The following is a 56810-nucleotide window of genomic DNA, read 5'->3' on the forward strand; positions in this document are numbered from 1 at the left end:
GGCGGAGGCGGGGTGAGTGCCGGCGGAGCGGGGGCAGGCTGGGGGGGCGGTGTCGCGGCGGGTGGCGTCACCAGCGTCGAGCGCAGATACCAGTTGTCGATGGTGCCCGCCGAGACGCCGCCCTTGAACAGATAATATTCAAAGGCACCGACGGCGACGCGGTGGTTGAGCGAGAAGGCGCCGCTGGCGGTCGTGGCGCCATTGACCGCCTCGATGATCAGGATGCCGTTCTGCGTCGTCGCGGCGCCGGCACCGCCCGCGTTCACGATCGTGACGCTGGTCGTGCCCGTCGCCGATCCGCCGTCGATCACCAGCCTGTCCGAAGCCGAGCTGTCATTGCCCAATACGGTATTCAGCATCAGCAACCCACCATTGCCGACATAGTCGCCGCGCACGGTGAAGCTGTCTCCCGGCGCTCCGCTGCCGTTAGTGAGGTCGATGCGGCCGGCGTTGATCAAGGTCGCGCGCTGGCCGGCGGCGAAGGCGGCGATGCCGCCGTTCGCGCCGCCACCGAAGATCGTGCTCGATGCGTCGAGCGCGAAGACGCCGGTGCCGGTGCCGGCGTCGCCGAGCGTCAGGAAGCCGTTGAAGGTCAGTTCGGTATCGTTGGTCGCGTCGATGCGCTCCCAGCCGTCGAACCGTGCGACGTTGCCGGTCGTGACGTTGGAAAAGGCCAGCGCGTCGGTGCCCTCACCGCCGGTGATCCGCGGGCTGCGGCCGAGATTGGCGTCGGTCAGGCTGGTGAGTTGGGCGCTGTCATTGTCGCCGCCCAGATCGATGGTGCCGTGCACCACGCCGCCGCCGTTCCACACGAACCGGTCGGTGCCGACGCTGAGCAGCATGTCGCCGCCGACCGATCCGCCGGTGATGGTGACGCTGTCGGTGCCGCCCGACACGCTGATGTTGCCGCCGATCGTGCCGGCCGACAGGATGATCGTGTCGTTGCCGAAGCCGGTGACGAGGTTGCGGTCGATCGTGCCGCCGGACATGTCGAACAGATTGTCCGCGAGCTTCATGTTGACGCGGCCGATGCGGCCGCCGGTCATCACCGCATGATCGCCATCGTCAAAGGCATCGACGATGCGTCCGCCGGACATCACGAAGGTGTCGAGCGCGCCGCCCTGGTTGAGCGTGTTGATCTCGCCCCCGGTCATCGCGAAATGATCGACGCCCTCGCCCTGCTGCACCTGGCCGGTGACGATTCCCCCGCTGATCTCGAACCGGTCGTCGCCATTGCCCTGGTCGACCGATCCGTTGACCCGGCCCGAGGCCATGATCACGGTATCGGCGCCGCCGCCGAAGGTCACGTTGCCGTCGATCGTCCCGCTTCCGCCCGTGGGCAAAGTGAGGCGGTTGTTCCCGCCGGGATCGTTGAGCCCGCCCGGATCGGTGCCGCTATCGCAGACATAGACGTCGTCGCCGGCAGTCGGCGTGAGGACGCAGTCGGCGCGGGCGGGCGATGCCGCGCAGAGCGCGATGCCCGCAACCGTGGACGACAGGATGAGCTTCCGGTGTGTGCCGATGCCGGCCGAAAGGCTCTGCGATACGCGCGATGCCATGGGCATTCTCCCCTTTTGGGTCGGATGCCCCCCCCTTTTCTCACCCTTAGATACGGGTGCGTTACCAAATTGCGAACTTTCCCGGCGAGGAAGGCGCTGGCCTTTCCCGTTCCTCTCCAGACACGTTGGCGCGACTCCTTCCGATCCGCGCCGACGATCCTCAGAACGCCATGTGATTCGTCCCGCGCACCAGCACCGCGCCAAGCCACCCCTGGACGAACAGCGTGAAGGTGACGAGCGACAAGACCAGCAGCATCGTGCGGCTGGCAACCGCTTCGCGCCACAGCCACGCCCACACCGTAACCGCGATACCGGCGAACGCCAACATGGTGCCGAGCGCACGATGCCAGCGGTGTATCTGGTCGGGATCGTCGAGCGTGAAGCCTGCGGTCAGCCAGCCGAGCAGGCCGGCAACCAGGCTTGCCGCACCCGCAGCGATGATCAGCGCGCGAATGCACTCGACCGTCCCGTCGCGCCGCCGAAGGAGCACGCGCGCGGCCAGCGCCGCCGGGAAGAGCGCGACTGGGAAATGCACCGCAAACGGATGGATTCGCCCGAGCCAGCGCATCAGGCGCTCGCCGAATGACCGGCGAGGTTGCGGTTTCGCCGCCGCAGCATGCGCATTCATCCGCTCCCCCGCCGCATCGGCCAGGGCGCCAACCATCTGTCCGTCATGACTCGGGGCAGCCTGTGCGTCACTATGGTTCTCGTGTGCCGGCGCTGCGGCCGGCATGGCGAAGAGCAGCGCCAACAGCAGCAAGATGGGGCGAAACAGGTTCAGAACCATGTCCGCACGCCCAGGACCAGGCTCCACCCGCCGCGGTCCTCGCCGGCGCGGCGCCGGAAATCTGCCGTGTCGCCGAAGGCACGCTCATACTGGACGCCGACATAGGGCGCGAACTCGGGCACGAACTCGTAGCGCAGCCTGAGGCCCGCTTCCGCGGTCGAAAGCCCCGAGCCGGCGCCGAGCTCGGGCACGTCCTGGAGCGAGACCTCGAATCCGCCGCGCGGCTGGAGGATCAGCCGCTGGGTGATGCGCTGGTCGTACTCGGCCTCGAAGCGGGCGCTGACATCGCCCTCTTCGGACACGAAGGCGGCGGCGTCGATCTCGAACCAGTAAGGCGCAAGGCCTTGGACGCCAAGCACGAGATAGCCGCGGCCGGGCTGTGGGCGAATGTCGTAGCGCACGCCCGCCTGCAAGTCGAGGAACGGGCCGATCGCCCGGCTCCACAGGGCCTGCACCTCGGCGCCTTCCACGCCTTCGCCGAACCTGCCCTCGCCCTGACTCTTGACCCAGAGCTTGTCGCGGTCCCCGCCATACCAGAACTGGACGTCCTCCCAGGCATAGCCGACATGGCCATCGCGCAGATCGAGCTCGAGCTGGTCGATCATGAACTTGGCGGTGCGAAGGCCGCCATGACTGGTATGCAGCTCCGCCCGCGCCCGCGCCATCGTGCCGGGATCGTACACGCTGTCGGCGGCATGCGGCGGGCCACTGGTGGCGGCCGCAGGTGGCGGCGCGATCGGCGGGGCCGCCTCACCCACGCCACCCATCCGGTGCCCGGCATGAGGGCCCGCCTGCGGTTCGCCGGGCTGATGGCCGTGATGGCCCGCATGCGAATCCTGCTGCGCGGGCATTGCCGGTTTCGGCGCCGGCATGTCGTGGCCGGCATGAGGATCGGCGGGCTCACCCGGCGCAGGTTGACCGGCCTGCATCCTGTGGCCCGCATGCGGGTCGGTCGCCTGGTCCCGCGCGGGCGGCGGCGCGTCGTGGCCGCTGTGCTGGGCAAGGGCAGGCGCCGCGGCCGACGCGGCGAGGATCGCGGACAGAAGGCGCTTCATGACGCGGCTCCTTCGAGCGGGCGCACGGTGACGATGCGCATCATCCCGGCGTGCATGTGGAAGAGAAGGTGGCAGTGGAACGCCCAGTCGCCGGGGGCGTGGGTGGTCAGGTCGAGATCGAGTAGGGCACCGGGAAGCACGTCGACCGTGTGCTTGAGCGGGTGATGGCCGGAATGGCCGTTCACCAGCTCGAAGAAATGGCCGTGGATGTGGATCGGATGCGCCATCATCGTGTCGTTGACCAGCCGCACGCGCACCCGCTCGTTGAGTGCGAAGCGCAGCGGCTCGGGATTCTCGCTCAGGCGCTGCCCGTCGAACGACCACATGAACCGCTCCATGTTGCCGGTGAGGTGGACCTCGATCGTCCGCGTCGGCGCGCGCCGATCGGGATTCAGCGCCAGCGAGATCAGGTCGCGATAGGTGAGCACCCGGTGCGGCACGTCCTCGAGCCCGGTGCCGCGATCGCCGGTGCGGTCGACCGGCATCGGCGCGATCATGTCGACCCCCGCCCCGACCGGGAAGGCGACGCGCGACTTGTCGCGCATGCTCATGTCGCCATGATCCATCCCGGCATGGCCCGCCGCGCCGTGATCCATGCTGCCCATGCCCATGTCGCGCATGGTCAGGACCGGCCGGGCGCGCAGCGGCGGGACCTCGGCCGCCATGCCCGGACGCGGCGCGAGCGTCGCGCGGCCCATGCCCGAGCGGTCGATCGCCTCGGCGACGAAGGTATAGGCGCGGTCCTCGTGCGGCTGGACGATCACGTCATAGGTCTCGGCGGCGGCGATGCGGAACTCGTCGACCTCGACCGGCCGCACATTCTGCCCGTCGGTGCCGACGACGGTCATCGGCAGGCCGGGAATGCGGATGTTGAAGATCGACATCGCGCCGGCGTTGATGATCCGGAGGCGCACCCGCTCGTGCGGCCGGAACAGGCCGGTCCAGTTCTCCTGCGGCCCGTGGCCGTTGATCAGATAGGTATAGGTCGAGCCGTTGACGTCGAGGATGTCGGTCGGGTCCATCCGCATCCGTGCCCACATCCGCCGCTCCGCGGCGCTCATCCGGTGCGCGGGATCGCCGCCGAGGCGCCCGGCCAGCGTGATGCGGTTGCGGTTGAAATAGCCGCCTTCCTGCTTGAGCTTGCGGAACAGCTTATGGCTGTGGACGAAGCTCCAGTCGCTGAGCACGATGACATGCTCGCGGTCATAGGCGACCGGATCGGGATCGGCGGGATCGAGGATCAGCGGCCCGTAATGCCCCTCCTGCTCCTGCAGGCCCGAATGGCTGTGATACCAGTAGGTGCCCGACTGGCGGATCGGGAAAGCGTAGGTGAAGGTCTCGCCCGGGCGGATGCCGGGGAAGCTGATCCCCGGCACGCCGTCCATCTGGAAGGGCAGCAGCAGCCCGTGCCAGTGGATCGAGCTATCCTCGTCCAGCGTGTTGGTCACATGGATGCGGACGTCCTGCCCTTCGCGCAGCCGGATCAGCGGCGCGGGAAGCGTTCCGTTGACGGTGATCGCATGGCCGGTCTCACCGCCGGCCGAGAAGGTCGAATGGCCGATGCTGAGGCGGATGTCCGCGCCCGACAGCGTCGGCATGTCGGGCCGGATGCCGGACGAGCCGGACTGCGCCCAGGCGGGAAGGAAGTGCGGGAGGGCGAGGCCCGCGCCGCCCAGCGCCGCGCCGCGAAGCAGCGCGCGCCGATCGAGGGTGGAATCGGTTTGCATGATCATTTCCCTGGCCGCCCCGGAGGCGGCGGATGCCCGGCAGGCCGGAAGGGCCGCGGCCCGCGCCGCAGCCCTTCCGGTCAAGGCCGGTCAGTGGTTGTGGTGCGGCTGCGGCTTCGCGTCCGGCCGGCGGGGCTGCTCGCGCCGGGCGTTCTGCGCGCCCTCGCAACAGTCCATGCGGCCGTCGGCATTGCGGTCGGCGCAGCAATCCTTCTTGCCGGCCTGGCCTTCGCCCTTCTGGTGCCCGGCATGCGCCGAATGGTCCATTCCGGCATGCCCCTGATGCTGGGCGGGCGCGGGCTGGCTCTGCGCCGTCCGGGCGGCAGCGGGGAAGGCGACGGCAAGCACCGTCGCGGCAACGAGACTCTTCATGTCAACATACTCCTGAGCGTTCAGACGAACGAAATCCGGTTCGTGAGCGTCAGGAGCGGCGTGGAGGGGGTGGATCGGCCTGAAGATCGACGCCGTGGATGCCGGCGACGCGCGGCGCGCGCTGCGCCGACGAGGGGGACGGGCGTTCGAAGACATAGCAGCCGCCAAGTGCGGGCAGCGCCGCGCAGGCGATCATGCAGTCGATATCGGCACCGGGCAGGCGGTCCCCGGAGCGCTTCTGCGCATCGTCGCAATGCCCCGCCATGGCGGCAGTGCCGTCCGCCGCCATCGCGCCGTGGCCCGTCGCACCGTGGCCGGCCGCGATCGATGCGCCCGGCGCCGCCATCGCCGCATGGCCGCCGAGCATCGAGAAGGATGCGAAGAGCATCGCCGCGATGGTCAGGACTCGGAGCAGGCGGGACCGCATGTCCCCAGCAATAGGCCCGCGGGGCCGCGCTGACAACCGCACCGGCCATGCGCGACCGGCTCAGGCATGCCGCTGGGCGGCAACGCCGATCCGCGCCGGGGCAGATCGACATTCAATCCTCCCCCGCCAGGGGGAGGTGTCGGCCGCAGGCTGACGGAGGGGACGGATAGCGGAACATCAGCGGTTCGCTTCCTCCCCCTCCGTCACGCTTCGCATGCCACCTCCCCTGGTGGGGGAGGATTGATATCCAAATGTCGATCCGCGCTAGGGTTGCAGCCCCTCGCCGCGGCGGAAGAGCGGGGGATCGCCGCCTCCGTCATGCTTGCGGACAGCCTCCATGCTGCGTGGCAGGTCGAACGGCAGCTTGCCGCGCGGCCTGGCCGCGCCGCGCACCACGTCGAGCAAGGCGGCATCGCTCGCGCCGAAGGTGGCGAGGATCGCCCGGCTGTGCGGCAAGAGCGCAGTCAGGATCGCGGGCCGGTCCATCTCGACCGCGACGATCACCGGAACGTGGCGCGCGGCGGCGGCGATCGCCTTCGCATCCGCGTCGCCGGGGCGGAAATCGAGCCGGCCCTCATGCTGGCGCGATCCGAAGAAATGATGCGGGTGCAGCGTCTCGAAGGGCGTCGCGGTGCGCACCAGCGCGGCGTCGGCCGCTTCGGGCGTGTCCGCGACCTCGAACCCGGCGACGCGCGCGGCGCCGGCGTCCACGCCGTGGAGCCACAGCCGGGCGCCGCGGCGAAGCGGCAGCAGCGCATCCCGGTTGCGCAGCAGCACCTGCCCCGCACGCTGGGCCGCCTCCGCCTGCGCGCGCACGGCGGGATCGCCGAGCACGGCCTCAGCCCGCGCCGGATCGACGAACGGATCCTCGAACAGGCCGAGCGCGAATTTGAGCCGCAGGATGCGGCGCACCGAGGCATCGATCCGCGCCGTGCCGATCTTCCCGGCGCGCAGCGCGGCGAGGATCGGCGCCGGATCGTCGACGCCGCCGAACTGATCGAGACCGGCCGCGAGCCCCTTGGCGAAGCGCGCCGGCACGCTCAGCCGCTCGACGCCCCAGGGCATCGCGATCGAGCGCGGAAGCTGCGGATTTTCGGCGCTGGGCGAGGTGCAGGCCGCATCGCAATCGCGCGTGATCGCCCAGTCGGAGACGATCAGGCCGCCATATCCCTTCTCCCGCCGTAGCAGACCGGTCAGCAGTTGCTTGCTGAACCCGGCGCCGACCGGCTCGAGCGCAGCCCCGTTCAGCCGCGGCCCGCCGACGATGACATAGGTCGGCATCACGCCTGCGGCGCGGGCGGCGAAGGCGCCGTCGAACGCCGCGACATGCTTCGCGAATTCGGCATCGGACAGGCTGACGGCGCGGCCGTAGAAATTGTGGCCGTCATGGCCTTCGGGCGCCGCACCATAGCCGACCCAGTGCTTGACCACCGCCGCGACGCCATCGCGCGTCACGCCCGCCGATCCGCCCTGGAACCCCTCGACATAGGCGCCGGCGAGCCGCGAGACCGTCGCCGGATCCGATCCGAAGGTTGCGGTGATGCGCGGCCAGCGCGGCTCCGATCCGACATCGGCCTGGGGCGACAGCGCCATGTGAATGCCGACCGCGCGGTATTCGCGCCGCGCCGCATCGCCGAAGCGGCGGACGAGCGCGGCATCGCCGACCGCGGCGAACGCCAGCGTCTCGGGCCATTGCGAGAAGCCGCCGCCATTGGTGCTGGCGCCTGCCGTCGCATGAAAGTGATGCCGCGGATCGGTGCTGATCGTCGCCGGGATGCCCAGCCGCGTCGCCTCCGCAAGCTTCTGGATCGCGTTGTTCTGCGCGGCGAATTCCCGCGGCGGCATGACCAGCCGCGTGATGAAGCTCGAGACATGATGCCCGGCGATCAGCACGCGCGCCTTGTCGAGATCATAGCCGTCCGCCGACGCGCCGATCGCCGAGCCCCGTGCCGGCAAGGTGCCGTGCAGCAGCTGGCCCACCTTCTCCTCGATCGTCATGCGGGCGAGCAGATCGCCCACCCGCGCATCGACCGGAAGCGCCGGGTTCTCGTACGGGTCCATCTGCCCGTTGCGGTTGAGATCGCGATAGGCCGCCGGCTCGGGGAGCGCCGCGCCCGGCAGCGCCAGCATCAGGCCCGCCATGGCGCACCGGATCAGCGTGGGAATCGGCTTGGGCATCCGCTTCGTCTTCCTTCTCGCCGGACGCGCGGCGGCATGCCGCACCCGAAAAGGGGCGGCGCTCCGTTGCGGGAGCGCCGTCAGGAGAGAGCAGTCAAGGCTTGGAGGATGGTTGACTGCGGTGGAAAGCTCAGAACTTCACGCCGAAGGTCGCGCCGAAATAGCGGCTCGAATCCTTGTTGTAGGTTCCGACCAGGTCATAGGGGTTGGCGGTGGTCGCCAGCAGCGAGTTGTGCCCGATGCTCGTCAGGTAATTCTCGTCGAACAGGTTCTTGACGAACAGGGTCAGGCTGTAGCGGTCGTCGATCGTCTTGAGGCCGATGCTGGCATCGACCAGCGTATAGGCCGGCTGCCACAGCAGCGGATCCTGCTCGACCGCGAACTGCTGCTCGCTGGTGAAGTTGATCGAGAACTGGCCGAACGCCGCCAGGCTCGAGCTGATCTCCGCCTCGTAGCGCGGCGACACGCTGACGCGCCATTCAGGGCTCGCCGCCAGCGGCTTGCCGCGCAGATTCTGCTGCGGGGTCGCGCCGGCCGCGGTGCGGTAGCAGATGTTGATCGGCGTGCCGGTCATCACCGGCGCGGCCGCCTGAAGCTGCAGCGGGCAGTTGAGGCCGTCGATGTCGATCGTCGACTTGGCATAGGTCACCGCGGCGTTCACCGTGAAGCCGTCGGCGGGGCGCATCGTCGCCTCGATCTCGAAGCCCTTGGTCTGCGACTTGCCCGCGTTGGTCGAGACGAACTGCACGACGCCGGTCACCGGATCCGAGCGGTTCGCCTGGACCTGGAGGTTGGTGTAGTCGGCGAGGAAGGCGGCGGCCGAGATGGTGAACGAGCCGTCCGAGGTGCGGCCCTTGAAGCCGATCTCATAGGCGTTCACATGCTCCGGCTCAAGCGCCTTCTGGTTGGCGAGATCGGCCGAGATCTCCATCTCGTAGCCCAGGCCCTTATAGCCGCGGGTATAGGTCGCATAGGCCTGCGCGTTGCGATTGAACTCGTACTGCAGGCCGGCCTTGCCGGTCACCGCGGTATCGCTGGCGCGGAACTCGCCGCTGACCGGCGGATTGGCCGGGAAGATCACGTCGCCGGTCTGGATCGGGGCGATGCGGGCGCCGCGGTTGAAGCCCTTCTCATACTGGACGCGCAGGCCGCCGATCACCTTGAGGCCGCCGGCGATACTGTAGTCGAACTGGCCGAAGGCGGCGATGCTGTCCTGCGAGAGGTGGATCTCGCTCGCGGACGACTGGTAGACGATGTTGGCCGCGGCGCAGGGCTGGCCGATCACCCCGGCGGTGCAGCGCGCGCGGCGGCGGTCGAACGGCCGCTCGATATAGCTGTGCATGTAGAACACGCCGGCGACATAGTTGAAGGCGTTGCTGCCGTTGCTGGCGATGCGCAGTTCCTGGCTCAGCCCCTGAATATCGGCGACGCCGTGATTCTGGTTCCACCAGGCATAGGCCGCGCCCGCGCCGACGAACACCGGCACCGGCGCGTTGATGCGGTCGATCGGCTGGTTGACGTCGAGATGATATTTCTGGAACGCGGTGATCGAGGTGATCGTCGCGGCGCCCAGATCCCAGTCGGCCTGGAGCGAATAGGTCTGCTGGCTGGAATTGGCGTAGGTGTCGGCGTCCTCGTTGATCGTGCGGTTGGTGCGCGACGCCTGGATCGGGCCGACCAAGCTCTGGAGCACGGGGTTGACGATGCTCACCATCGTCGAGCCGCAGCAATCGGCGTCGGTCTTGCGGTACTCGGCGCTCAGCAGGAAGTTGAGCGTCTCGGTCGCGTCCCATTCGAGCTTGCCGCGCACGCCCCACCCGCTCGATCCGTTGACCCAGCGATCGGTGCCGATGTTGCGGGTGATGCCGCGCACGTCATTGTAATAGCCGGTGACGCGGGCGCGCAGCGTGCTCGACAGCGGGCCGGAGACGGTGCCGCGCGCGCGATACTCGCCATGTTCGGCGATGGTGAAGTCGGCGCTGGCGGTGAGATCGCGCGAGGGGCGCGCGGTGGTCACGCTGATCACGCCGGCCGACGCGTTCTTGCCGAACAGCGTGCCCTGCGGGCCGCGCAGGATCTCGACCCGCTCGATATCGGCGAGATCGGAGAAGCCCTGCGCCTGGCGCACCGCGACGACGCCGTCGACCACGGTGGAGACCGAGGATTCGGTCCCCTGGCCGAACAGCGAGGTGCCGATGCCGCGGATGCGGAAGCTGGTGTTGGTCGGGTTGGCGCCCTGCTGGAAGCTGAGCGAGGGCACCGCCTGAACCAGCGAGTTGGTGTCGGAGATCTGCCGGTCGGCCAGCGCATCGCCGGTCACCGCGGTCACCGCGAGCGGCACGTCGAGCAGGCGCTCGGCGCGCTTCTGCGCGGTGACGATGATCTCGCCGGTATCTTCGGGGGCGGCCGCCGGGGCCTGCGGCTCGGATGCCGGAACGGCGTCCTGCGCATGCGCCGGCGCCGCCAACGAGACCGCCAGCGCGAAGGTGGACGCGACGACAAGGAAATGGACTGAACGATTCATACAACCTCCCCAGAAACAATAGCTTTGCGCGGCTCTGCTGGCCTTGAGCGAACGGCGACTCGTCGCCTGCCGCTCATTTTGATTTAACGCTAAACTGATCGAGCGCGGGAACGTTGTCAAGCGGCAATCGGAACGGGCGCAGAAGCTTTGCGTCCGGGCTAGTCGCGGACGACGCAGCGGAAGCCGATATGGGTGGTGGTCGAATCGACCGGCTGCGGGTGGCGGGCGGCGGGGCGGTAACGCTGGCAGTAACTCTCCGCGCACAGATGCGATCCGCCCTTCAGCACCTTGCGCGGGATGCGCACCTGGGGCGTGCAGGGGTCGTAGCTGTCGCGCTCGCGCCCGCCGCGCGGGTTGGGAATGGCGCAACAGGCGCCCGCCTGCTTCTTGACCGGCTTGCGATCCCCCGCGCCGGGCAGCGCGAACCAGTCCGAGGTCCACTCCCAGACGTTGCCGATCATGTCGTGCAGCCCGTAGCCGTTCGGCGGATAGTGCCGCACCGGCGAGGTGCGCTCGAACCCGTCGAGCAGCGTGTTGGCGTAGGGGAAGCGCCCCTGCCAGTAGTTCGCCAGCATCGCCCCGCCGGGCGCGAGCTCATCCCCCCAGGCATAGTCGCTGTCGGCGCCGCTGCGTGCGGCGAATTCCCATTCCGCCTCGGTCGGAAGCGACTTGCCCGCCCAGCGCGCATAGGCCTCGGCGTCCGCATAGGCGACATGGACCACCGGATGATCGTCCAGCCCGTCGAGCGCACTGCCCGGCCCGAGCGGGTGGCGCCAGTCGGCGCCGGGGCGAAAGGCCCACCATTGCGAGAAATCGTCCATATCGACCGGCCCGGCGGTCTTCTCGAAGACCAGCGACCCGGCCAGCGCGAGCGCCGGGTCCAGTCCGGGATAGTCGGCCGGATCGGGCGCGATCTCGGCAAAGGTGACGTGCCCGGTCGCGGCCACGAATGCGGCGAACTGCGCATTGGTGACCGGCGTCTCGTCGATCCAGAACGGGTCGACCCGCACGGTGCGGACCGGCGCCTCCTCCGGATAGAAACGCGCCGAGCCCATGCGGAACCGGCCGCCTTCGACATGGCGCATGCCGGCACGGCCGGACTCACTGACGGAACGGAAATCGGGGGCGCTGCGCATCGGCATCCTCTAGCCGGATCGGCCGGCGAAGTCAGTTGCCCGTTGACGGCGGGGCGGCCTGCCGGTCCGGGCTGTCGTCGAAACGCTCGCGCGACCGGAACCGCTCCGGCATCTCGGCGAGCGGCGGATTGCTGTGCTTGCGCGCCTCGCTCCACCACAGCTTTTTCAGCTCCTCGACCTTGGCGGGATGGCGATCGGCGATGTCGTTCGCTTCGGCGAAATCCGCTTCGGTGTCGAACAGCTGCCAGCGATCCCTGGCGAAGTCGGTGCCCGGCTGGTGGATCGCCACTGCCCGCCACTTGCCCTGCGTGATCGCGCGATTGCCGCGCAGCTCGAAATACTGGACGGTGCGCGCGCTGGGCGCGGCCGCGGAGCGCACGGTCGGGAGGATCGACTTGCCGGCGACCGGGATCTCCGCAACCCCGTTCAGGCTGCGCGGGAAGCGCGTGCCCGCCGCGTCCGCCAGCGTGGGCGCGAGATCGACGGTATCGACATATTGGCGCCGGATCGCGCCGCCATCGCGAACGGCGCGCGGCCAGCTCACGATCAGCGGGGTGCGCACGCCGCCCAGATAGGGCCAGACCTTGTAGCGGCGGAACGGCGTGACGCTGGCCATCGCCCAGGGACGCGGATATTCGGCCTGGGTCTTGCCCGTGCCGAGCTCGTCGAGCCGCGCCAGCATCTGCTCGGGCGTCAGTGCGTTGGGCCGGTAGAGCCGCTCGAAAAAGCCCTTCTGCCCCGCCTCGGACGCGCCGCCATTGTCGGACAGCAGCACGATCAGCGTATTGTCGTACTGCCCCGTCGCCTTGAGATGCGCGACCAGCCGGCCGATCTGCTCGTCGGTATGGGTGATGAACCCGGCATAGGTCGCCATGAACCGGGCGAACACCGTCTTCTCGGTGACGGTGAGATCGTCCCAGCGCCGGTCGGACGGGCTGCGCGGGGCGAGCGTCGTGTTCGCGGGAACGATGCCGATCCGCTTCATCCGCGCCAGCCGCTCGCCGCGCAGCGCGTCCCAGCCCTTTTCATAGACCCCGCGATACGCGTCGATATAGCTGCGCGGCACCTGGATCGGCGAATGGCCCGCGCCGTAAGCGAGATAGACGAACTTGGGCTTCCTACCCTCGCCCTGCGCGGGCGTCATCGCGGCGATCGCGCGATCGGTGATGTCGACCGAGAAGTGATAGCCCGGCGCCGTGGGCGTCGCGATCGTCCGGTTCCCCTCGATCAGCGACGGCCGGTACTGGTCGGTCCAGCCGAGGAAGAAGCCGTAGAAGCTGTCGAACCCGCGCTGTAGCGGCCAGGAGCCGTTGCGCCCGGGCGAGCCGTCCTCATCCTCCGGGGCGAGGTGCCATTTGCCGAGGCCATAGGTGCGGTAGCCGGCGCGCTGGAGCAGCTGCGCGATGGTCTGGGCATTCTGCGGAAGCTCGCCGCGGTCGCGGGTCAGGTCGGCGGGATCGACCTTCGCCGCGGGCAGATCGGCCATCCGCACCGTCTGCGGATTGCGCCCGGTGAGCAGCGCCGCGCGCGTCGGCGAGCAGACCGACTTGCTGTCGAACCGGTTGTAGCGCAGCCCGTCGCGCGCCAGCTGGTCGATCGCCGGGGTGCGGATCTCGCCGCCGAACGCGCCGAGGTCCGAAAAGCCGACATCGTCGAGCACGATCACGACGATGTTCGGCCGGGCATCCTGCCGCTGGCGTGCATCGGCGGCCGCGAGCGGCGTCAGCGCCGTGGCGGCAACCACGGCGAGCGCGAGGCAAATGTGGCGGCGGCCGCTGCCGGAAGATGTTGCCATTGCCGATTCCTCTTCGTTCAATTCCGACCCGGCGCCGCGCCGCCGGGGCCACCCATGCGCTGCCGCATGCGTTCCGGCTCGAACACCGACGTGGCGGGTGTGTAGGTGCCGGTCAGCACCGCCTCGAGATACCGGCCGGCCGAACGGACATAGTCCTGATCCTGCTCGGCTCGCGCCGCGCGGCGGACGGTGTCGAGCGCCGTTTTCGCTGCCTCCCCAACGAAAGTCAGGGCGTTGATCGCATGGAGCTGGACCTGCCATGAGGGCGGCGCATCGGTGATCCCGGCGAGCAGACGCACCGCTTCCTCCGCATCGCCGAGCCGCGCGGCCGCCTCCGCGGCGACGATGCGGACATGGGGCGAGGGATCGCTGCGCATGATGCCCTGCAACGCGGCCAGCTCGCCCCGCGCCGCCTCGCCCAGGATCAGCATGCCCGTCGCCGCCCAGTAGCGCAGGACCGGCACCGGACTGGCCAGATGGGTGCGCAGCGTGCCGAGATGCGCGGGATCGCGGCTCGCCGCCGCGCCGGCCAGCTGCATCACCTGGCGGAGCGGATAGAGCGCCGGATCGCGGCTCTCGGCATAGCCTTCGCCGGCCATGCCCTCGGGAATGAAGCCATTGTCGTGGATCGCGATCATGTGCGCATCGAGCGCGCCGCGCATCGCCTTCAGCACGCGCGCCGGGGCGGGATCGCCCGCGCGGTTGGCGATCTGGTGCGGATCGGCGCGCAGGTCGTAGAGCTCCTCGAACGGCTTGGGCTCGAAGAAGCGGCGCTGCGCGGGGTTCAGCGTGCCGGCCCGGTATGCCGCTTCCCAATCCTGATAGCCCCTGGCCTGCCACTCATAGGCCTGATGCTGCCCCCACGGCCGGTGCGGCATGTAGTTGCGGATATAGCGCCAGCGCCCGTCGGTGACGGTGCGCGAGAAATCGATCCGCTCGTCCATCCGGTTGCGCATCCCGAATGCCCAGCGCTGCGGCGCGCCGACGCGCTTGCCGAGCAGGGGACGGCCGCGCATCTGCGGCGGCTGCGCGGCGCCGGCGATCGACAGGACGGTGGGGGCGAGGTCGATGAACGAGACCGGGGCGTCGATCACGCTGCCCGGCCTGGCGGGCATCAGATGCCGCCATTTGGGCGGCACATGGACGATCAGCTCGCAGCGCAGCCCCTCGTCATAGCAATAGCGCTTCGATCGCGGCAGCACGCCGCCATTGTCCGAATAGTGGAAGACGATCGTGTCTTCAGCCAGCCCGTCCGCCTCGAGATCGGCCAGGCGCCGCGCGAGCTGGCCGTCCATCTTCTCGATCAGATTGTAATAGCTGGCGAAATCCTGGCGGATGCCGGGCGTGTCGGGCAGATAGGGCGGCAGCGTGACCATGTCCGGCGTGACGCGGCCGGGGGTCGGCTTGAACAGCTGCGATTCATGCGTGGTCTCGTAGTTGAACACGGCCATGAACGGCTTGCCCGGCGGCCGCTTGCGCCAATGGCCCTCGGGACCCTGCACGTCCCAGATCGCCCTGGGATCGGCGTCGCAATTATAGTCGGTCTTGCTGGCGTTGGTGCAGAAATAGCCCGCGGCGCGCATCAGTTCGGGATAGGTGCGGAATCCTCCGGGCAGCCTGGCGCTGGCGCGCATCTGGTTCGCCGGCGCGCAGCTCTCCGGATGGATGCCGGTCAGGATCGCGAAGCGCGACGGCGCGCAGACCGGCGCGTTGGAAAAGGCGTTGCGATAGACCACGCCCTTGCGTGCCAGCGCGTCGATCGCCGGGGTATGCGCGAGCCGGTCGCCATAGGCGCCGACGAACGGATTATTGTCCTCGCTCACCAGCCACAGGATGTTCGGCCGCTCGCCCGGAGCGGCTGAGGCGGTGCGCGTTGCGGTGGCCGCCGCGGCGGCGAGCCCAAGCATCCCGCGGCGATTCACCCGGTCCTTCATTCGCCGTCCAATTTCTCTTGGCCGAGCCTGGGTTGCGGCGCGAAGGGCCGGCCTTCCGCCCGAGCCTTCTGCTTGGCCGGGCTGTCGGCGACGATGTCGTCGAGCCGGTCGGCACGATTGGGCTCGACCAGCCATTCGTCGGGGAATTGCGCGGCGCCGGGGCCGTTGCGGCCGCGGCGCACGCTGCCGATCGCGCGGCGCTCGCCATAGGGGATCGCGTGCCGCCCCTCGCGATCGGCGAGCTGGGCGTACAGCGCCCGGCGCAGCTCGATCTTCTTTTCGAGATAGGCGGGGTCGTTGATGAGATTGTTGCGCTCGTCGGGATCGCGCGCGAGGTCGTAAAGCTCGTCGGTGTCGTAGATGCCGTAATATTGGATGTACTTCAGGTCGCCGCGCTGGATCGCGAACGTCCCCGGCGTCATCGGGAAACTCCATTCCCAATAATATTCGTAGATGAAGTCCTGCGGCGCCCAGTCCTTCGCGGCGAGCTTGCCGGTGATCAGCGGCAGCGCGCTCTTGCCCTCGAAATTGGTGGGGCGCGGCACGCCGGCAAGGTCGAGGAAGGTCGGCGCATAGTCGAGGTTGCGGATCCGGCCGGGGTTGGTCGCGCCGGCCGGCACGCTGCCCGGCTGCCACACCAGCAGCGGCACTCGCACCGATCCCTGATAGGCGTTGCGCTTGTCGATCAGCCCATGATCGCCGATCAGGAAGCCGTTGTCGGAGGTGAACACGACCATGGTGTCGCGGTCGAGCTTGTTCTTTCTCAAATAGTCGAAGATGCGTCCCAGGCTGTCGTCCACCGCCGACAGGGTCGAATAATAATAGCGCAGATACTCCGTCATCTTCATGTCGGAGTTGTAGAAGAAATCGATGCCGTGCCAGGTGTTGCGCTGGTTATAGATCCACATCGGCTTGCCGCGCCGGTTCTCGGGCGTGTCGGCGGCGGTGTCGGGGATGCTGAAGGTCACCTTGTCGTACTGGCCGCGATGGCGCGGCGCGGGCAGCGGATCGGAATGCACCGCCTTGTGGCTCAGATAGAGGAAGAAGGGCTTCGACTTGTCGCGCTCCTTCTCGAGCCAGGTCATCGCATAGTCGGTCAGCTCGTCGGTGATATAGCCCGCCTGCGGCACCGGCTTGCCATCGACGTTGAGCATGTTGCGCTTGCCTGCCGCGGCGGCGGCCGCCGGGATGCCGGTGGTCGGGAAATAGGCGCCCTGCCCGCGGAAGCTGACCCATTTGTCGAAGCCGGGGCGCGGATTGTCGTCGTCATTCCCCATATGCCATTTGCCGATGAACGACGTCTGGTAGCCGGCCCTTTGCAGCAGCGCGGGGAAGAAGGTCAGCCCTTCCTCGGACGAGTTGTTGTTGTCGACGATGCGATGGTTGCGCGCGGTCTCGCCGGTCAGGATCGTCGCGCGGCTGGGCGAGCAGAGCGCCGAGGTGACCACGGTGTTCGGGAAATAGGTCCCCTCGCGCGCCATGCGATCGATATTGGGCGTGCGCAGCTGCGGCTGGAGGAAGCCCATGCCGTCGTAGCGCAGATCGTCGACGATCACGAAGATCACGTTCTTCGGCTTCGCCACGGCCGCTGCGCGCGTTGCTTGGGCCGGGGCGTGGCCGGGCACCGCGTCGCGCGCGGCCAGCGGCATCGACACCGCCGCAAGGCCGATCGCCGCGCAAAACAGGCTGGTCCGAAACGCCGTCATCCTCTCTCTCCAATCACGCTCAATCTACACCGATGCCGCCGCTAAGCGTCGCACAACCTGCTTCGATCGCCGGCAAGTTCGGGTCGCGCGACGGGCGGCCCGCGCACATCGGGAACCGCTCCTTGCTGAACGGAACCTCGGGCACGCTGCGCAGCAGCTTCTCCAGCGAAGCCCGACGCGCACGATCCCTGGCCTGCATCCGCGCCGCCGGGATTTCGGTCTCGCCGCCCGTCGCGGGGTCGAGCGCGACGAAGCGCCCGTCGCCATAGAGCTTGTAGCTCAGGTTGAACGCGAAGCGCGCGGGCCGCGCCAGCCAGCGCGGATCATAGTGCATGAAGATCGCCTCGCGCGCGCTGCGCGCCTTGCCGGTCATCACCCCGGCCTGGCTGACGCCGTCGGCCGCGCCGGGCGCCAGCGTCACGCCGGCGAATTCGGCGAAGGTCGGCACGGCGTCGAGGAAGTCGAACAGCGCGGGGGTCGTGGCGCCCGCCGCCACGCGGCCGGGCGCGCGCACGATCAGCGGGACGTGCGTTCCCGTCAGCGTTGGCAGGCCCTTGCCGCCCTGCACCGCGACGCCGTTGCGCATGCTGGTGATCTGCCGGTTGGTGCCGTTGTCCGCGGTGAACAGCACGATCGTGTCGTCGTCCAGCCCCAGCGCTTTCAGCTTCTCGAGCAGCGCGCCGACCTGGCCGTCCATGTAGCTCATCATGCCGGCGAAGCGGTCCTTCGCGCCTTCGCTCGACATCGATGCCGGGGTGGGCACGAAGGGATCATGGACCAGCGTCATCGAATAATAGAGGAAGAAGGGGCGGTCCCGGTGCCGCTCGATGAAGTCCAGCGCGAACGCCTGGTCGCGATCCGGGCCGAAGCCTTCCTCGTCGATCCGCGTCCTGCCGTTGACGACGCGCGTGGGCCCCCAATAGCGCGATCCCTTCGCGTCGAGCGGCTTGAGCTGCCACAGCGCGCTTTCCTCGAACCCGGCCTGGACCGGCGTGATCCCCGTGCGACCGTCGAAGCCGTTACCCGACAGCTGCCACTTGCCGACCATGCCGGTCGCGTAGCCGGCATCCTTCAGCATGTTGCCGAAGGTCCGCTGGCCGGGCGCGAGATAGGCGAACGCCTCGTAATTCCGGTGGTTCTCGATTCCCGTCATCAGCCGCGTGCGCGAGGGCGAGCAGAGCGGCGTCGCGTGCGCATTGTCGAAGCGCAGCCCCTCGCGTGCCATCCGGTCGATATGGGGCGTGTAATATTCGCCGCCATAGGCGTTGACGGTCTCGACGCCCATGTCGTCGGCCAGGATCAGGATGATGTTGGGGCGCTTGTCCTTGCGCGCGGCAGCCGCAGGCGGCGGCGCCTGCTGCGCGCCGGGCGCGCCTGTCTGCGCCTGTGCCGCAGGGGACAGGGCGACGGCGACCGCGGCGCAGAGCGCGGCCCTGATCTTCATGCGTCGTTGCGTTGCGGCCATTCGATTGTCCTTCAGGGATCCAGAGTCGCGCAGTGCCGCAGCCCCGCCATGCCGTCGCCCCCGCCCGGCGCGCCCGCCTTGCCGGGCGCCGCCGCTGGCTGGCGCGGGAAATAGGTGCAGTCGCGCACCGCATCATAGGCGACCGGCTTCGACCGCGCCTCGACCGGGCCCGGCGGCAGCAGCGCGCGCAGCCGGGCCACGGTCGCGGCGTGGCGCGGATCGTCCGCGAGATTATGGAACTCGCCGGGATCGCGCGCATGATCGTAGAGCTCGCGGCCCTGCTTGCCGCCCTCCCATTCGGTATAGCGCCACCGCTCGGTGCGCACGCTGCGGCCGCCGCGCACCTGCGACAGCGCGGGCTTGGCCCATTGCCGGTCGGCGGGGCGGGCGAGCAGCGGCGTCAGGCTCTTCCCCTCGTTGCGCGCATAGCCCGGCAGCCCGGCCAGCTCGACCAGCGTGGGATAGAGGTCGAGCAGCTCCACCGTGCGCGGGGAGCGCTTGCCCGCCGCCTTGCCGCGGCCGGGCACCCGCACGATCAGCGGCACGCGCGCCGAAGGTTCCCACAGGATGTTCTTCATCCACTGGCCATGCTCGCCGAGCATGAAGCCGTGATCGCTGGTGAAGACGACGATCGTGTCCTCGGCCAGGCCCAGCGCGTCGAGCGCGTCGAGCACGCGCCCGACCTGTGCGTCCATGAAGCTGGTCGCGGCATAATAGGAGCGGATCATCTCGCGCTGCTGATCGGGCGTCATCCCGAAATTGTCCGGCGTCCACGCCTTGCTCGCCGGCAGCACGCGCGCGAGCATCTCAGGATCCTGTTCCTCGATCCGGATCGTGTCGAGCGGATACATGTCGAAATAGCGCTTGGGCGCCACCTCGGGCACATGCGGGCGGTAGAAGCCGACGCCGATGAAGAAGGGCTTGTCGCGGTTCGCGCGGATCATCTCGATCGCTTCGGTGGCGACCTTGCCGTCGGTCTGCTCGCCATCCTCCCCTTCGTCGGCGAGATAGGCCATCGCCGAGCCGTAGGGGATGCCCGGGGTCAGATCGACCAGCCGGCCATTCTCCGCGTCGCGGTCGCGGCCGCGCGGGTCGATCACCTTGTCCCAGGACTGCGCATCGTCCGGCCCCGCCTCGCCGATCCCGGCGGGGACGCCCTGGTGGAAGATCTTGCCGACCCGCCCCGAGAAATAGCCGTTGGACCGGAAATATTGCGGCAGCGTCTGGATATCGGGCAAGGCCGCGCGGAACGGCGTGACAAGGTCGATCACGCGCGTGGTATCGGGGCGCGTGCCGGTCAGCATCGACGCGCGGCTCGGCGCGCACCACGGGAATTGCGAATAGGCGCGGTCGAAGCTGACGCCTTGGGCAGCGAGCCGGTCGATATTCGGCGTGCGCACGGGCGCGCCATAGCTGCCCAGCCGCGGCGCGAGATCGTCGGCCATGATCAGCAGGACGTTCGGGCGGCGCTCGGCCCGCGCGGGCTTGCGCGGCTGCTGCTTCGCCGCGGCCGCGCCTTCGCGCGCATCGAGGGCGGCGAGCGGCGCCGCCATCAGGCCGGCCATCGCGGCCAGCGCCGTGGTGCGGAACAGGCATTGAACTCGGGACATCAACCTCTCCTCGCGCGTCTCGCTACATCGTCACTCGGCGTCCGCCTGTCGTTCCGGCATGGCATCGGCAAAGGCAGGAAGCGACAGGCACGCCGCTTCGATTGTCAGCAATCGCGGCCAGCGCAGATCGGCGCCGAAGCGGCGTGCATTGATCAGCTGCGGCACCAGGCAAATGTCGGCGAGCGTCACCGCATCGCCGAAGCAGAACCGGCCCGCATGGTCGGCGATCAGGCGATCGCAGGCATCCAGCCCCTCCTCGATCGTCGCCCGCGCCCAGCCGGCGACGGCATCCTCGCTCAGCCCCAGGCTGCGCAGCCGGTCGAGGATCTTCAGATTCTGCACCGGGTGGATGTCGCATGCGATCACCTGCGCAAAGGCCCGCACCTGCGCCCGCGCGAGCGGATCGCCCGGCAGGAGCGCGGGTTCGGGCGCGATCTCGTCGAGATACTCGCAGATCGCGAGCGATTGGGTCAGCACCTTGCCGCCATCCAGCTCGAGCGCCGGCAGCAGCCCCTGCGGGTTGAGCGCCAGATAGGCCGGCGCGCGCTGCTCGCCCTTGCGCAGGTGGTGCGAGCGTTGATCATAGCTCAGCCCCTTCAGGTTGAGCGCGATCCGCACCCGGTAGGATGCGGTGGAGCGGAAATAGCCGTGGAGGCGCATCGCGCTCATTCGGCGGCGGCCGGGCCGACCAGGATCTCGCACGGCGTCAGGCCGTCGATCGTCACCACGATCCGGTCGCCTTCGGTGACCGGGCCGACGCCCGCCGGCGTGCCGGTATAGATGAGGTCGCCCGGCTCCAGCCGGTAGAAGCGCGAGACATAGGCGATCACCGCATCGACCGGCCAGATGAGGTCGGCAAGGTCCGCGTCCTGCTTCACCGCGCCGTTGACCGTCAGGCGGATCGCACCGCGCGTGAGCGGCCCGGTCTGTGCGATCGGATGGATCAGGCCGAGCGGCGAGGACTGCTCGACATTCTTGCCGGTGTCCCATGGCCGCCCCTGCTCGCGCGCGACGAGCTGGAGGTCGCGGCGGGTCATGTCGAGCCCGGTCGCAAAGCCGTAGATGTGGCCCGCAGCAGCGGATTCGGCGATGTTGCGCCCGCCCGTGCCGAGCGCGACGACCAGCTCGGCCTCATAGTGGAAGTTGGCGGTCTCGGGCGGGTAGGCGATCGTCGCGCCGCCCGGCACCACGGTCTCGGCCCATTTGGTGAAGAAGAAGGGCGGCTCGCGGTCGGGGTCGCGGCCCATCTCGCGCGCATGCGCGGCATAGTTGCGGCCGATGCAGAACAGCCGGCGCACCGGGAAGCGGTTGCCGTCGCTGGTCGCGGCATAGACCGGCGGCTGGGGCTGGAACAGGTCGCTCACGCGCATTCCTCTCTGAACAGGTTGAGCTTCTGCTGCGCAGCCTTGTCCGAATAGCCGAACAGGACCAGCGGCGTTTCGGCGCGCAGCGTAAGCATGTGCCATGACGGCACCACGAAGATATCCCGCGCCGACAGCGGCACGCGCCAATCGCCGATCGTCGCCTCGCCCGCGCCCTCGACCACGACGAACACCGTCCCATCGGTCGAGCGGCGCGGCCGGGTCGCGAAGCCTGCGGGGAGCAGCCGGACATGCGCGGCGATGGTCGGCATCACCGGGCCGCCATCGGCGGGGTTCACGAACTCCAGCGCATGGCCGAGATACGGGTCGATCGCCGCCCCCTCCGCCATCTGGCCGAGCGCGGCGCGCCAATCCTGATAGCGATAGTGGAACAGCGGTTGGTGCGCCGGGCGGCGGTCGGCCGCGCTGCCGCGGAACGGGCGCAGGTTGCGGCCATATTGGGCGAGCGTGCTGCCCGGCGCGGCGGTTTCCGGGTGGACGTCGGTCTCGAGCCGCTCGGCGAAACCCGCGTCGAAATGCTGCACCGTCGGGATGTCCAGCCCGTCGAGCCAGATCATCGGCTGCGCGGTCGGGTTGCCGTGATCGTGCCACTGGCCGCCCGGCGTCAGCACCAGATCGAACGGGCGCATCACCGCCTTCTCGCCATCGACGCTGGTATAGGCGCCCTCGCCCTCCATCACGAAGCGCAGCGCGCATTGCGTGTGCCGGTGGCACGGCGCGACCTCCCCCGGCAGAATCAGCTGGAGCCCGGCATAGAGGCTGGGGGTGATCGACGAGCGGCCGGCAAGGCCCGGATTCTCGAGGATCAGCACGCGCCGCTCGGCCTGCGCGGCGCTGATCAGGTCGCCCGCGCGCATCAGATAGTCGCGCGCCTTGGCATAGGACCAGGCATGCGGCTGCGCGGGCGAATCGGGCTGCGGCGGCACCAGCGCGCTCAGCACCTCCCAGAGCGGCGTCAGTCCCTCGGGCGCCATCACGTCATAGAGCGCCTGCAGCTGCGCCTGCTGATCGTTGGGCAGCGGGCTCACCATTGGAGCTGCTCCAGCCCGCAGAAGGGATCGACCGGGCTGACGCCGGAGAATGGCTCGCGGCCCAGCAGCCGGGGGACCAGCGCGCGCTGCACGCTCTCCAGCCCGCAATAGGCGTTGATATAGGTCGCCATGTCGGGCGCATCGAACAGATAATAGGGCTGGCCGAGCGAGATCATCAGCGTCGGGATCTCCGGCCCGAAGCGATGCATCGCCTTGCGCGACCCGCCGTGCAGCTTGCCCCAGTCGAGGAAGATGTTGCCGATCGTCGGCGTCGCTTCCTGCCCCGCGAGATAGACGATCAGGTCCGCGTCTTCACGCGTCGGGCGGTTGTCGGGATCGAAGTCGGTGACCTCGAACCCCTCGGCGCGCAGCGCTTCCTTGAACGGATCGAGGTTGCGCGGCTGCGCGCCGATGAAGAAGCTCCAGCCTGCATCCGCGATCACCACGACGCGGCGGTGGCGCGCCGGATCGAGCGGCAGCAGGCCCTGCGTGTCCTTGACCAGGGTGATGCCCTGTCCCGCCGCCTGCTCGGCCACGGTTCGGTTGGCGGGAACGCTCAACCGCTCGCGGACGGTGTCGAGCGGGGGCAGCCGCTCGTCGGCGCGCATCCGGTGCAGCCCGAGCTTTGCCTTGAACGTGAGGATCTTTTCGACCGCCGCCTCGAGCCGCGCCTCGGACAGGCGCCCCTCGCGCAGCCCCTTCATCATCAGGCCGACATCCTCGGCCGGCGAGCGGCTGAACAGGAACATGTCGCAGCCATTCTCGATCACCGCGGGCACCCGCTCCTCGCGATCGGCCCAGCTGGTGAGCCCGCCCATGCCGGTGGCGTCGGACACGATCAGCCCCTTGAAGCCGAGCCGCTCGCGCAGCAGCACCTGGTTGAGCAGGTGCGACACCGACGCCGGGCGGAACGCCTCGCGCCCCGCATCGGGCAGCAGCGAGCGGACGAAGGCGGGAAGCGCGATATGCGCCGACATCACCGTCATCACCCCCTCGGCGATCACCTGGCGGTAGAGCTTGCCGGAGCTCGCCTCCCACGCCGCCATGTCCAGCGGGTTGACGGTGGTCACGAGATGCTGGTCGCGATCGTCATACCCCTCGCCCGGCCAGTGCTTGGCCGTCGCCGCGACGCCCCGCGCCTGCAGCGCCCGGATATAGGCGCGCGCCTGATCGCCGATCCGGGCGAGGTCCGAGCCGTAGGAGCGGGTTCCCACCGCCGGATTGCGCCACGCGGCGTTGATGTCGATCACCGGGGTGAACGACCAGTTGTAGCCGAGCGCCGCGCTTTCCTCCGCCACGACGCGGGCGAGCTCGGCGGTCAGATCGAGGTCGTCGCACGCGGCGATCCCGAGCTGGTTGGGGATCGCGGTCGAGAAGCGGTAGGAGATGGTGCCGCCTTCGATGTCGCCGCTGATCACCACCGGCGTCTCCGCGCTGTCGATCGCCGCGCGCGTCGCCGACCAAGCCCTGGCCAGGTCATGGCCCGGAAAGCGGTGGATCCCGCCGGGCTTCAGCGCGGCCAGGCCGGCGATCTCCTCGATCGTGTCCTGCTCGGCCGCGAAGATGAAGAGCTGGCCGATCTTCTCGTCCGTGCTGAGCGCGGCGAGCTGCCGGTCCACCCAGGCGCGGTCCTCGACGCTGAGGGCGAGCGGGTCGTTCATCGGGCTTGCGGATTCGAGGGTCACTGGGGCTCCTGGGCGGTCTGGATGTCGGAATAGCCGCGCATGCCGATCAGCAGCGCGATCACGGCGAGCGGGGAGGCGATGGCGCAGGTGATCGCCAGCGCCTCGGGCAGGCGCTGCGGATCGCCGAACCAGAAGTCAGTGATCAGCGCGACCGCGGTCGGCCCGAACGCGGCGCCGATCAGGTTGATCGTCAGCATGTACAGCGCCGACAGCAGCGCGCGCATGCGGTTGGGCGTCAATTCCTGCAACGCAGCGAGCCCACCGCCGAAATTGAACCCGGCGAAGAAGTTCATGATGCCGATCAGGACGAGCGCGAGCCCCGCGGCCGGCATCAGCGGAAAGGCGATCGTCACGGGGATCAGGACCGAGAAGCCGATCAGCGCGGTCTGCAGGTTGGCGCGCTCATAGCCGCGGCCGCGCAGCCAGCTGGCGAAGAAGCCGCCGGCCAGCGCGCCGCTGGTGCCGCAGAAGAAGACGATCAGGCCGTAGGACGCGCCGATCTCCGCGGTGCTCCAGCCATATTTGCGCTCGAGGAATGCCGGGATCCACGCGCCGGTGCCGTTGCCGACGAAGATCATCAGTGCAAAGCCGAGCGCGATGCCGAGATAGGCCCGCTTGCGCGCGGAAAGATGCGTCAGGAAGTGGGAGATCGGCACCTTGGGCGCCTCACTCGCCGCACCCTGCCGCGCCGGCTCGCGCACCGTCAGCAACAGCAGCGAAAGCAGCAGCCCGGGAACGCCGAGCGCCAGGAACACGATATGCCACCCCTTGAGCGCGCCGAGCGCGGGCAGCACCACCTCCTCGCCCGGCGGGACCACCGTCGAGATGAGGCCCCCGATCAGCAGCGCGCAGGCGCCGCCCAGATAGATGCCCATCTGATAGACGCCCATCGCCGCGGGCAGCTTGTTCTTCGGGAAATAGTCGGCGAGCAGCGAATAGGCCGAGGGGCTGAGCCCGCCCTCGCCCGCTCCGACGCCGACGCGCGCGGCGAACAGCAGCGGGAAGGAGCGCGCCAGGCCGCACAGCGCGGTCATCCCGCTCCACAGAAACACCGAGAAGGCGACGATGTTGCGCCGGTTCGACCGGTCGGCGAGCCGCGCCACCGGGATGCCGACCGCGACGTAGAAGATCGTGAAGCTGAGCCCGTAAAGCAGGCTCATCGCGGTGTCGGAGACCTGAAGGTCGTTCTTGATCGGCTGCACGAGCAGCGCCAGCGCCTGCCGGTCGACGAAAGCCAGCGTATTGGCGAGCATCAGGATGATCGCGGCATACCATGCGCTCGCGGCGGACGGCCAGCCGGGCGAATCCGCCTTGTCCAGCGTGGTGGCCATCACCATGCTCCTTCGGGCGCTGGGACGGCCGGTTGCGCGGCCTTCCAGGAACGGCGAACAGCGATATCCTCCATCGGCCCCTCTCCCGTCTCGCGCCCGCCTGTTGGCCTTGAAACTTGTTTAGCGCTAAATCTTTGCCTTTGCCGGTAACTCTGCGAAAAGGATCGCCATGTCAACCCAGGGGCTAGATCATTGATTTCGATGGAACGCAAAGCGGTGCCGCCGCGAAGGCCGCGCCGATGAGCCAGCGTTCGCGGCGATCGAGCTCGGCGGTCACGATCAGCGACGTCGCGGCGCGCGCCGGCGTGTCGGCGATGACCGTCTCCAACGTGCTCGGCGGCCGCAAGAAGGTTCTGGAGGCCACCCGCGACGCGGTGCACAAGGCGATCGAGGAGCTGGGCTACACCCCCAATGCCGCCGCCCGCGCGCTCGCCAGCGCATCGCAATTGCGCGTCGGCCTGATCTACCGCAATCCGCAGAGCGCGTTCCTGAGCGCCGTGCTCGTCGGCGCGCTCAATGCCTCGACTCGGCTCGGCGCCCAGCTGCTCATCCGCAGCTGCGAGGCCGAGACCGCGGAGTCGACAGCCACCACCCTTCAGGGCCTGATCCGCAGCGGCGCCAATGCCCTGCTGCTCCCGCCGCCCTTCTGCGAGATCATCGACCGCTCCCCCGAGCTGCAGGCGACGGGCATTCCGATGATGGCCCTCTCCTCGGGCCGCGAGCTGACCAACATGCCGGGCGTGCGGGTCGATGACTTCGAGGCGGCGCAGGCGATGACGCTGCGGCTGATCGAGCTCGGCCACCGCCGCATCGCCCTGATCGAAGGGCCGATCCAGCATTATGCGAGCGCGACCCGCCTCGCGGGCTATCGATCGGCACTTCAGCTCGCGGGGATCGGCGAGGACGCCGCGCTGATCGCCAAGGGCGATTTCACCTATGATTCAGGGCTGGTCGCGGCGCAGCGCCTGCTCGACCTCCCGCAGCGCCCGACCGCGATCTTCGCGTTCAACGACGACATCGCCGCTGCGGTGGTTTCCGAGGCCCATCGCCGCGGCATCGTCATTCCGGACCAGCTATCGATAGCTGGCTTCGACGACACGCCGATCGCGGTCAAGATCTGGCCGCCGCTCACCACGGTCCGCCAGCCCATCGTCGAGATCTCCGAGCTTGCCACCCAGCGCCTGGTCGCGGCCCTGCGGCAGCCGCCGGAGGATGGAGGAACCGTCGCCACGGTGCACATCCCGTTCGCGATCGTCGAACGGGAATCGACCAGTCCGCCCAGCCCTGCAGCTGCAATGGAGTAGCGCAATCAGACATCTGGCCCGCCGCGGTTCAGCGGGACAGATCCGGAGATTTGGGACGATGGCGGAGCGGGAGGGATTCGAACCCTCGATACGGTTTTGCCGTATACTCACTTTCCAGGCGAGCGCCTTCGACCACTCGGCCACCGCTCCGCATTGCCAGGAAGGCGCTGCCCTAGTGATTTGCGGCGGGCACCGCAAGCGTTGCGCGCCGCGCGCCGTCGTGTCAGCCTGCGACCCATGCTCACCACCCTCCTCACGATCGCGCTCCAGGCGAGTGCCCAACCCGCCCCGCCGCCGGCCCCCAAGCCTTCGGATCCGTTGCCCGGGGACTGGCGCGCGGTGCCTGCCGACGAGCTGCTGGTGGTGACGCTGGCGGGCGATCGGCGCGTCTATATCCGGCTCGCTGCGCGTTATACGCCGGTGCACGTCGCGAACATCCGCAAGCTCGCCGCGGCGCGCTGGTGGGATGGCGAGAGCGTCTATCGCGTCCACGACAATTATGTCGTGCAATGGGGCGACCCGACCGAGAAGAAGGCGCTGCCGGCGGGCGTCATCGCGCAGCCGCCTGCCGAATATGACTGGCCGCGCTACGACGCGGTGACCAAGCTCTCCCGCACCGATCCCTATTCGACCGCCGCCGGGCACAGCGCCGATGGCTGGCCGCTCGCCACCAACGGCAAGGTCGCGTGGCTCCCGCATTGCTACGGCATGGTCGGCGTCGCGCGCGACATGGCGCCGAGCACGGGGAGCGGCGGCGATCTCTATGCGGTGATCGGGCACGGCCCGCGCCATCTCGACCGCAACATCGCGATCGTCGGGCGCGTGCTGGAGGGGATCGAGCATCTCTCGTCGCTGCCGCGCGGCACCGAGGGAGGGCTTGGCATCTACAAGGACAGGAGCCAGCACGTGCCGATCGTCAGCGTGCGCCTCGCCAGCGAACTGCCCGCCGCCGAACGCCCGCGCTTCGAGTATCGCGCGGCGGACAACCCCCGCTTCGCGGCATGGATGAAGGCGCGCGAGAATCGCGAGCCGCCCTTCTTCAACCTGCCTTCGGGCGGCGCCGATATCTGCAACGTGATGCCGCCGGTGCGCCGCGCACCCTGACGGGGTCAGATCCTGCGGATCAGCGCGCGGGCCTCTGGGCCATAGCCCTTGGCCGGATCGAGCAGGCCACCGTCAAGTGGCGTGAAGCCTTGGTGGCGCCAGAAGCCATGGGCATCGCCGACCGCGATCAGCGCGAGCGTGTCGAGTCCGCTGCGCCGCGCCTCCGCGATGACGATCTCGACCGCGGCGCCCGCCAGGCCGTGCCCGCGCGCCGCCGGCGCGAGCGCGAGGTCGTGGAGATAATAGCAATCCGCCGGCTCGGGCAGCCGCTCCAACGGCACGTCGAGCACCGACGGCGTATCGAAACGGCCCGGATGCGCGATCAGATAGCCGCCGATCCGCTCCTCCCCGATATCGACGACGTGGCAGCCGGCCGGATAGAGGCGGAAACAGGCGCCGAAGACCGCGGCGTTCTCGGGATAGTCGCGATGCACGGCTTCGGCGAGATCGGCCACCTTCGTCACATCCGCCCCGGTCATCGCGCGCCACCGCATGATCCGGCTAGCGTCCGACCCAGTCGGAGACCTGCACCGCGACCTGATTGGCCGCGCGGTTGAGCGCGACGCCGGCGGATGCCGCGTCGATCGCGGCGACGGGGACGCGCGCCTCGAACCGGCGCTTCTCGAAGGTCTGCGGCGCGCGCGCGCCGCCCGGCGCGGCGGGCCGGTCGCGCACCAGCGTCGCGTCGAAGGTCACCACCGCCTCGCTCGTCCCCGCATCGATGCCGAACTGGCGCAGCTCGCCCGAAAGCCGCGCGCCGGGATCGGTCAGCGACTGGCGCAGGCTCAGCACCACGCGGCCAGTGCGCGCCGACACCGTATCGGAGAGCAGCCGCGCGAACAGACGGCTCGGTGCCTCCACCCAATGCGCGTTCTTGAGATAGGCGAGGTCGGTCGCGCTCGAGCGCACGGGCACGCGCGCCACCGCCAGCTCCTGCGGCACGCTGGGCACCATCACCGTGATCGACTTGGCGGTGGCCGAATCGGTGGTCTCGCCTACCGCGACCGGCGTGTCCGCGGTCAGAGTGAGCAGCGAGGGCGGCGCTTCGGCGCCGAACCGGATGCAGCCGCCGAGGAGCAACGGAAGCGCCATCGCGAGGGGAAGTGTCTTCATCGTCGGGCTCACTTCTTCCGGGGTTCATATTCGGGCAGCTTGGGGCCACCGATCAGCGATCCAGCGCCGCCGCGATCGACCTTCTCCGCCACCGATTGCAGCGCGAGCGCCATTTCGCGCAAATCCTGGATCAGCTGGTTGACCTCGGGGATGGTGCGCGTCGAGACCTGATCGAGCCCGGCATCGGCCTTGCCCAGCGTGCGCTCGAGCGCCTTCATGCTGCCGTCGGCCGAAGCGATCGCCTTGCGCAGGTCCGCCATCGCCGGAGCCACCTCACGCGACAATACGCCGTCGGTGGTGTCCGAAAGCTCGCCGATCTGCTGAGCGGCGAAGCCGGCCTGCTTGACCGTGTTGCGCAGCTCGCCGATCGCCAGGCGCAGATCGGGTCCGGCCTTCGCCAGCTCGTCGGTCATGCGGTTGGTGTTGGCGAGAATGCCGGCAATCGACGCCTGGTTGCGATCGGAGAGCAATTCGGTCAGCCGCTCGGTCAGCGTCGAGAGCCGCTCGAGCAGCCGCGGCGCGGTGTTGAGCAGCGCGCCGAGCCCGCCCTGCTTGGTCGGGATCACCGGCACGCCGAGCGGACACACGCTGCGCGGGTTCACCTCGGGGCAGACGATCGGCGGCGCGCCCTTGACCGCGCCGTCGAGCTGGATCTGGCTGACCCCGGTGAAGCCCACGCCCTGGATCGTCGCGGTGGTGCCTTGCAGCACCGGCACTTCCTTGTTCACGCTGATCCGCACGCGCACCAGGCTGGGATCGGGCGGGAACAGCGCGATCTCCTTGACCTGCCCGGCGGGCACGCCGGAGAAGGCGACCGCCGACCCCTTGTTCACGCCATCGACCGCCTGCTTGAAGAAGATGTCGTATTCGTTCTCGGCCGCGGTGTTGAGCCGGGCGAGCCACACGGTGAACAGCGCCAGCACGGCGAGCAGGATCAGCACGACCGCGCCGACCAGCACATGATTTGACCGGGTTTCCATTTACGTCCCCTGTGCCTGTTCGCGATCCGCCGCCGTTTCGGCGCTGCTGACGGCGGCGCGGCCGCGCGGGCCGTTGAAATATTCCTGGATCCACGGATGATCCAACGCGAGAAGCTCTTCAATCGTGCCCACCGCGATCACGCGCTTGTCGGCCAGCACCGCGACGCGGTCGCAGATCGCATAGAGCGTGTCGAGATCATGGGTGATGAGGAACACCGTCAGCCCCAGCGTGCGCTGGAGCGACAAGGTGAGCTCGTCGAACGCCGCAGCGCCGATCGGATCGAGGCCCGCGGTCGGCTCGTCGAGGAACAGCAGCTCGGGATCGAGCGCCAGGCTGCGCGCGAGGCCGGCGCGCTTCTTCATGCCGCCCGAAAGCTCGGCCGGGTATTTGGGGCCGGCGTCGGGCTGCAGCCCGGTCATCACCACCTTGTACGCCGAAATCTCGTCGAGCAGCGCCTGGCCGATGCGCGGATAGAACTCCTTGAGCGGCACCTGCACATTTTCGGCCACGGTCAGGGTCGAGAACAGCGCGCCGCCCTGGAACAGCACGCCCCAGCGCTTGCGCATCTCGATCGCCTCGGCCTCGTCGACGTCGAGCGCGTCCTCGCCGAACACCGCGACCGATCCGGCATCGGGCGCCTGCAGCCCGATGATCGACCGCATCAGCACCGATTTGCCCGTGCCCGATCCGCCGACCACGCCGAGGATCTCGCCCGGGCGCACGTCGAGGTCGAGATCGTCATGCACCACCTGCTCGCCAAAGCTGTTGCGCAGGCCGCGCACGCGGATGATCGCGTCGCCCTCGAAGGTCGGCGCGGTCATCAGTTCCACCCCACTTCGGTGAAGAACACCGCGAAGAAGGCGTCGAGCACGATGACGAGGAAGATCGCCTGCACGACCGCGGTGGTGGTGCGCGTGCCGACCTGCTCGGCGTCGCTCTCCACCTGCATGCCCTGATAGCAGCCGGCGATGGCGATGATCGCGCCGAACACCGGCGCCTTGACCAGCCCGACATAGAGATCGGTGATCGGCACGACCTCGCGGATGCGCTGGACGAAGGTGATCGGCGGGATATCGAGCGAAATCCAGCAGAGCAGCCCGCCGCCGATGATCGCGACGATGGAGGCGTAGAAGCCGAGCAGCGGCAGCATCAGCACCGCGGCGATCACGCGCGGCAGCACCAGCGCCTCCATCGGGTTGACCCCGATGGTGCGCATCGCGTCGATCTCCTCGGTCAGCTTCATCGTGCCGAGCTGCGCGGCGAACGCCGAGCCCGACCGTCCCGCGACCATGATCGCGGTCATCAGGATGCCGAGCTCGCGCAGCGTGATGCGCCCGACCAGGTTGATCGTGAACACCTCGGCGCCGAACTGGCGCAGCTGCACCGCGCCCTGCTGGGCGATGACGATGCCGATCAGGAAGCTCATCAGCCCGATGATGCCGAGCGCGGAGACGCCGACGACCTCGAAGCGGTGGACCGTCGCGTGGAAGCGGAAGCGGCGCGGGTTGAGGATCACCGCGCCGAACGCCATCGTCGTCGCGCCCATGAAGCCGAGCAGGCCGTGCAGCGTCTTGAACGCCTGGATCACCGCCTCGCCCACCTCGGCGAGCAGGCGCCTGAAGGTGCCGGGCGGGGCGAGCGGCATCTCGATCGGCTGATCGGCCTGCGCCACCTGATCGAACAGATGCTGCGAGTCGGCGTTGAGGCCCGAAACGCGGGCGCCGTGATCGCGCGCGAAGCGATGGACCAGCCACGCGCCGACCGTGTCGATCCGGTCGATGCCCGACATGTCGAGCCGGTTCACCGGCGCGTCCAGCGCGGCCAGCCGCTCGGGCAGATCGCCGATCGAGCGCAACGACAGATTGCCGGTGAAGCGGAGCGTGCCGCCATCGGCCGCGTCGTGCTGGAAGTCGGCTGGCGCGCTCATCCGCTCATCCATGGTTTATTCGGGCTGGTACGGCAAGCGCTTGCCTTTACAGATGTTTCGTCCCCGACCCAATCCCGGAAGCGCCGCGAAGGTTCCGATGCGAAGTGTTGCAATTTATGACATGGACAAGACGATCACGCGCAAGGCGACCTGGACGCCGTTCCTGATCCACGCCGCCCTGGCGTGGGCACCGTGGCGGCTGGCATTGCTGCCCGCGGCGGGAATCGCGTCGCTCCTGTATCTCGCCAGGGCGATCGACCGCGCCAGGCTCAAGGAAATCACCCACCGCCTGATGCTTGGCCGCGCCATCCCGCCCGCCGATCTGGAAGCCGTGGCGGAAGCGTTCGCCGACAGCGTCGCGGCGAGCAACCTGTTCGCCGATGCGCGCGCGCGGGTGGAGGCGGATCGCGCCTCGGGCTGGGAGACGGTGCTGGCGACCGCGAGCCACGGCTATTACGCGCGGGCCATCGCCGCACGGCTGGGGATCGCGCAGGTGATCGCGACCGAGGCGCGGCGCGACGCGGACGGCAATGTCCTCGCGGGGCTGGAGGGCGAGAATTGCTACGGCCCGGCCAAGCTGCGGCTGATCGAGGCATGGATGGCGCGCGAGGGAATCGCACGGGGCGACATCCGCGTACGCTTCTACAGCGACCATGTGTCGGACGCGCCGGTGCTGGAATGGGCGGACGAGCCGTTCGCGGTGAACGCCCACGGGCCGCTGCGGCGGCTGGCGGCGGTGCGGGGGTGGACGGTGCTGGACTGGGAGGGGTAAGACGGCACCGGCTCCGCGGAGATCGGCAAGGCGCGAAGTCATACGACGCATATTTCGGACCGCTGCACTGGTACGGACAGGATCAAGATATGATCAAGTATCTAATTGCCCTGTTCCTGCTGACCGTGACGGCAATTCCCACGCACGCATGCAGGGTTCCGAAATACCCACTCAATCCGGCGACGACGAAGTCGGATGTCATCATTGTAGGACGAGTCTTCAACGTTCGCCTGAACGAGCCAATTCAGGGGAAATGGTTCAGCGTTAAGCTGGAAGCCGTGGTCTTAGGAGAGTTTGCCGCGCCCGCCTATGATACCGGATGGCTGACGGGTGGCGGCACCTGCGGGCCGACAGGTCCAGATGTCGATGAAGGCGATCAGGTCGCGATCTATTTTCGTTACCTGGACGGGAAGCGGGTGGAACAAGGTTGGACGAAGATTGCGTCGACAGGCGCGTCGATCAGCGCGAACGAGTCTCCGCCCCAGCCGGAACGCGCCCGCTAGCTTGCGCAGCCGCCGATGGCGCGCACGTCACAGCACCGTGTGCAGCGTGTGGATCGCCAGACCCACCAGCCCGCCCACCAGCGTGCCGTTGATGCGGATATATTGCAGGTCCTGCCCTACCGCATTCTCGAGCCGCCCGGTGATCGTCCGCGCATCCCAGCCACGCACCGTGTCCGACACGAGGCGGACGATGCCGTCGCCATAGTCGGCCGCAGTCCCGACCGCGGCACGCCGGACGAAGCGGTTGATCATGTGCGCGAGCCGCGGGTCGTTCTGCAGCGTGTCGCCCAGCTGGCGCAGCGCATCGCCGAGCTTGCCGGCCAGCGCCGCATCGGGATCGCGCGCGATGCGGAGCAGCGCCGCACGTCCCTGCTCCCACATCCCCTCGATCCAGCGGGCGAGCGCGGGATTGTCGAGCAGGTCGGCCTTGAATTCCTCGACCTTCATCCGCGTCGGGATGTCGAACTGAAGGTCGAAGGCGAGCTTCTCCAGCCCTTCCTCGACCTTGGCGCGCAGCGGATGGCCGGGATCCTCGGCGACGTCGGCGACCAGCTTGTAGAGGCCGTCGATGATCGCATTGGCCAGCGTCTCGTCGAGCCCGGTCCACCGCATGATCGTCCCGGCGCGCTCGTGCACCATCTTGCGGATCAGCGCCTCGTTCTGGTCGACCACCTTGGCGAGCCAGCGAAGGGTGCTGTCCATCAGCGGCGTGTGGCGGCCCTCGGCGATGGCCGCGCCGAGCGCCTGGCCGAGCAGCGGGGCGATGTCGGTCTGGCGCAGGCGGCTGGCGACCGCGCCCTTGATCATCCCGCCGAGCTGCTCCTGATCGAGCGATTCGAGCAGGCTCGCCGCCATGCGCGATGCGCCGCGGCGCAGCCGGCCCGAGGATTCGGGGGGCTGGGCGAGCCACTTGCCCGCCGCGCCCGCGACATCGACGCGGCGCATCCGCCGCGCGACGACCCCCGGCACGAGGAAATTGTCGCGCAGGAAGTTGGCGAGCGCGGTCGCGATCCGGTCCTTGTTGCGCGGGATGATCGCGGTGTGCGGGATCGGCAGGCCGAGCGGGTGGCGGAACAGCGCCGTCACGGCGAACCAGTCGGCGAGGCCGCCGACCATCGCCGCTTCGGCAAAGGCACGGACGAAGCCCGCGGCCGGGTGGAGTGGCTCATAGTGCCGCGCGGCGAGATAGACCGCCGCCATCGCCACCAGCAGGCCGGTGGCGATGAAGCGCATGCGCCGCAGACCCGGCGGCGCGGGTTCGCGGCGGATGCGAGCCGCGAGCGCCCGGCCCGGAATCGCGCGGCCGGAAAGCACACGGGGAGACGGGTTCATGCCCGTAACAATCCCCCCGCGCGCGATTGGTTCACTCGGCAGGCTGGGTTCCCTCCCCGCCCTGATGGCCAAGCCGGCCCTGCTGCTCGATCACCGGCCCCTGCGGCCCGTGCTCGTCGCCGGGCGTATAGGTGAGCAGGCGGCGGCGCAGGCGCGGCCCCATCCACTTCTCGACCCCGATCGCGAGGCTGAAGCTCGCCGGGACGATCAGCAGCGTCAGGATGGTCGACAGGATCAGGCCGCCGATCACGGTGACGCCCATCGGCGCGCGCCACGCGGCGTCGCCCGACAGCGCGACCGCGGTCGGGACCATGCCCGCGACCATCGCCACCGTGGTCATCACGATCGGCTGGGCGCGCTTGTGCCCGGCGTCGGCGATCGCGGTCATCTTGTCGACGCCCTTCTCCATCTCCTCGATCGCAAAGTCGATCAGCAGGATCGAGTTCTTGGCGACGATGCCGAGCAGCATCAGGATGCCGATATAGACCGGCATCGAGATCGGCTGCCCCGCGATCCACAGCGCCACCAGCCCGCCCAGCGGCGCAAGCAGCAGCGATCCCATGTTGACCAGCGGCGAGACGAAGCGGCGGTAGAGCAGCACCAGCACCGCGAAGACGAGGAAGATGCCCGCCACCACCGCGATGATGAAGTTCTGGATCATCTCCGCCTGCCACTTGGCCGAGCCGACGGTGAGCTTGCCCACGCCGAGCGGCAGGTTCTTCATCGCCGGCAGCAGGTCGATCTGCTTGAGCGCATCGCCGCTGACCACGCCGGGCGCGAGATCGGCGCCGATCATGATGCGGCGCTGCTTGTTGATGCGGTCGATCCGCGTCGGGCCGGCGCCGAACCCGATATCGGCGACCAGGCTGAGCGGCACCGAGCCGCCGGCCTGGGTCTGGACGGGCAGGTTCTGGATCGTCGAGAGCTTGGCGCGGGCGTCTTCCTCGAGCGCGACGCGGATCGGGATCTGGCGATCCGAGAGCGAGAAGCGCGCGCTGTTCTGATCGATGTCGCCCAGCGTTGCGATGCGGATCGCACTTGAGAGCGCCATGGTGGTGACGCCGAGATTGGCGGCAAGGTCCATGCGCGGGCGGATGACGATCTCGGGCCGCTGGAGATCGCCCGAGATGCGCGGGGCGACCACCGATTTGAGGCCCTCCATCTCCTCGACGATCTTCTGCGCGGTGCGGGTGAGCAGCGCCGGATCCTCGCCGCCCAGCGTGATCGTCAGCGCACGGCCCGACCCGCCCCAGCCCTGCTGGTTGCGGAACGAGACGCGCGCGTCGGGGATGGCGGCGAGCGCGGGCGTCATGCGGCGCTCGAACTCGTCGCTCTTGAAATCGCGCTTGTCCGCCAGCATCGCGGTGACGCGGCCATTGCCGACGAAGGCGCGCGAATAGGTGTTCTCGACCCCTTCCTGCGCGGCAAGCAGGTCGCGGACGCGATCGACCACCACCTTGGTCTGCTGGAGCGTGGTGCCGGGCACCATCTCGATCGTCGCGGTCACCGCATCCTGATCGAGGTTGGGCTGGAAGGTCTTGGGCAGCACCGCGAAGAAATAGACGGTGAGCGCGAGCGAGACGATGCCGCCGACGATCGCCGACCAGCGATGGCGCAGCGTCCAGTGCAGGACCTTCATATACTGGTCCATCATCCACCCTTCGCCATGGGTGGCGTGGCCCTTCGCCTTGAGGAAATAGGCCGCGATCATCGGCGAGATGAGGCGCGCGACGGCAAGGCTCATCAGCACCGCCGCGACGACGGTGAGGCCGAAATTCTTGAAGAACTGGCCCGAGATGCCCGGCATCATGCCAACGGGCAGGAACACCGCGACGATCGACATGGTGGTCGCGACCACCGCGACGCCGATCTCGTCGGCCGCATCGATCGATGCCTGGTACGCCGTCTTGCCCATGCGCATGTGGCGGACGATGTTCTCGATCTCCACGATCGCGTCGTCGACCAGCACGCCCGCCACCAGGCTGAGCGCGAGCAACGTCATCTGGTTGAGGTTGAAGCCGAGCAGCTCCATGAAGAAGAAGGTCGGGATCGCCGACAGCGGAATCGCCAGCGCCGAGATCAGCGTGGCGCGCCAGTCGCGCAGGAACAGGAACACCACGATCACCGCGAGGACCGATCCCTCGATCAAAGCGGCGAGCGCGGATTCATACTGGCTCTCGGCATATTCGGTGTTGTTGAACAGCACCTCGAAGCGGACCTTGGGGTTGCGCTTCTGGAGCTCCTTGAGCTTCTCCTCGGCGGCGTGGAACACCGCGACGTCGGACGCGCCCTTGCCGCGCTTGATGTCGAAGGCGAGCACCTGGTTGCCGTTCCATTCGGCATTGCTGCGCAATTCGGCATAGAGGTCCTTGACCTGCGCGATGTCGGACAGGCGCACGGTGCGGCCGCCCCCGATCGCGATCTGGGTCTGGCCGAGCGCGTGCGCATTGGCCGCGTTGCCGAGCACGCGCACCGACTGCTCGGTCCCCGAAATCTCGGCGCGCCCGCCCGCGGCGTTCAGGTTCACCTGGCGCAGCTGCTGGTTCACCTGGCTCGCGGTCAGGCCGTAGGACTGGACCTTGGCAGGATCGAGGATGATGCGGATCTCGCGGTTCACGCCGCCGACGCGGTCGACCGCGGTGAGGCCGGAGACCGACAGCAGCTCCTTCGCCACCGCATTGTCGACATACCAGGACAGCTCCTCCATCGTCATGTCGGTGGCGATGGCGGTGAAGCTGGCGATGTCGTTGTCGGTGGTGTTGGCGCGGAACACCTGCGGCTCGAGGATGCCGTCGGGCAGGTCGCCGCGGATCTGGTTGATCGCCTCGCGCACATCGTTGACCGCGCGGTCGATCGGCGTGCCGATATCGAGCTGAATGATCGTGACCGAGCTACCCTCGGTCACGTTCGATTCGATCTGGTCGATGCCCTGCAGCGCGCGAACCGCGGATTCGACGCGCTGGGTGATCTGCGTCTCGAGCTCGGTCGGCGCCGCGCCCGGCTGGCTGATCGTGACGATCGCGATCGGGAAATCGATGTCCGGATCGTTGTTCACGTCCATGCGGAAGAAGCTGACGAAGCCCGCGATCGTGAGCGCGATGAACAGCACGATGGGCGGAACCGGGTTCCGGATCGACCAGGCCGAGATGTTGCGAAAGCCCATGACTCTAGTCCTTACGCTCGCGTCACCGCTGCTGCTGCTTGATGAGGTTCGGCTTCACCTTCTGCCCCGGATTGAGGAACGCGCCGGCGGTCAGCACCACGCGCTCGGTGCCGTTGAGGCCGCTGGTGATCGCCACGCCCGCATCGGAAACGTCGCCGGTGGTGATCGGGCGGCGCTCGGCCTCGTCCTTGGCGTTCAGGACATAGACGAAATTGCCCTTGGTGTCGCTCTGGATCGCCGATTGCGGCAGCATCGGCGCGACCTGCCCGCCCGAATGGATGTTCGCGCTGGCGAAACCGCCGGGGCGCAGCGCCTTGTTATAGGTCAGCGCCACGCGGGCGATGCCCTGGCGGGTCTGCGGATCGATCACCGGCGATACCTGCCACACCTGACCGGCGAAACGCTCGCTCGTGCCGACCGGCGTCACTTCGGCGCGTGCGCCCACGGGCACGCGCTGCAGATCCGCTTCGCTCAGCTGCACCCGCATCTCGAACTGCCCGCCCTGCGCGACGCGGAACAAGGTGCCCGAGCCCGAGCTGACGATCTGGCCAGGCTCGACCGCGCGGGTCAGGACAAGGCCGGCGGCGGGCGAGCGGATATCGAGCCGGCGGTTGCGCGCGGCGGTTTCCGAATGCTGCGCCTGCGCGACGCGGACGCGCGCCGCCGCGGCATCGCGGGTCGCGGTCCTGCGATCGACATCGGCCTTCGAGATGAAGCCGCGCCCGACCAGCTGCTTGGCGCGCTCGAGCTCGGCCTGAGCAAGCTCCAGATCGGCCTGCGCGACGCGAATGCTCGCCGCTTGCGACTGGGCGGTCTGCGTCTGGACCGAGCGGTCGACCGTCGCCAGCACCTGGCCGGCGGCGACCCAATCGCCCGGCTCGACCAGCACGCGCGTGACCTCGCCGCCCTCGCCCGCGACGCCGACCGGCATCTCGCGCCGCGCGGCGAGCGAGCCCGTTCCGGTGATCACGCGATCAATCTCCTGGCGCCCCGGCACGGCGACGCTCACGACCGGAAGCTGCCGTCCGCCGCCCTCGCCCGGCGTGCCGCCGGCTGCCGCCTTCTCACCGTCAGCGGCGCCCGAGGCGAAAGCGAACCATGCCGCGACAAGCACCGCGACCGCGATCAGCCCGCCGATGATCCACCAGCGCCGACGCGACCGGCCCTCCCCTTCGCCGGCGATCGCCAGCTGCTCGTCCCTGCCAAACATCCGTGCCTCATAGTTCATGCGCGACCCCTTCCCCGGCCATAGACGGCCTGCGCGGGCCATTTCCGTCGCGCTGTATTATCTGAATAAATCACCGGCCTCAAGAGCCGTCGTCACCCACCCCGGATCCGTGCGCAACACCTGCCCGTTTTCGTCTTGTTCCGCAAGGGGACAGGCCGTGAATCCATGCTGCGCCGCACGGTCGAATCGGGGTTTGCAGCGCCGCCATCCTCAGGCAAGTTCCCGCGCGGTTTTCCTGACGGAAACCGCAGAACAGGAGGAAAGCATGCCCGACGGTATTATCGGTTGGATCCTCATCGGCCTGGTCGCAGGCGCACTCGGCAAGCTGATCATGCCCGGCAAGGATCCGGGCGGCATCATCGTTACCATCCTGATCGGTATCGCGGGCGCACTGCTCGCCGCTTTCATCGCGCCGGCCATCGGCATCAGCCTGACCGGCAAGTTCGCCAGCTACATCGCCGCCACGATCGGCGCGGTCGTGCTGCTCGCGCTGTATCGCGTCGTCATCGCCCGCCGGGCGGCCTGATTACGGATTCGCCTTTCCGGGTCCGTTCAGCTTTCGTTGTCCCGCCACGACTTAGCCCGGCGGGACAACAAGCTGGAAAGGCCTTATTGAATGGTTCGATTGCTGACCCTCGCTGCGGCCGCCGCCGCGCTCCCCCTGACCGCCGCCGCCCAGGTCGCGGCGCCGGGTGTGCCCGTGCCTGAGGGTACGCTGCTCGATGTGGTCGCCGAGGGCGAGGCTAGCCGCGTTCCCGATATCGCGACGATCCGCGCGGGCGTGGTGACCCAGGCGCCGACCGCCGCCGCCGCGCTCGCCGCCAACGCCACGCAGATGAAGAGCGTGCTCGCCGCGCTCAAGGCGGCGGGCGTCGCCGAGCGCGACGTGCAGACCGCGACGATCTCGCTCAACCCGCAATATCGCTATGCCGAGAACCAGCCGCCGGTGATCACCGGCTATCAGGCGTCGAACAGCGTCGCGGTCAAGTTCCGCGATATCGCGCGGAGCGGCAGCATCCTCGACGCGCTGGTCAAGCAGGGCGCCAATCAGATCGACGGGCCGAACCTGTCGATCGACCAGCTCGAGGCCGCGCAGGACGAGGCGCGCACCGACGCGGTCAAGCGCGCACGTGCCCGCGCCGATCTCTATGCCCGGGCGCTGGGGATGCGGGTCGAGCGGCTGGTCTCGCTGAGCGAGGCGCTCGACGGCGGCGGACCCGGCCCGGTGCCGGTGATGATGGCGCGGATGGAAGCCAAGGATTCGACTCAGGTCGTGCCCGGCGAGCAGCGCGTCGGCGTCACCATCCGCGTGCGCTTCCTGCTCAAGTAAAACGAAGAGGGCCGCTCCTCACGGGGGCGGCCCGTTGGTTCTTGCAGATTGCGGCGCCGGCCCGCTCCCCCACCCAACGACAGTGTATTCTTTGGGTGGCCGGGTGAGCGAGCGAGCCGGCGCCCCCTCCAAATGAACGCTCAGCGCACCGATCCGCGGCGCACCAGATTGACGATCGCCAGCAGGATGATCGCGCCGAGCAGCGATACTACGAAGCTGTACACCGACAGCCCCTGGTTGATCGATCCGCCGCTGAAGATCAGCCCGCCGATGAACGCGCCGACGATGCCGACGACGATATTCAGCAGGATGCCCTGCTGCGCGTCGGTCCGCATCACCAGGCTGGCGAGCCAGCCGACGACGCCGCCGATCACGAGCCACACGATGATTCCGACGAGGTCCATGATTTCCTCCATCCTTGCGCCCGCCTCGCGGCGGAGCCTGTGGAGGAAGAGACTCGCGACGCTCCGAAATGGTTCCGCCCGCGTTCTGAGACGGGCGCAGCCGGAAAATGGGTCCGCCCGCGCTTTGGGGGCGCGGGCGGTGGGAGAAACCGGAATTCAGAAGGAAGGAGATCAGTATTTCTGCTGCCGCTCGTAGAGCGAGCGGTAGTGCTGGATGCGCGTCACGCGCAGGCCGGGCATGCCCGAGCGATCGATCGCGCGCTGCCAGCCGGCAAATTCCTCGACGGTGAGACCGTAGCGGTCGCACACCTCATCGACCGTGAGCAGCCCGCCATTGACGGCCGCGACCACCTCCGCCTTGCGGCGGACCACCCAGCGGGTCGTTTCGGGCGGCGGCAGCGTGTCGAGCGTCAGCGGCTCGCCAAGCGGTCCGATCACCTTTGCCGGGCGGATCTTCTGGTTTTCAATCATTACCTACCTCGATCAGGGCGGGGGGTCCCCGTCTTTGTTCTGTAACGACCATAGTCGTTCCGGCTTGAGCATCGGCTAAGCGGCACGGTAAACGCCGCCTTCATTGCTGTTGCCAGCCGGTTAGCGCGGTATTTGACGAAGCCGCACCGGCGCCGCCTGTCAGCGAAACTTCCATGGCGCGGTTGAACGCACCATGCGCCGGAGCGAGCAGCGCACCGGCCGGCACGGGCCGGTCGAGCATTGCCTGAAGCTGCGCAGTGGGACTCGCCGCCTGACGCGCAGCGATGCCGACCATCAGCACCGCGAGTTCGGTGGGGATGGCGGTCATCACCGCAGTGTCCCGGTCGAATCGGAAGCTCAGGTCCACTGAACGCTACTCACCTTGAGGTCGAATCCACCCATTTTGGATAAGCCCGAAGGTTGAAGGGGGAGTAAACGCCGGCGGTTTTTTGCATCCGGCTCCCCAAATCCCTATGTGGCGGCGCGATGACCGGACCCGATTTTCAGTTGAATGGACCGCTTGGGAAGCGCCGGATCGTCGTCGCCATGTCGGGCGGCGTCGATTCCTCGGTGGTGGCCGCGCTCGCCGCGCGCACCGGCGCGGAGACGATCGGCGTGACGCTCCAGCTCTACGACCATGGCGAGGCCACGGGGCGCTCGGGCAGCTGCTGTGCGGGCCGGGACATCCGCGACGCGCGCGCGGTGTGCGACCGGCTCGGCATCGCGCATTATGTGTTCGATCACGAGAGCAGCTTCCGCGAGCAGGTGATCGACGATTTCGCCGACGAGTATCTCGCCGGGCGCACGCCGATCCCGTGCGTCAAGTGCAACATGGGTCCCAAGTTCACCGATCTGTTCGCGCTCGCCCGCGATCTCGGCGCCGATTGCCTCGCCACCGGCCATTATGTGCAGCGGGTGATCGGGCCGGAGGGGCCGGAGCTGCACAGGGGCGCCGATCCGGCACGCGATCAGAGCTACTTCCTGTTCGCCACCACGCGCGACCAGCTCGATTTCCTGCGCTTCCCGCTCGGCGCGATGCCCAAGAGCCGGGTGCGCGAGATCGCGGCCGAGATCGGCCTTGGCGTCGCCGCCAAGCCCGACAGCCAGGACATCTGCTTCGTCCCCGACCGCGACTATGCCGGGCTGGTGAAGAAGCTGCGGCCCGAGGCGGACACCGCCGGCGAGATCGTCGACGAGGCCGGGAATGTGCTCGGCGAGCATCGCGGCCTGATCCACTTCACCGTCGGTCAGCGCCGCGGGCTCGAGATCGGCGGCAGCCCCGAGCCGCTCTACGTCATCCGACTCGATCCCAAGCGACGCGAAGTGGTGGTCGGCCCCAAGGCCGCGCTCGCCGTCCGCACCGCGCGGATCGAGGGGGTGAACTGGCTCGGCGGCGGCTATGACGGCCCGATGACCGCCAAGGTCCGCTCGATGGCGAAACCCGCTCCGGTGCGGCTGGTGGATGGCCGCGTGGTGTTCGAGGCGCCCGAATATGGCGTCGCCCCCGGCCAGGCTGCGGTGCTCTACGCCGGCGAGCGCGTGCTCGGCGGCGGGTGGATCCGCGAGACCGAGCGCGCGGAGCTGGCCACGGCCTGAGGCGTCACGATCAAGCTTGTTGACTCAGTCAACATCCGATAATGTTGACTGAGTCAACACTATCGGATGGCGGGGTCATGATGAGCAACGATGCGGCGGACGTGGCGACCCTGCGCGCCTTCAACCGCACCTATACCCGGCGGCTCGGCCTGCTCGAGGCGCATCTCGACAAGAGCCCGTTCACGCTCAGCGAGGCGCGGATCCTCTACGAGCTGGCGCACCGCACCGATCCGACCGGGGCAGAGATAGCCCGCGCGCTCGATCTCGACCCGGCGCAGATCAGCCGCACGCTCAAGCGCTTCGCCGCGCGCGGCCTGATCGCGGCGCGCGAGGATCCCGGGCATGGCCGCCACCAGTTGCTGGCGCTCACGGCCGAAGGCCGGGCGGTGTTCGCTGCGCTGGAGTCCGGGACCAAAACCGCAATCAGCACGCTGCTCGACGGCCTGCCGCCCTTCCGGCGCGAAGGCCTGCTGGCCGCCGCGCGGGCGATCACCCGCATCTTCGAGGATGAAGCCCCGCCGCGCCCCGTGCTCCGTGGCTTGCGGCCGGGCGACCTAGGCCGGGTGATCGCGCGCCAGGCGATCCTCTATGCCGACGAATATGGCTGGAACAGCGAGTATGAGGCGCTGGTCGCGCGCATTCTCGCCGATTTCGACCGGTCTTTTGACCCGGCGCGCGAGGCGGCATGGATCGCCGATATCGACGGGCGGATCGCCGGCTCGATCTTCCTCGTCCGCGGGGATGCGCCCGATGCCGGCAAGCTGCGCCTGCTCTACGTCGAACCGGCGGCGCGCGGGGCGGGCGTCGGCAAGCTGCTGGTCGCGGCGTGCATCGCGCGGGCGCGAGAGGTTGGCTATGCCCGGCTCGATCTGTGGACCAACAGCGTCCTCGCCGCCGCGCGCCACATCTACGAGCAGGCCGGCTTCAGGCTAATCGACGAGGCGCCGCACCGCTCGTTCGGCAAGGACCTTGTCGGCCAGACCTGGTCGCTGGCGCTGTAGCGCCTCGCGTCAGCCCTGCCGCTCCAGGAATGTCGCGATCACCTCGCGCCGCACGCGGAAGCCGAGTTTCTCGTAGAGCGAGATCGCGCCGGCGTTGCTGGCATAGCTGTGCAGGAACGGCGTCTCGCCGCGTGCGACGATCCGCGCCATCACCACCCGCATCAGCTTGCCCGCAAGCCCGCGGCCGCGCCAGTCGGGATGGGTGCACACCGCGCTGACCTCGGTCAGCCCCGGCGCGCGCATCCGCTCGCCCGACATCGCGACCAGCCGGCCACCGTCGCGCACGCCGATGAACTCGCCCAGCCGGTGCGTCGCCTCGACGAACGGCCCCGGCTCGGTCAGCGTCGCCAGCGCGAGCATCTCGGGCGCGTCGGCGTCGCCCAGGTCGAGATAGTCGACCGGCTCGGCCGGGACCGGGCGCTCCAGCACCATCTGCGCCAGCAACGCCTGCTTCACCACCGTCAGGCCCGGCGGCACCGGCGTCTCGGCACCCTCGACCGTTGCGATCCGGCCCCCCGGCGGCACCAGCGCGGCAAGCGCCGCCAGCGCCGCAGGCGAATCGTCGGCGGCCGCGGCGAGGATGTTGATCTCGGGCCGGTAGCGCAGCGCGCGCGCATCGCCCGCGGCGAAGCCGGCCTGGCGCCCGGTCAACGCGGTCCATACCGGCCGGTCGAGCGGATGCGGGGCAACGGGCATCATGATTCCCTGAGCTGTTCGATCTCGTCGGCCTCGCGCAGTTCGTCGCCGGGATGATCGACATGCCCCGCAGGATCGACATGGATCAGGATCTCGGTGCCCGGAAACTCGGCTTCAAGCCGCGCCTCGAGCTTTTCGACCAGCGCATGCGCGTCGGCGACCGAGGTCGTGCCGGGAAGCGCGATATGGAATTGCGCGAAGTCCTGCGACCCGCTGGTGCGCGTGCGCAGGTCGTGCAGGCTTTCGAGGCCCGGCTCGCGCGCCGCGACCTCAACGAAGGCGCGGCGCTTCTGGTCGGGCCATTCGCGGTCCATCAGCTGCCCGATCGCCTCGCTCGCACCGCGCCACGCACCCCAGAGCAGCCATAGCGCAATGGCGATGCCGAACAGCGGATCGGCGCCGGCGAACGCCAGATATTGCTCGCTCACCAATGCCGCGATCACCCCGGCATTGAGCAGCAGGTCGGACTGATAATGGAGCCGGTCGGTCTTGATCGCCACCGATCCCGTCGCGGCGATCGCGCGGCGCTGATAGGCGGTGAGCAGCAGCGTCACGACGATCGCCGCGATCGATACCGCGATCCCGTACCCCGCGTCGGCCGCGACATCGCCCGCGGCGAGCCGCTGCGCCGCGCGGACCGCGATCAGGCAGGCGGAGACCGAGATCAGCGCGACCTGGAACAGCGCCGCCAGCGCTTCCGCCTTGCCATGGCCGAAGCGATGCTCGGCGTCGGCGGGCTGCGCCGCGATATGGACGCCGGCCAGCGTCACCAGCGAAGCGACGAGATCGAGCAGGCTGTCGGCGAGGCTGGCGAGCATCGCCACCGATCCCGTCCGCCACGCCGCCCATGCCTTGAGCGCGCCGAGCAGGATCGCTGCGCAGACGCTGGCCAGGGCGGCACGGCGGGCGAGGTTCACGGGTACAGCAAGCCTTCGTCCCACCCGTCTGCAGAGCGGGTGAAGACGCGGCGCTCGTGCAGCCGGTGCTCGCGATCCTGCCAGAATTCGATTCGCTCGGGCGTCACGCGATAGCCGCCCCAATGCGGCGGGCGCGGCACGGCCTGCCCCTCGAACCGTGCGCGCATCGCTTCGTAGCGCGCCTCGAACGTCGCACGATCGGCAAGCGGCCGCGATTGGTCGCTCGCCCAGGCGCCGAGCTGCGAATCGCGGCTGCGGCTGGCGAAATAGGCGTCGGACTCGGCGTCGCCGGCAAGGCTGACCGGGCCCTCGATCCGGATCTGCCGCCGCAGCGACTTCCAGTGGAACAGCAGCGCCGCCCTGGGCACCGCTGCCAGCTCGCCGGCCTTGCGGCTTTCGCGGTTGGTATAGAAGACGAAGCCGTCCGGGCCATGGCCCTTCAGCAGCACCATGCGCAGCGAAGGCTGCCCAGCCGCATCGACCGTTGCCAGCGCCACCGCGTTGGAATCGTTGGGTTCGGTGGTGCGCGCTTCGGCGAACCATAGGTCGAACAGGGCGAAGGGGTCGGTCGTCATGCGCCCGCCCATACCGCTTCACGCCGCACATAAAAAGGCGCCGGCCGGGCCAGGGCCCGAACCGGCGCACCGCCTTGAGAGAGGTCTGCCGGCGGAAGTCCCTAGAAGCTGAACCGCATGCCGGCGCGATAGATGCGGCCGGAGCTGGCATATTGAGTCACCGCTTCCTGGCCCTGATAGGCATAGCGCTCGCTCGGCTGGTTGGTGAGGTTCAGCCCCTCCACCGTGAGCGAGGCCCAGGGGGTGATCTTGTAGCTGGCCGAGGCATCGACGTTCGTGGTCGACCGGCTGTAGACGAAGTCGTTGATCAGCGGGCCGTTGCACTCGGTGCCCGCGACCGACGGGTTCGCAGGATTGTTGGTCAGGCCAGGGCTGCACGCGCCCGCCGCGATCGGATAGGTGGTCGAATAGCCCTTGCGGTGCGCCACCGAGACGCGCGCGCGGAACTTCTTGGTCTCATAATAGAGCGTCGCGTTGATCGCATCGGGGGAGACGTTGAGGAACGGACTCTTGCCGGTGACCCGCGGCGTGGGGGTCGCTGTCGAGCTTGCCTGCGTGCCCGGGTCGAGGATGTAGTTCAGCTCCGATGCGATGTGCGTATAGTTCACCTGCGCGCCGAAATCCTTGAGGAACCCGGGCAGGAAGGTGAAATCCATCTGGAAGCTCACCTCGAACCCGCGCAGCCAGCCGCCGGGCGCGTCGCGGAACTGGCGTGCGACGAACGGGCGATTGGCGTCGAGATAGGCGATCTGGTTCGCGTTGGTGAACTGGGCCCGGATCGCCGCGATCGTCTCGGCATCGGCGAAGTTCGACAGCGGCCCGGCGAACAGCACGGTCTGCGGGAAGCTCTCGATCTGCTTCTGGAACCCCGCGATCGAGATCAGGCCGCCCGGCGCGAAATACCATTCGATGCTGGCATCGAGGTTGGTCGAGCGGAAGGGGGCCAGTTGCGGGTTGCCGATCGTCAGCGATGCGCCATCAACCGCGCCGGTGTTGGGCACCGAGATCGCGGAGATCGACGGCGAGAGGTTGCCGAGCATCGGGCGCGCCATCACCTTCGACGCGCCGAAACGCACCAGCAGCTTGTCGATCGGTTCATAGACCAGGTTCATCGACGGCAGATAATCGGTGTAGCGGTTGGTGCCGACGATCGCACGACCCGCCGGCGTGGTGCCGTTGGAGGTCACGTCGGTGATCGCGACGCGCGTGCCGGCGTTGCCGCGGAACGGGCGGCCGAACAGCTCGGTATTCCAGTCGAACTGGAAGTAGAATCCCAGATCCTCTTCCTGCACCCCGAAATTCTCGCGCCCGCCATTGCGCTTGTTGGTCAGGCGCCAGTCGCCCCATTTGTTGATGCAGTTGCAGGTGAAGTCGAACAACTGCTGAAAGCCCGAAATGCTCGGCACGATGAAGCTGGTCATCGTCCCCTCGGGCACGTTCAGCCCCTGGCCGAACTGGATCGTGCGCGCGACGCTCGACGTGGTGACGCCGGCTTCCTTGAGCGTGGGGTTGAGCAGGTCGTTGTTGCGCTCCCACAGCTCGGTCTCGAATCCGAACTTGCGGTAATTGGCGCCGAAGCCGAGGTTGAGTTCCTCGTTCACCTGCCAGTCGAAATCCGCCTTGGCCTGCTTGTAGGTGTTCTTGACGAAGCGCTGATAGTGGCGGATCGCCGAGAAGCCCTTGACCACTTCCCAGTTTGCCGCATTGGCCGCGTCGAAGCCGAAGTTGATGACTGGCATCTTGCCGTCGCCGCGCTCGTCATAGACGAAGCTGCCCGGGCTATCCATGCGGTTGAACTCGACCAGCAGCCCCTGGGTGAAGTTGGTCGATTCGGACAGGCCGGCGATCACCCGCGCCTTGAAGACATCGGAAAACTCATGGGTAAGGTCGATCGAGCCCTGCTTGAACTGGGTGGTGTAGCTGCTCTGGTCGGCCGCCGAGCGGAAATCGACGTTGCGCAGCGCCAGATAGTCGGCGAGTCCGTTGGTGACGTTGGCGTCGAGCACCTCGACCGCCGGCCGCCCGATCAGCGCACCGCGATAGGCAAGGCGATTGGTCGAGGGGATATACCCCACCGAACGCGGGTTGTTGTAATAGTCATAGGGATCGAGATTGAACGGGTTGACGCTGAAGATGTTCGCGGTCCCCGGGCTAGTCCCGCCCGGAACCACCGCCGCCGCACCCAGGATCGACGGCACCACCGCGCCCGATGCGTTGACCGCGGTCGAGAAGGCGGGCGTGGTGCCGTAGAGCGCCTGGCCGCAATCCTGCTCGGGCGCGAGCGCCGAGGGACCGGTGGGGACGCACAAGCCCGGATAGAGCGCGCGCGCCGCGGCGGGCGTGATCGAGTTGGTCGCGGTGTTATAGGTCGCGTTGGTGTTGTTTCGGTTGAGGCCGACTGACGAGACCTGGTTGTAGGTGCTCTTGTTCTCGAACTTCGAATAGGCACCGTCGAGGCTGATGCGCGTGCGGTCGCCGATCTGCCACTGATAGGCCAGCGTCACGCCGATCCGCTCATTCTCCACATCCTGCTGCTCGATCGAGGCGAGCGCCGGGAAGCGCACCAGCGAATCATCGAAGCGGCCCGGGGTGCTGAACGGTGCGCCGGGATAGAGCTTGGCATAGGCCGCGGCATTGGAGCCCGTGAGCGCCGCAATCGCTTCGGGATTGGTCACCGCGCTGCCGAAGCTGGTGCCGGCGGGGGCGGCAAACCCAGCGCGCTGCGGGTTCTCGTCCCCCGCCCATTGCGTGCCGCGATAGACATAGTCGGACGAACCCGGCCCGCGGCGATACTGGTCGAGCTCGTTCTTCGACTTGCTCCACGCCACCGACAGCAACAGCCCCATCGTATCGTCGAGGAAGCGCGTCGAGGCGAGCCCGGCGAGGCGCGGGTTCCACTTCTTGCTGTTCCCCTGATAGCTGCCCTCGGCCGACAGCGCGAACTTGTTGCCCTTGTAATCGAACGGGCGCCCGGTCTGGAGGTCGATCGTCGCGCCGAGCGAGCCCTCGTCGGTCTCCGCCGACGGGGTCTTCTGCACCTTCAGCGAGCTGAACAGCTCGGAGGCGAAGGTGCTGTAGTCGAAAGCACGGGTCCGATTGGGGCTGGTGCCGGCGTCGTTCGCGCCCGCGGTGGACAGTGCCTCGAGCCCATTGAGGCGGGTGCGGTTGAAGTCGCCCCCCAGGCCGCGCACGGTGATCGTGCGCCCCTCGCCATTGTCGCGGTCGATCGACACGCCGGGCAGGCGCTGGAGCGATTCGGCAAGGTTGGTGTCAGGGAAATCGGCGATGTCCTCGGCATTGATCGCGTCGATCTGCACCGTCGCGTTGCGCTTTTCGTTGATCGCGCTGCGCAGCGACGCGCGATAGCCCTGGATGATCACTTCCTCGCCCTCGGCACCGCCGCCGGCCTCCTGCGGCGCCTCGATCGCTGGCGCCGCCGATGTCTGCGCGAGTACCGGTGCTGCTGCGAGGATCCCCGCGACCATCAGCGCACCGCGCGAGACTCCGGCGCCAAATCCTGCACGCTTGTTGCGGCGAATGTCGATCATATTCCCTCCCTTGAACCTCTCGGATGTGCCCGGAGGAGGGAGGTTGGCAGGCGGCGTGGCTCAGCTGTCCGCAAAGCCTGGTGGCTGCGGCGCTCGCCTTTCGTCGCTGATCCTCTCCCCTCGGTACAGCCGTTCCGTCCCTATTTCCCTGCTGGACGGCACCGGATGTTAGCGATAGCAATAGTCCACCGGTGTCATTGGTGCAATATCCAATGTCATCCATAAGTTAATGCGGGAATATCAAGTGCTTGTGATCCAGAATCACGGAAGGCTCTGGCGAACCGGCAAACCGGGATTGGATATGGCAACCGATACGAGTCGCGCCGGAATCGGCCTCAGAACACTGCTCAAAGCCGCCTCCATTGCCCCATTGTCACCGTTGTCACCGGTGTCAATCTCGTCACGCTCCTCGCTAAACCTTCGTGCACTTTATTACGCCGCGCGCGCCGGCACCCGGATCGAAGCGCTTCCTGCCGGCCCGGGCAAGGTCGTGACTCTGGATGCGGAACAGTTCGCATGATCGGCCGCCGCACGCTGATCGCGGGCACCGCCGCACTCGCGGCCGTCTCCCAAGCCAAGGCGGCATCGCGCGCCGATCTGGTGGTGGGCAGGTCGGGCCGCACGGGAACCTTCTCGACTCTGGCAGCGGCGTTCGACCATGCTCGCTCCCTCGGGCGTCCCGTACATATCCGAGTCGAGCCGGGTGTGTACGCGGAGAAGCTCAAGCTCGACATTCCCGACCTGCATCTGTCCGGCACCGGGCCAGCAAGCATCCTCAGCTTCGGTGCCGCATCGGGCCTCGCCGATCCGCAGGGGAGGAAATGGGGCACCGGCGGTTCTGCGACGCTCACCGTCACCGCGCCCGGCGTCACCCTGTCGAACCTCACCATCCGCAACAGCTTCGACTATCCCGGCAATGCCCGCATCGGCGCGGTGGACGGCGCGCAGGCGGTGGCGCTGTCGGTCGCGCGCGGCGCCGACCGCGCGGTCGTGCGCAACTGCGCGATCGAGGGCTATCAGGATACGCTCTATGTGCAGGAGAGCTGCCGCGCGCTGTTCACCGGCTGCACGATCAGCGGCAATGTCGACTTCATCTTCGGCGGCGCGACCGCGATCTTCGAGCGCTGCGAGATCCGCTCGCGCTTCGTGCCGGGCGCGGAGATACAGGGCTTCGTCGCCGCGCCGAGCACCCCGGTCGAGCTACCCGCAGGCCTCATCTTCCGCGATTCCCGGCTGACGCGCGAGCCCGGGCTGCCCGACGACAGCGTCTGGCTCGGCCGCCCCTGGCGCGCGGGCGGCAACATGCGCCTCACCGGCGCGGCGCTGTTCGATGCGTGCTGGATGGATTCGCACATCCGCCGCGATGGCTGGACGTGGATGGGCTATACCGATCCCGAGGGCATCCGCCGTCAGCTCACTCCGGCCGAGGCACGGCTGTTCGAGCATGCCAGCACCGGCCCCGGCGCGGGGACTGCCAGCTTTACCCGGAAGATGCTCGACAGCATCCATCTGCGGTGGTTCAGTCGCGAGCAGGCGTTCGGCGATTGGCATCCGGCGTGACGATGGAGAGACGATGACCCGCACCTTGATCCTGTGCGCCGGCCTGCTGCTGCCGCTCGCCGCAGCGGCCCAGTCGGGCACGCCCGCCCCCGCCCCGGCGCCGGCCGAAACGCAGCATGCGCGCTACCGGGTCTTCCTGATCGGCGATTCGACCGTCGCGCGCAGCAGCGGCTGGGGCGGCAGCTTCTGCGCCGCGCATGTGAAGCCCGAAGCCGCCTGTGTGAACCTCGCGCGCGGCGGGCGCAGCTCGGGCAGCTTCCGCGCGGAGGGGCTGTGGGATGCTGCGCTGGAGCAGGTGCGCAAGGGCGGCGCGGCGCGGACCTGGGTGCTGATCCAGTTCGGCCATAACGACCAGCCCGGCAAGCCCGGCCGCTCGACCGATCTCGCCATCGAATTCCCCGCCAACCTCGCGCGCTATGTCGACGAGGTGCGTGCGGCGGGCGCGGTTCCTGTGCTGGTGACACCGCTTACCCGGCGCAGCTTCACGGACGGGAGGCTACAGAACGACCTCGCGCCCTGGGCGGAAGCTGTGCGCCGCGTCGCCGCCCAGAAGAAGGTCGCGCTGGTCGATCTCAATGCGCGCAGCGCGGCGGCGGTGCAGGCGATGGGCGAGGAAGCCGCCGACCGTTTCGCGCAGGCGCCAAAGCCCGCCGCGCCGGCCGCGCCCAAGCCCCCGCAAGCGACCGAGGTGGTGGTCAATCCTGCGGCGCGCCCGAAACTCGCGTTCGACCGCACGCATCTCGGGCGCGAGGGCGCCGACTATTTCGCGAGGATGATGGCCGGCGAACTGGCCAGGGCCGTCCCCGGGATGCGGCGCGTGCTGATCCGATGATCGGGCCGGCGCTTCTGCTGATGCTCGCCGCGGCTGCGGATACGCCGCCCTATGCTGTCGCGCCCGGCGTGTTCGATCCCGCGCAGCCCGATCTCGGCCTCGCGCCGCCCGCGGGGACCGAGACCGCCACCATCTACGCCCCCGGCGGCGTCGGCGACCGCTTCTCCAACGGCGTGGTGCTGATCGGCTTCAAGGGCAGGCTCTACGCCCAATGGCAGAGCTCGGCGCTGCACGAGGACACCGCCGATACCTGGGTCCCCTATGCCGTCAGCCGCGACGGCCTGACGTGGGGCGCCCCGCGGAAATTACGCGGGCCGGGCAGCGGCGGCGTGATGCACTCCAACGGCGGCTGGTGGACCGACGGCAAGACGCTCGTCGCCTATATCAACGTCTGGCCGACCGGCTTCCAGTCCAAGGCGGGCGGCTATACCGAGTACATGACCAGTGCCGACGGCGAGCACTGGAGCGCGCCGCGCCGCGTGATGGGCCGCGACGGCAAGCCGGTCGAGGGCGTGATCGAGCAGGATCCGCATCGCCTGCCCGATGGCCGCATCGTCACCGCCTTCCACACAAGGCCCGGCCTGATCGTCGCACCCTTCTTCACCGACGATCCGCTCGGCATCTCCGGCTGGGTGCGCGGGCGGATGGACAATCTGCCGCTGACCGGCCCCGATGCCGGCAAGTTCAGCCGCGAGATCGAGCCGAGCCTGTTCCTGCGCGGGCGCTGCGCGGTGATGGTGTTCCGCGACCATGCCGAAAGCTTCCGCCAGCTCGCCTCGGAAAGCTGCGACCGCGGCGAGAGCTGGTCGCGTCCGGCGCTCACCAACATGCCGGATTCGCGCGCCAAGCAGAGCGCGGGTAATTTGCCCGACGGCACCGCCTTCCTCGTCAACGCGCCCAATGCCGATCGCATCCGCATCCCGCTCGCGGTGACGCTGAGCGGTGATGGCCGTTGCTTCGACCGGTCGTTCCTGCTGCGCGGCAAGGGCGACCTTCAGCCGCTGCGCGCGGCGGGCACGTACAAGCGCCCCGGCTACTCCTATCCCAAGAGCGTGATCTGGAAGGGACATCTGTACGTCGGCTACGCGGCGAACAAGGAGGATGCGCAGCTGACGCGCGTCCCCCTCGCGTCGCTCGCCGCCAGACCCGGCACCTGGCTTCCGCGCTGCCCGGCTTCCAACGAGGAGAAATGACGATGCGCCTGCTTGCGATTCCGATGGCGCTCGCACTCGCCGTCCCCGCTTCGGCGGAGGTGATCGGACAGATGACCCCGGCCGAGCCGCTGACCGAGGCGCGCATCGCCACGCTGCCCGCCGCCGAGCGTGAGGCGTGGCGCGCCTATCTCGCCCGCTCCGCCGCGCTGATGGCGGCCGACAAGGCGGCCCTGCTCGCGGAACGGAAAGGACTGGCAGCGATCCCGCCCGGCCCGCCCGACGGTCCTTCGGGCGGCGGCGGCATGCCGATGGACAGGCCCCCCGGCTGGTATGCCGGCCCCGACGCGCGGCGAATCGCCGACACCGTTGTGAGCTTCCAGACCCCGGCGGGCGGCTGGGGCAAGAACCAGAATCGCGACGCCCCGCCGCGGCTGCGCGGGCAGAGCTTCGTGATCATCGAGAAGCTGCCGCCCGAGGCTGCGGGCGACATCGTCTCGCTCGACAAGGGCTGGCGCTATGTCGGCACGCTCGACAATAATGCAACGGTGGCGGAGATCCGCTTCCTCGCCCGCGTCCAGACGGCATTGCCCGGCACGGAGGGCGATCGCTATCGCGCCGCAGCGCTCAAGGGGCTGCGCTACCTGCTCGGCGCGCAATATCCCAATGGCGGCTGGCCGCAGATCTATCCGCTGCAGGGCGGCTATCACGATGCCGTGACCTTCAACGACGACGCCGTGTCTCGCGCGGCGCAGCTGATGCTCGACACCGGCGCACGCAAGGGCGACTTCGCCTTCGTGCCACCGGCGCTGGCGAGCGAAGCGGCGGCAGCGGCCACCAAGGCGCGCGACGCGATCCTGCGCAGCCAGGTGGTGATCGGCGGCAAGCGCACCATCTGGGGCCAGCAGCATGACGCGCTCACCCTCGCCCCCACCGGCGCGCGCAATTTCGAGCCCAAATCGCTGGCGAGCGAGGAGAGCGCCGACCTGCTGCTCTTCCTGATGAAGCAGCCCGACCGATCGCCCGAAGTCGTGGCAGCGGTGCGCGACGGCGTCGCCTGGCTCGAGGCGCATGCGCTGCGCGACATCGGGTGGACGCCCAAACCCGGCCGCCGCCTCGTCGCCATGCCCGGCGCCGGGCCGCTCTGGTCGCGCTTCTACAGCCTCGACACCCAGACCCCGATCTATGGCGACCGGGACCGCCGCATCCTGAGCGACGTCAACGAACTGATCCCCGAGCGGCGCGACGGCTATAACTGGGTCGGCACCGGCCCGGCCAAGGCGATCGCGGCCTACCGGAAATGGGCAGCCAAGGCACCCTAGGCGAACACGCCCTTCGGGATATGCGTGATCCGGCACGCCAGATCCGCCTCGCCCGACGCGACGACATAATGGTCGCCGGCGTCGGCGATGCCGGTCGTGAACACCACGTCATGGACATACATCCGGTCGGCGAGCGGCGCGGTGAGCTCCGGGTTCGCCTCCAGCAACGGCGCATGCTCGCTATGCAGCGTGATCGACGGATCGTCGCGGTCGAGCAGCGACCAATAGGTGCGATAGATGCCGACGATCTCCTTGGGCTCGACGCCGTGCCATAGCGTGAGCCAGCCGCGTTCCGTGAGGATCGGCGGCGTTCCCCCGCCGATCCGCGCGGTCGCCACGGTGGTGGCATGCGGCCGGATGCCGGGGTTGAGGTGCGGCCGCCAGTGCCGCGCATCGGGTGATGTGGCGAGGTTGATCGACGGTCCCGCGCGCCAGTCGCTGCCGGGCGGATAGGCGAAGTAGAGGTCGCCCAGCGGGCGGGTCTGCGCCCAGTACTGCCCGCCCGGCTTACCCTCGAAGATCAGCATGTCCTTGTTCTGATGATCGAGCACGATCGAATCGAATCGCCAGTCGAGCCCATTGTCCGACGCGTAGAGCGTCGTCGAATGCCGCTCGGGGCTGACCGAGCAGGTTGTCATCAGCCACTCGTCGCCGACCTTGCTGATCCGCGCATCCTCGACGCCATAGCATTGGAAACTGCCCTCGGGCGCAATCGCCTTGTCGTAATGCACCGCGACCACATCCAGCCCCTCGGGCGTCAGCTCGACCGGCAGCAGCCACGACAGCGAGGTCAACGCCATCACCCGCCACCTTCCGCCGCGCAGCAGGAACTTGCGCGGGTCGGCGGTATCGGCAAGGTCGAGCGGCCAGCCGTCGAGGACATAGGCGCCGTCCTGCCAGCGGATCGCATGCACCTTGCCATCGCGGATCGGTTCGCGCAGCGCCTCGGCGACGCGCACCATCAGCAGCAGATTGCCATTGGGCAGCCGCGTCAGGCCGGGATTGAACGCGCCCAGCACATAGGTCTCGGCATCGAAATGCCCGGCGAGCGGCGAGCGCGCCAGATCCACGTCCGCGGGGCCGAACACCAGACGGTCGATCGCGAAGCGGCTCATGGATGCTCGCGCCGCGTCTCGACCCGCATCAGCGACACCGCAGTGCGGCGCGGCTGGGTCAGCATGAAGTGCGCCGCCGCGGCGATATCCTCGGCGCGCAGCATCTGTGCCTTGTGGATCAGCTCGCGCTGCTTTTCGGGCGGGAATTCCGGATACTGGAAATCGGCGCCGGTGAAGCCCGGCTCGATCAGCCCGATCTTGATGTCCTTTTCCGCCAGTTCCTGCCGCAGCGAATGCGCGAAGCCCTGGATTCCCGCCTTCGCCGCGACATAGATCGACGCCCCCGGTCCCTGCGACACCGCCGACATCGACCCGATCAGGATCAGATCGCTGCCAGCCTTCATCCGCTCAAGCGCCGCTTTGGTCGAGGTGAGGTAAGAGGTGAAATCGACCGCGATCTGATAGTCGAGATCGCCTTCCTCGGTGTCGGCGATCGCTTCGGCCGGAACCGCGGCATTGATCACCGCGATATCGAGGCCGCCGAGATGATTGTCGGCCGCCTCGAAGAAACGCGCGACATCCTCGCGCTTCGCCAGGTCGACATTGATCCCGTCGCCCTCGCCCACCTCGCGGATGCGTTCGAGCGCATCGCCGAGATGCTCGGGCGTGCGGCCGCACACGAACACCTTCGCACCTTCCGATGCGAGCAGCACCGCGATCGCCCGGCCGATGCCGGTGGTGCCGCCCGTGACGACCGCCTTGCGCCCGGCAAGGCGGGGCTGCTCGGTATGCGCGTCGGACAGGTCATGGGCAGGGGGTTCGGCGAGATCAGGCACGGCACACTCCTCGGATCGTTCTTCTCAAGCGGCGGCGGCGGCTTCGGTTCCCTGCGCGTCGTCACCAGGACAGCGAAATGCGTCCGTCTGCCGGCACGTGAAAGGTGATCCGGTCCTGGCCGTCGGCGTGCGGGCGCACGCGATCGCCGCCCAGCGTCGCGACCTTCACCGCAGGCAATTTGGCCCGCGGCTTGCGGATCAGAATCAGCGTCGCGCTGCACCCCTCGCCACCGCCGAGCTGGAAGCTCAGCGTCCTCTCCCCCGGCCGATCGGCGGCGAGCAGGAAATGGTCGCAAAACAGGGTGAAGGGCGCATCGCGAAAGCGGTGGAAGGCGCGCGTCGCGAACACGAAGGCTGCACCGCAGCCATAGATTTCCTGGCCGAC

Annotated in this window: 49 protein-coding genes, 1 tRNA gene and 1 pseudogene (1 of these 51 running past the window's edge); 13 read left to right on the top strand and 38 right to left on the bottom strand. The window is 68.6% G+C overall.

The window, feature by feature from the left end:
* The 19 genes and pseudogenes from VGD28_RS13550 to VGD28_RS13640 form a co-directional block, all read right to left on the bottom strand.
* A pseudogene (locus VGD28_RS13550) lies at positions 1 to 1559 on the bottom strand (hypothetical protein); the annotation flags it as partial.
* Positions 1560 to 1719: 160 nt separating this feature from the next.
* Positions 1720 to 2346, bottom strand: coding sequence for a DUF2231 domain-containing protein (locus tag VGD28_RS13555; protein WP_331028879.1), 627 nt, complete (start codon positions 2344 to 2346; stop codon positions 1720 to 1722).
* The gene (locus tag VGD28_RS13560) at positions 2337 to 3401 is read right to left on the bottom strand and encodes a copper resistance protein B (protein ID WP_331028880.1); all 1065 of its coding nucleotides are present in this window, start codon (positions 3399 to 3401) and stop codon (positions 2337 to 2339) included. Before VGD28_RS13560 ends, VGD28_RS13555 begins: the two co-directional genes overlap by 10 nt.
* Positions 3398 to 5128 (bottom strand): copper resistance system multicopper oxidase, encoded by a 1731-nt coding sequence (locus VGD28_RS13565; RefSeq protein WP_331028881.1) that lies wholly within the window; start codon positions 5126 to 5128, stop codon positions 3398 to 3400. The genes VGD28_RS13560 and VGD28_RS13565 overlap by 4 nt, the downstream gene beginning before the upstream one ends.
* A gap of 90 nt (positions 5129 to 5218) precedes the next feature.
* Positions 5219 to 5500, bottom strand: coding sequence for a hypothetical protein (locus VGD28_RS13570; protein ID WP_331028882.1), 282 nt, complete (start codon positions 5498 to 5500; stop codon positions 5219 to 5221).
* 49 nt (positions 5501 to 5549) lie between these two features.
* Positions 5550 to 5927, bottom strand: coding sequence for a hypothetical protein (locus VGD28_RS13575; RefSeq protein ID WP_331028883.1), 378 nt, complete (start codon positions 5925 to 5927; stop codon positions 5550 to 5552).
* Between the two features lie 264 nt (positions 5928 to 6191).
* The gene (locus VGD28_RS13580) at positions 6192 to 8105 is read right to left on the bottom strand and encodes a glycoside hydrolase family 3 protein (protein ID WP_331028884.1); all 1914 of its coding nucleotides are present in this window, start codon (positions 8103 to 8105) and stop codon (positions 6192 to 6194) included.
* Between the two features lie 130 nt (positions 8106 to 8235).
* Entirely contained in the window at positions 8236 to 10629 is a 2394-nt protein-coding gene (locus VGD28_RS13585; protein WP_331028885.1) for a TonB-dependent receptor, read from the bottom strand.
* A 158-nt stretch (positions 10630 to 10787) separates the two neighbouring features.
* Entirely contained in the window at positions 10788 to 11714 is a 927-nt protein-coding gene (locus VGD28_RS13590) for a formylglycine-generating enzyme family protein (RefSeq protein WP_331028886.1), read from the bottom strand.
* Positions 11715 to 11796: 82 nt separating this feature from the next.
* A complete protein-coding gene (locus VGD28_RS13595; RefSeq protein ID WP_331028887.1) occupies positions 11797 to 13560 on the bottom strand; it encodes an arylsulfatase in 1764 nt (587 codons plus the stop codon).
* 17 nt (positions 13561 to 13577) lie between these two features.
* Positions 13578 to 15494, bottom strand: a complete 1917-nt coding sequence (locus VGD28_RS13600) for a sulfatase-like hydrolase/transferase (protein WP_331028888.1) — start codon at positions 15492 to 15494, stop codon at positions 13578 to 13580.
* The gene (locus VGD28_RS13605) at positions 15491 to 17200 is read right to left on the bottom strand and encodes a sulfatase (RefSeq protein WP_331028889.1); all 1710 of its coding nucleotides are present in this window, start codon (positions 17198 to 17200) and stop codon (positions 15491 to 15493) included. Before VGD28_RS13605 ends, VGD28_RS13600 begins: the two co-directional genes overlap by 4 nt.
* 19 nt (positions 17201 to 17219) lie before the next feature.
* Entirely contained in the window at positions 17220 to 18644 is a 1425-nt protein-coding gene (locus tag VGD28_RS13610; RefSeq protein ID WP_331028890.1) for a sulfatase-like hydrolase/transferase, read from the bottom strand.
* A gap of 32 nt (positions 18645 to 18676) precedes the next feature.
* Positions 18677 to 20275 carry a sulfatase gene (locus VGD28_RS13615; protein WP_331028891.1) on the bottom strand — a complete coding sequence of 533 codons (1599 nt, stop codon included), beginning with the start codon at positions 20273 to 20275 and terminating at the stop codon, positions 18677 to 18679.
* A 30-nt stretch (positions 20276 to 20305) separates the two neighbouring features.
* Positions 20306 to 20944, bottom strand: coding sequence for a maleylacetoacetate isomerase (gene maiA, locus VGD28_RS13620; RefSeq protein WP_331028892.1), 639 nt, complete (start codon positions 20942 to 20944; stop codon positions 20306 to 20308).
* Complete coding sequence (locus VGD28_RS13625; protein WP_331028893.1) at positions 20941 to 21639, bottom strand: fumarylacetoacetate hydrolase family protein; 699 nt, start codon at positions 21637 to 21639, stop codon at positions 20941 to 20943. Before VGD28_RS13625 ends, maiA begins: the two co-directional genes overlap by 4 nt.
* A complete protein-coding gene (gtdA, locus tag VGD28_RS13630) occupies positions 21636 to 22688 on the bottom strand; it encodes a gentisate 1,2-dioxygenase (RefSeq protein WP_331028894.1) in 1053 nt (350 codons plus the stop codon). The genes VGD28_RS13625 and gtdA overlap by 4 nt, the downstream gene beginning before the upstream one ends.
* Positions 22682 to 24373 carry a glycoside hydrolase family 3 protein gene (locus VGD28_RS13635; protein ID WP_331028895.1) on the bottom strand — a complete coding sequence of 564 codons (1692 nt, stop codon included), beginning with the start codon at positions 24371 to 24373 and terminating at the stop codon, positions 22682 to 22684. The genes gtdA and VGD28_RS13635 overlap by 7 nt, the downstream gene beginning before the upstream one ends.
* Positions 24370 to 25704 (bottom strand): MFS transporter, encoded by a 1335-nt coding sequence (locus VGD28_RS13640; protein ID WP_331028896.1) that lies wholly within the window; start codon positions 25702 to 25704, stop codon positions 24370 to 24372. Before VGD28_RS13640 ends, VGD28_RS13635 begins: the two co-directional genes overlap by 4 nt.
* Before the next feature lie 239 nt (positions 25705 to 25943).
* Here VGD28_RS13640 and VGD28_RS13645 point away from each other — a divergent pair, with 239 nt between their 5' ends.
* A complete protein-coding gene (locus VGD28_RS13645) occupies positions 25944 to 27008 on the top strand; it encodes a LacI family DNA-binding transcriptional regulator (protein WP_331028897.1) in 1065 nt (354 codons plus the stop codon).
* A 59-nt stretch (positions 27009 to 27067) separates the two neighbouring features.
* On the opposite strand, the gene VGD28_RS13650 is transcribed toward VGD28_RS13645, so the two are convergent.
* Positions 27068 to 27158 (bottom strand) — tRNA-Ser (locus VGD28_RS13650).
* An 87-nt stretch (positions 27159 to 27245) separates the two neighbouring features.
* Between VGD28_RS13650 and VGD28_RS13655 the strand changes: the two genes are divergently transcribed.
* On the top strand, positions 27246 to 28112 hold the full coding sequence (locus VGD28_RS13655) for a peptidylprolyl isomerase (RefSeq protein WP_331028898.1): 867 nt from the start codon (positions 27246 to 27248) through the stop codon (positions 28110 to 28112).
* Positions 28113 to 28117: 5 nt separating this feature from the next.
* On the opposite strand, the gene VGD28_RS13660 is transcribed toward VGD28_RS13655, so the two are convergent.
* From VGD28_RS13660 to VGD28_RS13680, 5 genes are read right to left on the bottom strand one after another with little or no spacing between them, the layout of a single operon-like run.
* Positions 28118 to 28591 carry a GNAT family N-acetyltransferase gene (locus VGD28_RS13660; RefSeq protein ID WP_331028899.1) on the bottom strand — a complete coding sequence of 158 codons (474 nt, stop codon included), beginning with the start codon at positions 28589 to 28591 and terminating at the stop codon, positions 28118 to 28120.
* A 22-nt stretch (positions 28592 to 28613) separates the two neighbouring features.
* Positions 28614 to 29225, bottom strand: a complete 612-nt coding sequence (locus tag VGD28_RS13665) for an ABC-type transport auxiliary lipoprotein family protein (protein WP_331028900.1) — start codon at positions 29223 to 29225, stop codon at positions 28614 to 28616.
* A gap of 8 nt (positions 29226 to 29233) precedes the next feature.
* Positions 29234 to 30205 carry an MlaD family protein gene (locus VGD28_RS13670; RefSeq protein WP_331028901.1) on the bottom strand — a complete coding sequence of 324 codons (972 nt, stop codon included), beginning with the start codon at positions 30203 to 30205 and terminating at the stop codon, positions 29234 to 29236.
* Positions 30206 to 31027 carry an ABC transporter ATP-binding protein gene (locus tag VGD28_RS13675; RefSeq protein WP_331028902.1) on the bottom strand — a complete coding sequence of 274 codons (822 nt, stop codon included), beginning with the start codon at positions 31025 to 31027 and terminating at the stop codon, positions 30206 to 30208.
* Positions 31027 to 32133, bottom strand: coding sequence for an ABC transporter permease (locus VGD28_RS13680; protein ID WP_331028903.1), 1107 nt, complete (start codon positions 32131 to 32133; stop codon positions 31027 to 31029). Before VGD28_RS13680 ends, VGD28_RS13675 begins: the two co-directional genes overlap by 1 nt.
* A 97-nt stretch (positions 32134 to 32230) precedes the next feature.
* Between VGD28_RS13680 and VGD28_RS13685 the strand changes: the two genes are divergently transcribed.
* Together VGD28_RS13685 and VGD28_RS13690 are read left to right on the top strand one after the other, a co-directional pair.
* Entirely contained in the window at positions 32231 to 32905 is a 675-nt protein-coding gene (locus VGD28_RS13685; RefSeq protein ID WP_331028904.1) for an HAD-IB family hydrolase, read from the top strand.
* A gap of 89 nt (positions 32906 to 32994) precedes the next feature.
* A complete protein-coding gene (locus VGD28_RS13690; protein WP_331028905.1) occupies positions 32995 to 33408 on the top strand; it encodes a hypothetical protein in 414 nt (137 codons plus the stop codon).
* Between the two features lie 27 nt (positions 33409 to 33435).
* Here the strand turns inward: VGD28_RS13690 and VGD28_RS13695 are convergent, their stop codons facing one another.
* The 3 genes from VGD28_RS13695 to VGD28_RS13705 form a co-directional block, all read right to left on the bottom strand.
* Positions 33436 to 34641 (bottom strand): DUF445 domain-containing protein, encoded by a 1206-nt coding sequence (locus VGD28_RS13695; RefSeq protein ID WP_331028930.1) that lies wholly within the window; start codon positions 34639 to 34641, stop codon positions 33436 to 33438.
* A 130-nt stretch (positions 34642 to 34771) separates the two neighbouring features.
* Positions 34772 to 37903 carry an efflux RND transporter permease subunit gene (locus tag VGD28_RS13700; RefSeq protein WP_331028906.1) on the bottom strand — a complete coding sequence of 1044 codons (3132 nt, stop codon included), beginning with the start codon at positions 37901 to 37903 and terminating at the stop codon, positions 34772 to 34774.
* 22 nt (positions 37904 to 37925) lie between these two features.
* Positions 37926 to 39131, bottom strand: coding sequence for an efflux RND transporter periplasmic adaptor subunit (locus VGD28_RS13705; protein ID WP_331028907.1), 1206 nt, complete (start codon positions 39129 to 39131; stop codon positions 37926 to 37928).
* A 265-nt stretch (positions 39132 to 39396) separates the two neighbouring features.
* Between VGD28_RS13705 and VGD28_RS13710 the strand changes: the two genes are divergently transcribed.
* Entirely contained in the window at positions 39397 to 39657 is a 261-nt protein-coding gene (locus tag VGD28_RS13710) for a GlsB/YeaQ/YmgE family stress response membrane protein (RefSeq protein ID WP_066578862.1), read from the top strand.
* A 90-nt stretch (positions 39658 to 39747) separates the two neighbouring features.
* Complete coding sequence (locus VGD28_RS13715; protein WP_331028908.1) at positions 39748 to 40461, top strand: SIMPL domain-containing protein; 714 nt, start codon at positions 39748 to 39750, stop codon at positions 40459 to 40461.
* 140 nt (positions 40462 to 40601) lie between these two features.
* Here VGD28_RS13715 and VGD28_RS13720 read toward each other — a convergent pair whose 3' ends face one another.
* The 3 genes from VGD28_RS13720 to VGD28_RS13730 all read right to left on the bottom strand — a co-directional run bounded on the left by VGD28_RS13720 (position 40602) and on the right by VGD28_RS13730 (position 41664).
* Positions 40602 to 40865 (bottom strand): GlsB/YeaQ/YmgE family stress response membrane protein, encoded by a 264-nt coding sequence (locus VGD28_RS13720; protein WP_331028909.1) that lies wholly within the window; start codon positions 40863 to 40865, stop codon positions 40602 to 40604.
* A gap of 171 nt (positions 40866 to 41036) precedes the next feature.
* Complete coding sequence (locus tag VGD28_RS13725) at positions 41037 to 41336, bottom strand: DUF1153 domain-containing protein (RefSeq protein WP_066578869.1); 300 nt, start codon at positions 41334 to 41336, stop codon at positions 41037 to 41039.
* A 100-nt stretch (positions 41337 to 41436) separates the two neighbouring features.
* Positions 41437 to 41664 (bottom strand): hypothetical protein, encoded by a 228-nt coding sequence (locus VGD28_RS13730; RefSeq protein WP_331028910.1) that lies wholly within the window; start codon positions 41662 to 41664, stop codon positions 41437 to 41439.
* A 158-nt stretch (positions 41665 to 41822) separates the two neighbouring features.
* Here VGD28_RS13730 and mnmA point away from each other — a divergent pair, with 158 nt between their 5' ends.
* Both mnmA and VGD28_RS13740 read left to right on the top strand, forming a co-directional pair.
* Positions 41823 to 42932: a tRNA 2-thiouridine(34) synthase MnmA gene (mnmA, locus tag VGD28_RS13735; RefSeq protein WP_331028911.1), complete on the top strand. Its 1110-nt coding sequence runs from the start codon at positions 41823 to 41825 to the stop codon at positions 42930 to 42932.
* Between the two features lie 77 nt (positions 42933 to 43009).
* Positions 43010 to 43933: a helix-turn-helix domain-containing GNAT family N-acetyltransferase gene (locus tag VGD28_RS13740; protein WP_331028912.1), complete on the top strand. Its 924-nt coding sequence runs from the start codon at positions 43010 to 43012 to the stop codon at positions 43931 to 43933.
* A 9-nt stretch (positions 43934 to 43942) separates the two neighbouring features.
* On the opposite strand, the gene VGD28_RS13745 is transcribed toward VGD28_RS13740, so the two are convergent.
* The 4 genes from VGD28_RS13745 to VGD28_RS13760 form a co-directional block, all read right to left on the bottom strand.
* Positions 43943 to 44629 (bottom strand): GNAT family N-acetyltransferase, encoded by a 687-nt coding sequence (locus VGD28_RS13745; protein ID WP_331028913.1) that lies wholly within the window; start codon positions 44627 to 44629, stop codon positions 43943 to 43945.
* The gene (locus tag VGD28_RS13750; protein ID WP_331028914.1) at positions 44629 to 45546 is read right to left on the bottom strand and encodes a cation diffusion facilitator family transporter; all 918 of its coding nucleotides are present in this window, start codon (positions 45544 to 45546) and stop codon (positions 44629 to 44631) included. Before VGD28_RS13750 ends, VGD28_RS13745 begins: the two co-directional genes overlap by 1 nt.
* Positions 45543 to 46121, bottom strand: a complete 579-nt coding sequence (pdxH, locus tag VGD28_RS13755; protein ID WP_331028915.1) for a pyridoxamine 5'-phosphate oxidase — start codon at positions 46119 to 46121, stop codon at positions 45543 to 45545. The genes VGD28_RS13750 and pdxH overlap by 4 nt, the downstream gene beginning before the upstream one ends.
* A gap of 101 nt (positions 46122 to 46222) precedes the next feature.
* Positions 46223 to 49669, bottom strand: a complete 3447-nt coding sequence (locus VGD28_RS13760; protein WP_331028916.1) for a TonB-dependent receptor domain-containing protein — start codon at positions 49667 to 49669, stop codon at positions 46223 to 46225.
* A gap of 301 nt (positions 49670 to 49970) precedes the next feature.
* On the opposite strand from VGD28_RS13760, the gene VGD28_RS13765 reads away from it, so the two are divergent.
* From VGD28_RS13765 to pelA, 5 genes are read left to right on the top strand one after another with little or no spacing between them, the layout of a single operon-like run.
* Positions 49971 to 50189 (top strand): hypothetical protein, encoded by a 219-nt coding sequence (locus tag VGD28_RS13765; RefSeq protein ID WP_331028917.1) that lies wholly within the window; start codon positions 49971 to 49973, stop codon positions 50187 to 50189.
* Complete coding sequence (locus tag VGD28_RS13770) at positions 50186 to 51229, top strand: pectinesterase family protein (RefSeq protein WP_331028918.1); 1044 nt, start codon at positions 50186 to 50188, stop codon at positions 51227 to 51229. The genes VGD28_RS13765 and VGD28_RS13770 overlap by 4 nt, the downstream gene beginning before the upstream one ends.
* 13 nt (positions 51230 to 51242) lie before the next feature.
* On the top strand, positions 51243 to 52061 hold the full coding sequence (locus tag VGD28_RS13775) for a rhamnogalacturonan acetylesterase (protein WP_331028919.1): 819 nt from the start codon (positions 51243 to 51245) through the stop codon (positions 52059 to 52061).
* Complete coding sequence (locus VGD28_RS13780; protein ID WP_331028920.1) at positions 52058 to 53254, top strand: sialidase family protein; 1197 nt, start codon at positions 52058 to 52060, stop codon at positions 53252 to 53254. Before VGD28_RS13775 ends, VGD28_RS13780 begins: the two co-directional genes overlap by 4 nt.
* Before the next feature lie 2 nt (positions 53255 to 53256).
* Positions 53257 to 54534 carry a pectate lyase gene (gene pelA / locus VGD28_RS13785; RefSeq protein ID WP_331028921.1) on the top strand — a complete coding sequence of 426 codons (1278 nt, stop codon included), beginning with the start codon at positions 53257 to 53259 and terminating at the stop codon, positions 54532 to 54534.
* Here pelA and VGD28_RS13790 read toward each other — a convergent pair.
* The 3 genes from VGD28_RS13790 to VGD28_RS13800 all read right to left on the bottom strand — a co-directional run.
* Positions 54531 to 55649 (bottom strand): glycosidase, encoded by a 1119-nt coding sequence (locus VGD28_RS13790; protein WP_331028922.1) that lies wholly within the window; start codon positions 55647 to 55649, stop codon positions 54531 to 54533. The genes pelA and VGD28_RS13790 overlap by 4 nt on opposite strands.
* Positions 55646 to 56425: an SDR family oxidoreductase gene (locus VGD28_RS13795; protein WP_331028923.1), complete on the bottom strand. Its 780-nt coding sequence runs from the start codon at positions 56423 to 56425 to the stop codon at positions 55646 to 55648. The genes VGD28_RS13790 and VGD28_RS13795 overlap by 4 nt, the downstream gene beginning before the upstream one ends.
* Before the next feature lie 61 nt (positions 56426 to 56486).
* Positions 56487 to 56810, bottom strand: partial view of a hypothetical protein gene (locus tag VGD28_RS13800; protein ID WP_331028924.1) — the 3' portion only. 1872 nt of this gene lie beyond the right edge of the window; 324 of the gene's 2196 nt are visible here — the last part of the coding sequence; its start codon lies off the right edge, out of view; its stop codon occupies positions 56487 to 56489.

This window comes from Sphingomonas sp. (genome assembly GCF_036402235.1).
Classification (GTDB): domain Bacteria; phylum Pseudomonadota; class Alphaproteobacteria; order Sphingomonadales; family Sphingomonadaceae; genus Sphingomonas.

Excerpts from the sequence above, each read along its gene's own strand:
- gtdA (WP_331028894.1), bottom strand. The coding sequence starts at position 22,688 with ATGGTGAGCCCGCTGCCCAACGATCAGCAGGCGCAGCTGCAGGCGCTC.
- VGD28_RS13680 (WP_331028903.1), bottom strand. The coding sequence starts at position 32,133 with ATGAGCGCGCCAGCCGACTTCCAGCACGACGCGGCCGATGGCGGCACG.
- VGD28_RS13760 (WP_331028916.1), bottom strand. The coding sequence starts at position 49,669 with ATGATCGACATTCGCCGCAACAAGCGTGCAGGATTTGGCGCCGGAGTC.
- VGD28_RS13605 (WP_331028889.1), bottom strand. The coding sequence starts at position 17,200 with ATGACGGCGTTTCGGACCAGCCTGTTTTGCGCGGCGATCGGCCTTGCG.
- VGD28_RS13555 (WP_331028879.1), bottom strand. The coding sequence starts at position 2,346 with ATGGTTCTGAACCTGTTTCGCCCCATCTTGCTGCTGTTGGCGCTGCTC.
- VGD28_RS13590 (WP_331028886.1), bottom strand. The coding sequence starts at position 11,714 with ATGCGCCATGTCGAAGGCGGCCGGTTCCGCATGGGCTCGGCGCGTTTC.
- VGD28_RS13580 (WP_331028884.1), bottom strand. The coding sequence starts at position 8,105 with ATGCCCAAGCCGATTCCCACGCTGATCCGGTGCGCCATGGCGGGCCTG.
- VGD28_RS13570 (WP_331028882.1), bottom strand. The coding sequence starts at position 5,500 with ATGAAGAGTCTCGTTGCCGCGACGGTGCTTGCCGTCGCCTTCCCCGCT.
- VGD28_RS13720 (WP_331028909.1), bottom strand. The coding sequence starts at position 40,865 with ATGGACCTCGTCGGAATCATCGTGTGGCTCGTGATCGGCGGCGTCGTC.
- VGD28_RS13615 (WP_331028891.1), bottom strand. The coding sequence starts at position 20,275 with ATGTCCCGAGTTCAATGCCTGTTCCGCACCACGGCGCTGGCCGCGATG.
- VGD28_RS13700 (WP_331028906.1), bottom strand. The coding sequence starts at position 37,903 with ATGGGCTTTCGCAACATCTCGGCCTGGTCGATCCGGAACCCGGTTCCG.
- VGD28_RS13675 (WP_331028902.1), bottom strand. The coding sequence starts at position 31,027 with ATGACCGCGCCGACCTTCGAGGGCGACGCGATCATCCGCGTGCGCGGC.
- maiA (WP_331028892.1), bottom strand. The coding sequence starts at position 20,944 with ATGAGCGCGATGCGCCTCCACGGCTATTTCCGCTCCACCGCATCCTAC.
- VGD28_RS13585 (WP_331028885.1), bottom strand. The coding sequence starts at position 10,629 with ATGAATCGTTCAGTCCATTTCCTTGTCGTCGCGTCCACCTTCGCGCTG.
- VGD28_RS13595 (WP_331028887.1), bottom strand. The coding sequence starts at position 13,560 with ATGGCAACATCTTCCGGCAGCGGCCGCCGCCACATTTGCCTCGCGCTC.
- VGD28_RS13770 (WP_331028918.1), top strand. The coding sequence starts at position 50,186 with ATGATCGGCCGCCGCACGCTGATCGCGGGCACCGCCGCACTCGCGGCC.
- VGD28_RS13640 (WP_331028896.1), bottom strand. The coding sequence starts at position 25,704 with ATGGCCACCACGCTGGACAAGGCGGATTCGCCCGGCTGGCCGTCCGCC.
- VGD28_RS13575 (WP_331028883.1), bottom strand. The coding sequence starts at position 5,927 with ATGCGGTCCCGCCTGCTCCGAGTCCTGACCATCGCGGCGATGCTCTTC.
- pelA (WP_331028921.1), top strand. The coding sequence starts at position 53,257 with ATGCGCCTGCTTGCGATTCCGATGGCGCTCGCACTCGCCGTCCCCGCT.
- VGD28_RS13685 (WP_331028904.1), top strand. The coding sequence starts at position 32,231 with ATGCGAAGTGTTGCAATTTATGACATGGACAAGACGATCACGCGCAAG.
- VGD28_RS13775 (WP_331028919.1), top strand. The coding sequence starts at position 51,243 with ATGACCCGCACCTTGATCCTGTGCGCCGGCCTGCTGCTGCCGCTCGCC.
- VGD28_RS13600 (WP_331028888.1), bottom strand. The coding sequence starts at position 15,494 with ATGAAGGACCGGGTGAATCGCCGCGGGATGCTTGGGCTCGCCGCCGCG.
- VGD28_RS13765 (WP_331028917.1), top strand. The coding sequence starts at position 49,971 with ATGGCAACCGATACGAGTCGCGCCGGAATCGGCCTCAGAACACTGCTC.
- VGD28_RS13780 (WP_331028920.1), top strand. The coding sequence starts at position 52,058 with ATGATCGGGCCGGCGCTTCTGCTGATGCTCGCCGCGGCTGCGGATACG.
- VGD28_RS13710 (WP_066578862.1), top strand. The coding sequence starts at position 39,397 with ATGCCCGACGGTATTATCGGTTGGATCCTCATCGGCCTGGTCGCAGGC.
- VGD28_RS13790 (WP_331028922.1), bottom strand. The coding sequence starts at position 55,649 with ATGAGCCGCTTCGCGATCGACCGTCTGGTGTTCGGCCCCGCGGACGTG.
- VGD28_RS13670 (WP_331028901.1), bottom strand. The coding sequence starts at position 30,205 with ATGGAAACCCGGTCAAATCATGTGCTGGTCGGCGCGGTCGTGCTGATC.
- VGD28_RS13745 (WP_331028913.1), bottom strand. The coding sequence starts at position 44,629 with ATGCCCGTTGCCCCGCATCCGCTCGACCGGCCGGTATGGACCGCGTTG.
- VGD28_RS13645 (WP_331028897.1), top strand. The coding sequence starts at position 25,944 with ATGAGCCAGCGTTCGCGGCGATCGAGCTCGGCGGTCACGATCAGCGAC.
- VGD28_RS13725 (WP_066578869.1), bottom strand. The coding sequence starts at position 41,336 with ATGATTGAAAACCAGAAGATCCGCCCGGCAAAGGTGATCGGACCGCTT.
- VGD28_RS13705 (WP_331028907.1), bottom strand. The coding sequence starts at position 39,131 with ATGAACTATGAGGCACGGATGTTTGGCAGGGACGAGCAGCTGGCGATC.
- VGD28_RS13565 (WP_331028881.1), bottom strand. The coding sequence starts at position 5,128 with ATGCAAACCGATTCCACCCTCGATCGGCGCGCGCTGCTTCGCGGCGCG.
- VGD28_RS13655 (WP_331028898.1), top strand. The coding sequence starts at position 27,246 with ATGCTCACCACCCTCCTCACGATCGCGCTCCAGGCGAGTGCCCAACCC.
- VGD28_RS13715 (WP_331028908.1), top strand. The coding sequence starts at position 39,748 with ATGGTTCGATTGCTGACCCTCGCTGCGGCCGCCGCCGCGCTCCCCCTG.
- VGD28_RS13560 (WP_331028880.1), bottom strand. The coding sequence starts at position 3,401 with ATGAAGCGCCTTCTGTCCGCGATCCTCGCCGCGTCGGCCGCGGCGCCT.
- VGD28_RS13610 (WP_331028890.1), bottom strand. The coding sequence starts at position 18,644 with ATGAAGATCAGGGCCGCGCTCTGCGCCGCGGTCGCCGTCGCCCTGTCC.
- pdxH (WP_331028915.1), bottom strand. The coding sequence starts at position 46,121 with ATGACGACCGACCCCTTCGCCCTGTTCGACCTATGGTTCGCCGAAGCG.
- VGD28_RS13690 (WP_331028905.1), top strand. The coding sequence starts at position 32,995 with ATGATCAAGTATCTAATTGCCCTGTTCCTGCTGACCGTGACGGCAATT.
- VGD28_RS13740 (WP_331028912.1), top strand. The coding sequence starts at position 43,010 with ATGATGAGCAACGATGCGGCGGACGTGGCGACCCTGCGCGCCTTCAAC.
- VGD28_RS13660 (WP_331028899.1), bottom strand. The coding sequence starts at position 28,591 with ATGACCGGGGCGGATGTGACGAAGGTGGCCGATCTCGCCGAAGCCGTG.
- VGD28_RS13730 (WP_331028910.1), bottom strand. The coding sequence starts at position 41,664 with ATGACCGCCATCCCCACCGAACTCGCGGTGCTGATGGTCGGCATCGCT.
- mnmA (WP_331028911.1), top strand. The coding sequence starts at position 41,823 with ATGACCGGACCCGATTTTCAGTTGAATGGACCGCTTGGGAAGCGCCGG.
- VGD28_RS13665 (WP_331028900.1), bottom strand. The coding sequence starts at position 29,225 with ATGAAGACACTTCCCCTCGCGATGGCGCTTCCGTTGCTCCTCGGCGGC.
- VGD28_RS13695 (WP_331028930.1), bottom strand. The coding sequence starts at position 34,641 with ATGCGCTTCATCGCCACCGGCCTGCTGGTGGCGATGGCGGCGGTCTAT.